At 69.6% G+C, this 56,336-nt stretch carries 54 protein-coding genes and 1 tRNA gene (2 of these 55 running past the window's edge); 42 read left to right on the top strand and 13 right to left on the bottom strand.

Annotation, left to right across the window (positions count from 1 at the left end; all coding sequences use genetic code 11):
* Positions 1 to 386 carry the 3' portion of an ArsR/SmtB family transcription factor gene (locus ESP57_RS08880; protein ID WP_129231275.1) on the top strand. Its footprint begins 55 nt before the window's first position, so the window shows 386 of its 441 coding nt (coding positions 56-441); its start codon lies beyond the left edge, outside the window; it ends in the stop codon at positions 384 to 386.
* A gap of 12 nt (positions 387 to 398) precedes the next feature.
* On the opposite strand, the gene ESP57_RS08875 is transcribed toward ESP57_RS08880, so the two are convergent.
* Positions 399 to 881 (bottom strand): anthrone oxygenase family protein, encoded by a 483-nt coding sequence (locus ESP57_RS08875; RefSeq protein ID WP_129231274.1) that lies wholly within the window; start codon positions 879 to 881, stop codon positions 399 to 401.
* Positions 882 to 961: 80 nt separating this feature from the next.
* Positions 962 to 1,471, bottom strand: coding sequence for a GNAT family N-acetyltransferase (locus ESP57_RS08870; protein WP_056006111.1), 510 nt, complete (start codon positions 1,469 to 1,471; stop codon positions 962 to 964).
* A gap of 118 nt (positions 1,472 to 1,589) precedes the next feature.
* Here ESP57_RS08870 and ESP57_RS08865 point away from each other — a divergent pair, with 118 nt between their 5' ends.
* The 6 genes from ESP57_RS08865 (at position 1,590) to ESP57_RS08840 (ending at position 8,839) form a co-directional block, all read left to right on the top strand.
* Positions 1,590 to 1,688, top strand: a complete 99-nt coding sequence (locus ESP57_RS08865) for a 30S ribosomal protein bS22 (protein WP_003792170.1) — start codon at positions 1,590 to 1,592, stop codon at positions 1,686 to 1,688.
* Between the two features lie 110 nt (positions 1,689 to 1,798).
* Positions 1,799 to 2,071, top strand: a complete 273-nt coding sequence (locus ESP57_RS08860; RefSeq protein ID WP_165877424.1) for a glutaredoxin family protein — start codon at positions 1,799 to 1,801, stop codon at positions 2,069 to 2,071.
* A 72-nt stretch (positions 2,072 to 2,143) separates the two neighbouring features.
* Complete coding sequence (locus tag ESP57_RS08855; RefSeq protein WP_129231273.1) at positions 2,144 to 3,706, top strand: FAD-dependent oxidoreductase; 1,563 nt, start codon at positions 2,144 to 2,146, stop codon at positions 3,704 to 3,706.
* A 170-nt stretch (positions 3,707 to 3,876) separates the two neighbouring features.
* Positions 3,877 to 6,237, top strand: a complete 2,361-nt coding sequence (locus tag ESP57_RS08850; protein ID WP_115958997.1) for an arylsulfatase — start codon at positions 3,877 to 3,879, stop codon at positions 6,235 to 6,237.
* Positions 6,234 to 7,181: an HAD family hydrolase gene (locus ESP57_RS08845; protein WP_115958995.1), complete on the top strand. Its 948-nt coding sequence runs from the start codon at positions 6,234 to 6,236 to the stop codon at positions 7,179 to 7,181. Before ESP57_RS08850 ends, ESP57_RS08845 begins: the two co-directional genes overlap by 4 nt.
* An 8-nt stretch (positions 7,182 to 7,189) precedes the next feature.
* The gene (locus tag ESP57_RS08840) at positions 7,190 to 8,839 is read left to right on the top strand and encodes a SulP family inorganic anion transporter (protein ID WP_129231272.1); all 1,650 of its coding nucleotides are present in this window, start codon (positions 7,190 to 7,192) and stop codon (positions 8,837 to 8,839) included.
* On the opposite strand, the gene aspS is transcribed toward ESP57_RS08840, so the two are convergent.
* Positions 8,836 to 10,179 (bottom strand): aspartate--tRNA(Asn) ligase, encoded by a 1,344-nt coding sequence (gene aspS / locus ESP57_RS08835; protein ID WP_129231271.1) that lies wholly within the window; start codon positions 10,177 to 10,179, stop codon positions 8,836 to 8,838. The genes ESP57_RS08840 and aspS overlap by 4 nt on opposite strands.
* A 73-nt stretch (positions 10,180 to 10,252) precedes the next feature.
* Between aspS and ESP57_RS08830 the strand changes: the two genes are divergently transcribed.
* Genes ESP57_RS08830 through ccsB form a run of 5 tightly spaced genes read left to right on the top strand, consistent with a single transcriptional unit; the run spans position 10,253 to position 15,010 of the window.
* Positions 10,253 to 10,897 (top strand): histidine phosphatase family protein, encoded by a 645-nt coding sequence (locus ESP57_RS08830; RefSeq protein ID WP_056006095.1) that lies wholly within the window; start codon positions 10,253 to 10,255, stop codon positions 10,895 to 10,897.
* Positions 10,897 to 11,490 (top strand): TlpA family protein disulfide reductase, encoded by a 594-nt coding sequence (locus tag ESP57_RS08825; RefSeq protein ID WP_129231270.1) that lies wholly within the window; start codon positions 10,897 to 10,899, stop codon positions 11,488 to 11,490. Before ESP57_RS08830 ends, ESP57_RS08825 begins: the two co-directional genes overlap by 1 nt.
* A gap of 3 nt (positions 11,491 to 11,493) precedes the next feature.
* On the top strand, positions 11,494 to 12,246 hold the full coding sequence (locus ESP57_RS08820) for a cytochrome c biogenesis CcdA family protein (RefSeq protein WP_056006089.1): 753 nt from the start codon (positions 11,494 to 11,496) through the stop codon (positions 12,244 to 12,246).
* Positions 12,230 to 14,005, top strand: a complete 1,776-nt coding sequence (gene resB / locus ESP57_RS08815) for a cytochrome c biogenesis protein ResB (RefSeq protein ID WP_129231269.1) — start codon at positions 12,230 to 12,232, stop codon at positions 14,003 to 14,005. Before ESP57_RS08820 ends, resB begins: the two co-directional genes overlap by 17 nt.
* Before the next feature lie 57 nt (positions 14,006 to 14,062).
* Positions 14,063 to 15,010, top strand: a complete 948-nt coding sequence (gene ccsB, locus ESP57_RS08810; RefSeq protein ID WP_129231661.1) for a c-type cytochrome biogenesis protein CcsB — start codon at positions 14,063 to 14,065, stop codon at positions 15,008 to 15,010.
* Positions 15,011 to 15,122: 112 nt separating this feature from the next.
* Here the strand turns inward: ccsB and ESP57_RS08805 are convergent, their stop codons facing one another.
* Positions 15,123 to 17,234: a carbohydrate binding domain-containing protein gene (locus ESP57_RS08805; RefSeq protein ID WP_129231268.1), complete on the bottom strand. Its 2,112-nt coding sequence runs from the start codon at positions 17,232 to 17,234 to the stop codon at positions 15,123 to 15,125.
* Between the two features lie 232 nt (positions 17,235 to 17,466).
* Here ESP57_RS08805 and pulA point away from each other — a divergent pair, with 232 nt between their 5' ends.
* The gene (gene pulA / locus ESP57_RS08800) at positions 17,467 to 23,526 is read left to right on the top strand and encodes a pullulanase-type alpha-1,6-glucosidase (RefSeq protein WP_129231267.1); all 6,060 of its coding nucleotides are present in this window, start codon (positions 17,467 to 17,469) and stop codon (positions 23,524 to 23,526) included.
* 77 nt (positions 23,527 to 23,603) lie between these two features.
* Here pulA and ESP57_RS08795 read toward each other — a convergent pair whose 3' ends face one another.
* On the bottom strand, positions 23,604 to 24,842 hold the full coding sequence (locus tag ESP57_RS08795) for an MFS transporter (RefSeq protein ID WP_129231266.1): 1,239 nt from the start codon (positions 24,840 to 24,842) through the stop codon (positions 23,604 to 23,606).
* Between the two features lie 82 nt (positions 24,843 to 24,924).
* Here ESP57_RS08795 and ESP57_RS08790 point away from each other — a divergent pair, with 82 nt between their 5' ends.
* A complete protein-coding gene (locus ESP57_RS08790; RefSeq protein WP_129231265.1) occupies positions 24,925 to 25,287 on the top strand; it encodes a MerR family transcriptional regulator in 363 nt (120 codons plus the stop codon).
* Here the strand turns inward: ESP57_RS08790 and ESP57_RS08785 are convergent.
* Positions 25,277 to 25,747 (bottom strand): MarR family winged helix-turn-helix transcriptional regulator, encoded by a 471-nt coding sequence (locus ESP57_RS08785; protein WP_129231264.1) that lies wholly within the window; start codon positions 25,745 to 25,747, stop codon positions 25,277 to 25,279. The genes ESP57_RS08790 and ESP57_RS08785 overlap by 11 nt on opposite strands.
* Positions 25,748 to 25,831: 84 nt before the next feature.
* On the opposite strand from ESP57_RS08785, the gene ESP57_RS08780 reads away from it, so the two are divergent.
* Together ESP57_RS08780 and ESP57_RS08775 are read left to right on the top strand one after the other, a co-directional pair.
* Positions 25,832 to 26,104 carry a hypothetical protein gene (locus tag ESP57_RS08780; protein WP_129231263.1) on the top strand — a complete coding sequence of 91 codons (273 nt, stop codon included), beginning with the start codon at positions 25,832 to 25,834 and terminating at the stop codon, positions 26,102 to 26,104.
* A complete protein-coding gene (locus ESP57_RS08775; protein ID WP_129231262.1) occupies positions 26,101 to 26,949 on the top strand; it encodes an SDR family oxidoreductase in 849 nt (282 codons plus the stop codon). Before ESP57_RS08780 ends, ESP57_RS08775 begins: the two co-directional genes overlap by 4 nt.
* Positions 26,950 to 26,976: 27 nt before the next feature.
* Here the strand turns inward: ESP57_RS08775 and ESP57_RS08770 are convergent, their stop codons facing one another.
* Positions 26,977 to 27,966, bottom strand: coding sequence for an o-succinylbenzoate synthase (locus tag ESP57_RS08770; protein WP_129231261.1), 990 nt, complete (start codon positions 27,964 to 27,966; stop codon positions 26,977 to 26,979).
* 70 nt (positions 27,967 to 28,036) lie between these two features.
* Here ESP57_RS08770 and ESP57_RS08765 point away from each other — a divergent pair, with 70 nt between their 5' ends.
* Genes ESP57_RS08765 through ESP57_RS08750 form a run of 4 tightly spaced genes read left to right on the top strand, consistent with a single transcriptional unit; the run spans position 28,037 to position 31,585 of the window.
* On the top strand, positions 28,037 to 28,222 hold the full coding sequence (locus ESP57_RS08765) for a hypothetical protein (RefSeq protein ID WP_056006066.1): 186 nt from the start codon (positions 28,037 to 28,039) through the stop codon (positions 28,220 to 28,222).
* Positions 28,223 to 28,269: 47 nt separating this feature from the next.
* Positions 28,270 to 29,202 (top strand): 1,4-dihydroxy-2-naphthoyl-CoA synthase, encoded by a 933-nt coding sequence (locus ESP57_RS08760; RefSeq protein WP_129231260.1) that lies wholly within the window; start codon positions 28,270 to 28,272, stop codon positions 29,200 to 29,202.
* A gap of 43 nt (positions 29,203 to 29,245) precedes the next feature.
* Entirely contained in the window at positions 29,246 to 30,538 is a 1,293-nt protein-coding gene (locus ESP57_RS08755) for an AMP-binding protein (RefSeq protein ID WP_424219764.1), read from the top strand.
* Positions 30,539 to 30,547: 9 nt separating this feature from the next.
* Positions 30,548 to 31,585, top strand: a complete 1,038-nt coding sequence (locus ESP57_RS08750; RefSeq protein ID WP_129231258.1) for a 1,4-dihydroxy-2-naphthoate polyprenyltransferase — start codon at positions 30,548 to 30,550, stop codon at positions 31,583 to 31,585.
* 48 nt (positions 31,586 to 31,633) lie between these two features.
* Here the strand turns inward: ESP57_RS08750 and ESP57_RS08745 are convergent, their stop codons facing one another.
* Complete coding sequence (locus tag ESP57_RS08745; protein WP_115958965.1) at positions 31,634 to 31,909, bottom strand: DUF4229 domain-containing protein; 276 nt, start codon at positions 31,907 to 31,909, stop codon at positions 31,634 to 31,636.
* A 73-nt stretch (positions 31,910 to 31,982) separates the two neighbouring features.
* Between ESP57_RS08745 and ESP57_RS08740 the strand changes: the two genes are divergently transcribed.
* From ESP57_RS08740 to ESP57_RS08730, 3 genes are read left to right on the top strand one after another with little or no spacing between them, the layout of a single operon-like run.
* Positions 31,983 to 32,438: a PLDc N-terminal domain-containing protein gene (locus ESP57_RS08740; protein WP_082571141.1), complete on the top strand. Its 456-nt coding sequence runs from the start codon at positions 31,983 to 31,985 to the stop codon at positions 32,436 to 32,438.
* Positions 32,431 to 34,317 (top strand): 2-succinyl-5-enolpyruvyl-6-hydroxy-3-cyclohexene-1-carboxylic-acid synthase, encoded by a 1,887-nt coding sequence (menD, locus tag ESP57_RS08735; protein WP_129231257.1) that lies wholly within the window; start codon positions 32,431 to 32,433, stop codon positions 34,315 to 34,317. Before ESP57_RS08740 ends, menD begins: the two co-directional genes overlap by 8 nt.
* Before the next feature lie 39 nt (positions 34,318 to 34,356).
* A complete protein-coding gene (locus ESP57_RS08730; RefSeq protein WP_129231256.1) occupies positions 34,357 to 35,211 on the top strand; it encodes a polyphosphate kinase 2 family protein in 855 nt (284 codons plus the stop codon).
* A 12-nt stretch (positions 35,212 to 35,223) separates the two neighbouring features.
* Here ESP57_RS08730 and ESP57_RS08725 read toward each other — a convergent pair whose 3' ends face one another.
* Positions 35,224 to 36,543: an isochorismate synthase gene (locus ESP57_RS08725; protein WP_243648463.1), complete on the bottom strand. Its 1,320-nt coding sequence runs from the start codon at positions 36,541 to 36,543 to the stop codon at positions 35,224 to 35,226.
* 41 nt (positions 36,544 to 36,584) lie between these two features.
* Between ESP57_RS08725 and ESP57_RS08720 the strand changes: the two genes are divergently transcribed.
* The 12 genes from ESP57_RS08720 to ESP57_RS08665 all read left to right on the top strand — a co-directional run bounded on the left by ESP57_RS08720 (position 36,585) and on the right by ESP57_RS08665 (position 48,168).
* On the top strand, positions 36,585 to 37,292 hold the full coding sequence (locus ESP57_RS08720; protein WP_129231255.1) for a class I SAM-dependent methyltransferase: 708 nt from the start codon (positions 36,585 to 36,587) through the stop codon (positions 37,290 to 37,292).
* 89 nt (positions 37,293 to 37,381) lie between these two features.
* On the top strand, positions 37,382 to 38,506 hold the full coding sequence (locus tag ESP57_RS08715; protein ID WP_056007731.1) for a polyprenyl synthetase family protein: 1,125 nt from the start codon (positions 37,382 to 37,384) through the stop codon (positions 38,504 to 38,506).
* A 16-nt stretch (positions 38,507 to 38,522) separates the two neighbouring features.
* Positions 38,523 to 39,902 carry an FAD-dependent oxidoreductase gene (locus ESP57_RS08710; RefSeq protein ID WP_056006045.1) on the top strand — a complete coding sequence of 460 codons (1,380 nt, stop codon included), beginning with the start codon at positions 38,523 to 38,525 and terminating at the stop codon, positions 39,900 to 39,902.
* 63 nt (positions 39,903 to 39,965) lie between these two features.
* Entirely contained in the window at positions 39,966 to 40,637 is a 672-nt protein-coding gene (locus tag ESP57_RS08705; RefSeq protein ID WP_129231254.1) for a prepilin peptidase, read from the top strand.
* 283 nt (positions 40,638 to 40,920) lie between these two features.
* The gene (locus ESP57_RS08700; RefSeq protein ID WP_056006040.1) at positions 40,921 to 41,127 is read left to right on the top strand and encodes a Flp family type IVb pilin; all 207 of its coding nucleotides are present in this window, start codon (positions 40,921 to 40,923) and stop codon (positions 41,125 to 41,127) included.
* A gap of 25 nt (positions 41,128 to 41,152) precedes the next feature.
* Entirely contained in the window at positions 41,153 to 41,584 is a 432-nt protein-coding gene (locus tag ESP57_RS08695) for a TadE/TadG family type IV pilus assembly protein (RefSeq protein WP_268753179.1), read from the top strand.
* Positions 41,584 to 42,645: a pilus assembly protein TadG-related protein gene (locus ESP57_RS08690; protein WP_056006034.1), complete on the top strand. Its 1,062-nt coding sequence runs from the start codon at positions 41,584 to 41,586 to the stop codon at positions 42,643 to 42,645. The genes ESP57_RS08695 and ESP57_RS08690 overlap by 1 nt, the downstream gene beginning before the upstream one ends.
* Before the next feature lie 36 nt (positions 42,646 to 42,681).
* Positions 42,682 to 43,464: a Flp pilus assembly protein CpaB gene (gene cpaB, locus ESP57_RS08685; protein ID WP_056006031.1), complete on the top strand. Its 783-nt coding sequence runs from the start codon at positions 42,682 to 42,684 to the stop codon at positions 43,462 to 43,464.
* A gap of 77 nt (positions 43,465 to 43,541) precedes the next feature.
* On the top strand, positions 43,542 to 44,816 hold the full coding sequence (locus tag ESP57_RS08680) for a CpaE/TadZ family protein (protein ID WP_162248724.1): 1,275 nt from the start codon (positions 43,542 to 43,544) through the stop codon (positions 44,814 to 44,816).
* Positions 44,803 to 46,332, top strand: coding sequence for a TadA family conjugal transfer-associated ATPase (locus tag ESP57_RS08675; RefSeq protein ID WP_129231659.1), 1,530 nt, complete (start codon positions 44,803 to 44,805; stop codon positions 46,330 to 46,332). Before ESP57_RS08680 ends, ESP57_RS08675 begins: the two co-directional genes overlap by 14 nt.
* Positions 46,329 to 47,285, top strand: a complete 957-nt coding sequence (locus ESP57_RS08670) for a type II secretion system F family protein (RefSeq protein ID WP_129231252.1) — start codon at positions 46,329 to 46,331, stop codon at positions 47,283 to 47,285. Before ESP57_RS08675 ends, ESP57_RS08670 begins: the two co-directional genes overlap by 4 nt.
* Before the next feature lie 16 nt (positions 47,286 to 47,301).
* Complete coding sequence (locus ESP57_RS08665; RefSeq protein ID WP_165877423.1) at positions 47,302 to 48,168, top strand: type II secretion system F family protein; 867 nt, start codon at positions 47,302 to 47,304, stop codon at positions 48,166 to 48,168.
* On the opposite strand, the gene ESP57_RS08660 is transcribed toward ESP57_RS08665, so the two are convergent.
* Together ESP57_RS08660 and ESP57_RS08655 are read right to left on the bottom strand one after the other, a co-directional pair.
* Complete coding sequence (locus ESP57_RS08660) at positions 48,091 to 48,954, bottom strand: HTTM domain-containing protein (RefSeq protein WP_129231250.1); 864 nt, start codon at positions 48,952 to 48,954, stop codon at positions 48,091 to 48,093. The genes ESP57_RS08665 and ESP57_RS08660 overlap by 78 nt on opposite strands.
* Positions 48,945 to 49,334 carry a hypothetical protein gene (locus ESP57_RS08655; RefSeq protein ID WP_129231249.1) on the bottom strand — a complete coding sequence of 130 codons (390 nt, stop codon included), beginning with the start codon at positions 49,332 to 49,334 and terminating at the stop codon, positions 48,945 to 48,947. The genes ESP57_RS08660 and ESP57_RS08655 overlap by 10 nt, the downstream gene beginning before the upstream one ends.
* Positions 49,335 to 49,503: 169 nt before the next feature.
* On the opposite strand from ESP57_RS08655, the gene ESP57_RS08650 reads away from it, so the two are divergent.
* Positions 49,504 to 50,559 carry an alpha/beta hydrolase gene (locus tag ESP57_RS08650; RefSeq protein ID WP_129231248.1) on the top strand — a complete coding sequence of 352 codons (1,056 nt, stop codon included), beginning with the start codon at positions 49,504 to 49,506 and terminating at the stop codon, positions 50,557 to 50,559.
* Between the two features lie 242 nt (positions 50,560 to 50,801).
* On the top strand, positions 50,802 to 51,779 hold the full coding sequence (locus ESP57_RS08645; RefSeq protein ID WP_129231247.1) for a type IV toxin-antitoxin system AbiEi family antitoxin domain-containing protein: 978 nt from the start codon (positions 50,802 to 50,804) through the stop codon (positions 51,777 to 51,779).
* 130 nt (positions 51,780 to 51,909) lie between these two features.
* Here ESP57_RS08645 and ESP57_RS08640 read toward each other — a convergent pair whose 3' ends face one another.
* Positions 51,910 to 52,398: a YajQ family cyclic di-GMP-binding protein gene (locus tag ESP57_RS08640; RefSeq protein WP_022891219.1), complete on the bottom strand. Its 489-nt coding sequence runs from the start codon at positions 52,396 to 52,398 to the stop codon at positions 51,910 to 51,912.
* Between the two features lie 88 nt (positions 52,399 to 52,486).
* Complete coding sequence (locus tag ESP57_RS08635) at positions 52,487 to 53,506, bottom strand: LacI family DNA-binding transcriptional regulator (protein ID WP_056006002.1); 1,020 nt, start codon at positions 53,504 to 53,506, stop codon at positions 52,487 to 52,489.
* Between the two features lie 213 nt (positions 53,507 to 53,719).
* Between ESP57_RS08635 and ESP57_RS18415 the strand changes: the two genes are divergently transcribed.
* From ESP57_RS18415 to ESP57_RS18840, 5 genes are all read left to right on the top strand, one after another.
* Positions 53,720 to 53,884: a hypothetical protein gene (locus ESP57_RS18415; RefSeq protein ID WP_165877421.1), complete on the top strand. Its 165-nt coding sequence runs from the start codon at positions 53,720 to 53,722 to the stop codon at positions 53,882 to 53,884.
* A gap of 4 nt (positions 53,885 to 53,888) precedes the next feature.
* Positions 53,889 to 54,548, top strand: coding sequence for a PH domain-containing protein (locus tag ESP57_RS08630; protein ID WP_082571137.1), 660 nt, complete (start codon positions 53,889 to 53,891; stop codon positions 54,546 to 54,548).
* Positions 54,549 to 54,628: 80 nt separating this feature from the next.
* Positions 54,629 to 54,713, top strand: a tRNA-Tyr gene (locus ESP57_RS08625).
* Positions 54,714 to 54,799: 86 nt separating this feature from the next.
* Positions 54,800 to 55,615 (top strand): inositol monophosphatase family protein, encoded by an 816-nt coding sequence (locus ESP57_RS08620; RefSeq protein ID WP_129231246.1) that lies wholly within the window; start codon positions 54,800 to 54,802, stop codon positions 55,613 to 55,615.
* Between the two features lie 184 nt (positions 55,616 to 55,799).
* Positions 55,800 to 56,336, top strand: partial view of a M23 family metallopeptidase gene (locus tag ESP57_RS18840; protein ID WP_129231245.1) — the 5' portion only. 1,314 nt of this gene lie beyond the right edge of the window; only the first 537 of its 1,851 coding nucleotides appear in the window; it begins with the start codon at positions 55,800 to 55,802; its stop codon lies off the right edge, out of view.

Raw genomic sequence — 56,336 nt, 5'->3', positions numbered from 1 at the left:
TGCTCCTCGAGCGCGAAGCAGACGTGCCGTCGTCGGGTGGGGAGATCAGCGTCTCCGAGATCGTGAGCGCACTCGGTGCGAGCCAGCCCACCGTCTCCAAGCACTTGAAGGTGCTTCGCGAGTCGGGCCTCGTCGCGGTGCGCGAAGAGGGGCAGCACCGGTACTACAAGCTCGACCGCACGCCGCTCGAGACGCTCGAGGACTGGCTCATCCCCTTCGTGTCGACGGATGCCGCGGCCGACGCCGCCACGCTCGCGAGCGCCGGCGCCCGCGAGGAGATCGCCCTCAACGACGAGCAGTTCGCGTTCGCCTCCGCCATCGGCAAGGCGTTCGCCGAGACGGCGCACCAGGTCACCGCGGTCGTCGGCCCCAAGAAGCGCCGCTGACCCGTTCGAGCATCACCCGACCACCGCGAGCACGAACGCCAGGCACGCTGCGGCCGACGTGACGGTGCGCACGTGGTTCCACGCGAGCCAGCCCGGGCGGAACGCCTGCCACGCGGCGGCGAGTGCCGTGGCATCCGTCTCGGCCGGTGCGGCCAGGCGGTTGTTCCGCGGAACGTTCGCGCCGCCCGTCACGCCCACCACGCCGATCAGGTAGATCGCAGCGCCCCCGATCGACCACCAGGTCGCGCCCTCGGGTTCGCCGAGGAACGCGATGACGGCGAGTACCGCCACGACGAGCGCCGTGCCGAAGATGGCGAGCATGAGCGGCGCCCGCACCGCGGTGACGTTGATCTCGCGCATGGCCCGTGCGGCATCGGCGGCGGGCAGGCGCCCGATGCCCTGGGTGACGAAGCCCGAGAAGGCGAAGAAGACGCCGGCGACGATGCCGGTGCCGAGGATCGCGACGACGAGCAGCACTTCCAGGTATGCGGGCATGCGTTCAGTCTGCCGTGCGGGTTTCGACGAGCTCAACCAGCAGACGAGCTCAACCAGCAGACGAGCTCACGCGTCGGCGCTCAGTGCAGGGGCTTGATCATCTCGAGTTCGAGCCCGCCCGGCGCGAGCTCGTATTCGCGGCTGCGGCCGGTGAGCGTGAACCCGAGCTTCTCGTAGAAGCGGATCGCCCGCGGGTTGTCCTCGTGCACCTCGAGGCGCAGGGTCCCGCCGAACTCGCGCGCCCACTGCTCGACCGCTTCGAGCAGCCGCCGCGAGACGCCGGCCTCGTCGCCGCGGTGCTCAGGTGCCACGTAGACGCCGACGAGCATCGGGCCCGACGTGGCATCCGGGATGTAGCCGCCCATGTGCCCGATCCAGCGGTCGCCGTCGATCGCCACGATCGAGGTCTGCCGGGGCGTCGTGCCACGTGCGGCGCGCGCCCGCCAGGTCGCCTCCTCGGCGTCGAGGGCCGTGGCGAGGGTCTCTCCGTAGGCGATCGGGGTGTCGCGCAGCATCTCGAGTCGCAGCGCGCGCACGGCCTGCCAGTCGGCTTCCTCGGTGGTTCGGATCACGAGATCGGGGCGGGGCATCCCTCGACGCTAACCCATCGGGCGAAGGCTGCCGTTCGGATCCGGTAGACTACCCCGAGGCTTTCTGGCCTCCGGCCGCGGCACGCGCGTCCGACTCGATCTTTTCTGTGAGGTTCTGATGGGTTCCGTCATCAAGAAGCGCCGCAAGCGTATGGCGAAGAAGAAGCACCGCAAGCTGCTTCGCAAGACGCGCCACCAGCGTCGCAACAAGAAGTAGTCCTTCGAGACGACGGCTGAGCGTCAGGCCCTCTGCGGCCTGGCGCTTTTCGCTGTACCCGGGCACGGCTCCGGACGCACGCCCCAGGCTCTGCGGCGTACCCTGAGAGAGTGCCACAACGCGACATCCGACTGACCCTCGTCGGCAAGCCCGGCTGCCATCTCTGCGACGACGCACGAGAGGTCGTGCAGGCCGTGATGGCCGAGGTCGCGGCGACCGATGCCCCGCCGCACATCGTGTTCGACGAGCGCTCGATCCTCGACGACGACGAACTGCGCGCCCGCTACGCCGAGGAGATCCCGGTCGTCCTCATCGACGACGTGGTGCACAACTACTGGCGCATCGATCCGGTGCGGTTGAAGACGGCGCTGCTCGCCGGCTGACTCGGCCTACCCACCGAGCGGCGACGGGTCAAGCCCGTTGCCCTCGCCCGGCGCCGGGTCTTGACTGGCGCCATGGACGTGTACTGGAAGGACCGCCCGGACTCCGCCGACGACCGGCGTGCCGACGACCAGCTCGACGACGAACGGCTGCGATCGCCGCTCCCCGACGAGCGGGTCGATGTCGCCGTCATCGGCGCGGGTGTCACCGGCCTCTCGACTGCGCTCATGCTGCAGAGCGCCGGTCGTTCCGTCACGATCGTCGAAGCAAGCGAAGTGGCGGCGCTCGCGTCGGGTGGGAACACCGGCAAGGCGAGCGTGCTGCAGGGATCCCGGCTTCGGCAGATCCGTCGATCCCATTCCGCCAGGGTGACCCGCGCCTACGTCGAGGCGAACCTCGAGGGGCAGGCGTGGCTCGCCGAGTTCGTCACCGCGCACGAGGTTCCCGTCGCGCACGAGACGGCGTACAGCTATGCCCAGTCGATGGCCGGTCTCGCCGTCGTGCGGGCCGAGTACGAGGCGGCGCGCGAGGCGGGCCTGCCGGTCGAGCTGGTCGACCGGATGTCGCTGCCGTTCCCGTTCGCCGGTGGGGTCGCGCTGGAGCGGCAGCTCGCCGTCGACCCGTACCGGCTCATGCTCGAGCTCGCCCGCGCGTTCGTCGCCGCCGGTGGCGTGCTCGTGACCGGCGTGCGGGTGCGCGACGTGCACGCCGGGGATCCAGCGGTCCTCGAGACCGACCAGGGAGACCTCCGCGCGAGCGACGTCGTCGTGGCCACTGCCACGCCGATCCTCGATCGCGGCCTGTACTTCGCGAAGACGCGGCACTCGCGTTCCTACATCGCCGCCTTCGATGTCGACGACCCGCCGATGCCCGGCCTCTTCCTCTCGGTCGACCAGCCGACCCGTTCGCTGCGCTCCGCATCGCTGCGTGCCGACGCGGGAGCCGCCGGCTCGCGGCTCATCGTCAGCGGCAACGAGCACCCCGTCGGCAGGGTGGACTCCGCCGCCGCGCGCGCCGAGGACCTCGTGCAGTGGACGCGGCGGCACTTCTCCGGCGCCCGACTCACCCATCGCTGGTCGGCGCAGGACTATGAGTCGCTGAACCTCGTGCCCTTCGCCGGCAGGATGCCGCGTGGCCGGGGTCGAGTCTGGTTCGCGACGGGCTACGCGAAGTGGGGTCTCACGAACGGCGTGGCCGCTGCGCTGCGCATCTCCGCGGAGATCCTGGGCGAACCGTGGCGCGCGCAGCAGCCCTGGATCCGGACCCTCGGCACGCGGCTGACCGTGCCCTCCGACGCGAGCCGGGGCATCTCGGAGAACGCCAAGGTCGCGCGAGAACTCGTCGCGGGCTGGGCACGGGCCGAGACGCGCACGGCGCCGGTGCCGCGGCCCGTCGAGGGTGCCGGCGTCGTGGCGTCCCGCGGGGGCGTGCCGGTCGGCGTGTCGACCGTCGGCGGTCGGACCTGCGCCGTTCGCGCGATCTGCACGCACCTCGGCGGGGTGGTGCGCTGGAACGACGCCGAGATGACCTGGGACTGTCCGTTGCACGGGTCGCGGTTCGAGGCATCCGGCCGGCTCATCGAGGGGCCGGCGGTGCGGGACCTGCCGGCGACCGACCACCCCGGGGGCGAGTTCTGACGTCGCCACGCCGAACTCTCCGCGCGCCGGCCGTGTCGACATTGTCAGCGCGCACGCCATGTGACACGGTGGAGATGCAGCCGTCGGGGGTCGACGGCTTCTGAGCGGGAAGGGTGAATGCAGGGGGCATCCGCCCTCGTCGTCGCCCTCCCAGACCGGGGAGACCGACTGTGAGCACCAAGCCCGACGTCCAGCGTTCGTCATTGCCGATTCCGGACCTGGCCTACACGGGCACCGTGACGTACGACGCGACGGACCCCGACACGCACTACCCGCCGATCGAGCGGCTGCTGCCCCCCGAGGGGGCGCCCAACGTGCTCGTCGTGCTCATCGACGACACCGGCTTCGGCGCCTCGAGCGCCTTCGGCGGGCCCGTGCACACTCCGAACTTCGAGCGCGTCGCCGCGCAGGGCCTGAAGTACACCCGCTTCCACACGACGGCGCTCTGCTCGCCGACGCGTGCCGCGCTGCTCTCCGGGCGCAACCACCACACCGTCGGCATGGGCGGCATCACCGAGATCGCGACGAGCGCGCCCGGCTACAGCTCGCTGCGCCCGAACAACTGCGCCCCGCTCGCCGAGACGCTGAAGCTCAACGGCTACAGCACGGCCCAGTTCGGCAAGTGCCACGAGGTGCCCGTCTGGCAGTCGAGCCCCGTCGGTCCGTTCGACCAATGGCCGAGCCCCGGCGGCGGCTTCGAGTACTTCTACGGCTTCATCGGCGGCGAGACCAACCAGTGGTACCCCGCGATCTACGAGGGCACGACGCCGGTCGAGCCGTGGGGCACGCCCGAAGAGGGCTATCACTTCATGGCCGACATGACCCAGAAGGCCATCGACTGGACCAAGCAGCAGAAGGCGCTCGCCCCCGACAAGCCCTTCTTCACCTACTTCGCGCCGGGCGCGACGCACGCCCCGCACCACGTGCCCGCCGAGTGGGCCGACAAGTACGCAGGCAAGTTCGACCAGGGGTGGGACGCCCTCCGTGAAGAGACCTTCGCGCGGCAGAAGGCGCTCGGCGTCATCCCCGAGAACGCGGTGCTCACCGAGCGCAGCCCCGGCATCCCCGCGTGGGACGAGATGAACCCCGAGCTGCACCCCGTGCTCGCCCGCGAGATGGAGGTCTACGCCGGGTACCTCGAGTACGCCGACCACTACGTCGGCGAGCTGCTCGACGCGCTCGAAGAGCTCGACGTGCTCGACGACACGCTCGTCTACGTGATCATCGGCGACAACGGGGCATCCGCCGAGGGCACCATGAAGGGCACGACGAACGAGGCGTTCACGATCAACCACATGAACGAGCTCGAAGACGACGCCTACCTCATCGAGCACAAGGACGACCTGGGCACGCCCCGCTCGTACAACCACTACGCGATCGGCTGGGCGCACGCGATGGACACGCCCTACCAGTGGACGAAGCAGGTGGCGAGCCACTGGGGCGGCACCCGCAACGGCACGATCGTCTCGTGGCCGAACGGCATCGCCGCGCGCGGCGAGATCCGCGACCAGTTCGCGCACGTCATCGACGTCGCGCCGACCGTGCTCGAAGCGGCCGGCATCCCCGAGCCGGCGACCGTGCACGGCGTCACGCAGCGCCCCTACGAGGGCACGCCCATGAACTCCTCGTTCGCGTCCGCCGACGCCGACGAGGTGCACACGACCCAGTACTTCGAGATGCTCGGCAACCGCGCGATCTTCCACAAGGGCTGGACCGCCGTCGCCAAGCACAAGGACCCGTGGCTCGCGTCGAGCCACGGCCTCGACGACGACGTGTGGGAGCTCTACAACGTCGAGGAGGACTGGACCCAGTCGAACGACCTCGCGGCGAAGGAGCCCGCGAAGCTCGCGGAGCTGCAGCGACTCTTCCTGATCCAGGCCGCGCGCTTCAACGTGCTGCCCATGGACATCCGCTCGGCCGAGCGGTTCAACGAGGAGATCGCCGGGCGCCCCGCCCTCGTGAAGGGCACCTCTCAGACCCTGTACTCGGGCATGAAGCGCCTCAGCGAGAACTCGGTCGTCAACATCAAGAACAAGTCGTTCACGGTGACGGCGAAGGTGACGATCCCCGAGGGCGGCGGCGCCGGGGTGATCATCGCCCAGGGCGGCTCCTACGGCGGGTGGAGCATGTACCTGCACGAGGGGACGCTGCGGTTCGCGTACAACGTCATGGGCATCGAGACCGACTACACGACCTCCGAGACCGTGCTCGAGCCGGGTGCCCACGAGCTCCGCGTGCACTTCGCGTACGACGGCGGTGGCCTCGGCAAGGGCGGCGCCGTGACGCTCTTCGACGGCGAGACGAAGCTCGGCGAGGGCCGGGTGGGCCGCACGCTGCCGTTCTTCTTCTCGATGGACGAGACGGTCGACGTCGGAGCGGATGTCGCGTCGCCCGTGTCGGCCGACTACGAGGCGACCGGCAATGCGTTCACGGGCAAGATCGCCTGGGTGCGCCTCGATGTCGGCGACGACGATCACGACCACCTCATCGACCCGGCGCACCAGATGCAGATCGCGATGACGCGGCAATGAGCGGGGCGCTCGACGCCGTGCGGGCGTTGCCGTCGTGGACGGACGGCGCGACCCGCGACGCGATCATCGACTTCGTGGCATCCGTCACCGAAGGCCCCGGTGCGGTTCCGGTCGAGGAGCGCGTCGCGGTCTTCGACAACGACGGCACGCTCTGGACCGAGAAGCCCATGCCGACGCAGCTGCACTACATCGTCGGGCAGTGGAAGGTGCAGGCCGAAGCCGACCCGTCGCTCGCCGAGAAGCAGCCGTACAAGGCGGCCGTCACCGGCGACTACGGCTGGCTCGGCGCCGCGATCGACAAGCACTACCAAGGCGATGACAGCGACCTGCAGATCCTCATCGGCGCCCTCGTCGGCATCACCGCGGGAATGAGCGTCGAAGACTACGCGGCGAGTGTGGGCGAGTTCTACGAGTCGGCGAAGCACCTCGCCCTCGGCAGGCCGTACGCCGAGGCGATCTACGCGCCGATGGTGGAACTCATGCGGTACCTCGAGGCACACGGATTCACCGTCTACATCGTCTCGGGCGGCGAGCGCGACTTCATGCGACCGATGACCCAGCAGTACTACGGGATTCCCCCGGAGCACGTCGTCGGCTCGGCGCTCGGCCTCGCGTGGGACGCGGATTCGGGGGAGGTGCGCTACACCGCCGGGCTCGATTTCTTCGACGACGGGCCCGAGAAGCCCGTTCGCATCTGGAGTCGAATCGGGCGTCGGCCCCTCATCGCCGGCGGCAACTCGAACGGCGACCTGCCGATGCTCGAGTTCGCGCGGAAGGGCGGCGGCCTCGCCCTGCTCGTGCACCACGACGACGACTCGGGTCGCGGCGACACCCCGTACGACCGGGGCGCCGAGCAGGCGCTCGCCGCGGCATCCGATCGCGGCATCACGGTCGTCAGCGTGGCGCGCGACTGGTCGCGGATCTTCCCCGACCCCGTGGCGTAGGAGAGCGGATGTCGCAGACGGGCGTTGCACGCCGGCGGCGTGCACTGCTGTTCCCGACCCTTCGGGGCTACCGGCGCGGATGGCTCGGGCCCGACCTCCTCGCCGGGCTCTCGGCGGGAGCGGTCGTGGTCCCGCAGGCGATGGCGTACGCGACGATCGCGAACCTGCCCGTCGAGATCGGCCTCTACACGTGCATGGTGCCGATGCTCGTGTACGCGATGCTCGGCGGCTCGCGGGCGATGAGCGTCTCGACGACGTCGACGATCGCGACGCTGACGGCGACGACGCTCGTCTCTGCCGGTGTCGCCGCGGGATCCGACGACCCCGTGCCCGACCTCATGGCGCTCACGCTCATGGTCGGACTCCTGCTGCTGGTCTGCCGGCTGTTCCGGCTCGGCTCACTCGTCGAGAACATCTCGAAGGCGACGATCGTCGGCATCCAGGTGGGCGTCGGCGCCACGGTCGCCGTCGGCCAGCTGCCGAAGCTCCTCGGCGAGACGTCGAACTTCTCGGGTCATGGATTCATCCGCTCGCTCGTCGCCGTCGTCGAGGCTGTGCCCGGCGCGAATGCGGCGACGATCGCGCTCTCGGCCGGATCGATCGCCGTGCTCTTCCTGCTGAAGCGATTCGCCGCGCGAGTTCCGGGGCCGCTGCTCGTCGTCGTCGGCGGCATCCTGCTCGTCGCGTTCGCCGGTCTCGAGGGAGCGGGTGTCGAACTCATCCCGCCCGTGCCGCAGGGCTTCCCGCCGCCGTCGCTGCCCTCGTTCGCACACGTGCCCGAACTGCTGCCCGGTGCGATCGCGATCGCGGTGATGGCCTTCCTCGAGTCCGCCGCGGTGGCGCGGGGCATCCGAAAGCCCGGCGAGCCGCAGATCGACAGCGACCAGGAGCTCTTCGCCACGGGTGCCGCGAACACGGTCGGCTCGTTGTTCCAGGTGCTGCCCGCCGCGGGCGGCTTCTCGCAGAGCGCCGTGAACCAGGGCGCCGGTGCGCGCACGCAGCTCGCGACGCTCGTGACCGTGGTGCTCGCCGTGCTCGTGGCGCTGTTCCTCGGGCCGGTGCTGAGCCTGCTGCCGCAGGCGACGCTCGCCGCCCTCGTGTTCGTCGCCGTGATCGGGCTGATCGACGTCGGCTCGCTCGTGCGCTTCTGGCGCGTCAGCCGGACCGACTTCTGGATCGCCGTGGCGACCGCGTTCGTCGGGCTCACCGCGGGCCTGCTGCTCGCGGTGCTCGTCGGGATCCTCGCCACCTTCGTCGCCGTGCTGCGCGAGCTCAACCGGCTGCGCGTCGAGGTCGGCGAGCCGGTCGACGGCGTGCTGCCGGTGCGGCTCATGGGGCCGCTCTACACGGCGAACGTGCTCGCCAACGAGAACGCGGTGCTCGCCGCGGCGGCCGATGCCGCTGCAGGCGGCGCGCACGTCCGTGCGGTCGCCCTCGAACTCACCCGGCTCTCCGCGACGTCGATCACGGTGCTGGACACGCTCGCCGACCTCGACCGTGAGCTCGCAGCGACCGGCGTCGAGCTGCGGCTCGCCGCCGTGCCCGAGTCGGGGGCGCAGGTCGCACGCCGCACGAGTTGGTTCTCGGGGCTCGAGTCGGCCGGGCGGGTCTACCCGACGCTCGAGGCGGCGGTCGCGGCGGGCGCCGGGGCCAGTTAGGGCAGCAGGCGCGTCGGGCCGCGGAAGAGGTACGTGGTCTCGCGGATCGACGTCTCGCCGAGCATGAGCATCAGCACGCGCGCGAGGCCCATGCCGAAGCCGCCGTGCGGCGGCACGCCGTAGCGGAAGAAGTCGAGGTAGAACTCGAGCTCCTCGGGGTCCATGCCCTTGTCGCGCGCCTGCTCGACGAGCACGTCGATGCGGTGCTCGCGCTGCGCGCCCGTCGAGATCTCGACGCCGTTGTAGATGAGGTCGTAGGAGTTCGTGAGGCTCGGGTCGCCCTCGTGCCGCATGTGGTAGAACGGCCGGATGCTCGCCGCGTAGTCGGTGAGGAAGACGAAGTCGTGGCCGAACGCCTCTTTCACGTACGCCGAGATCTGGCGCTCGCCCTCGGGGTCCATGTCGTCGTCGGCGCGGGGGATGACGTAGCCGCGGTCGGCGACGATCTGCTTCGCCTCGGCGAGCGGGATGCGCGGGAAGGGGCGCGACGGCACCGCGAGCTCGATGCCGAAGAGGTCGGCGATCTCGGCGCCGTGCTTGTCGACGACGGCCTGGAAGCCGGCGACCATGAGCTCCTCGTGCAGGGCCATGACGTCTTCGTGCGAGTCGATCCAGCTGATCTCGGTGTCGACCGAGGTGAACTCGGTCGCGTGACGCGAGGTGAACGAGGGGTCGGCGCGGAACGCGGGACCCACTTCGAACACGCCGCCGAAGCCGGCCGCCTGCGCCATCTGCTTGAAGAACTGGGGGCTCTGCGCGAGGTACGCCTTGCCCTCGAAGTACTCGACCTCGAAGAGCTCTGCGCGGGACTCCGACGCCGAGGCCATGAGCTTCGGGGTCTGGATCTCGATGAGGCCCTTCTCGACCCACACGCCGCGGAGCGCGTGGAGGAAGGTTGTCTGGATGCGGAAGATGAGGGCCTGCTTGGGGTGGCGCAGGTCGAGGAAGCGCCAGTCCATGCGCTTGTCGAGGCTCGAGTCCGCCGCGATCGGCGTCTCGGGGTTCGCAGCGGTGACGACGTCGAGCGAGGCGAGCTTCACCTCGAGGCCGCCGAGCTTGACGCGCTCGTCGTGCTTCAGCTCGCCGGTCACGGTGATGAAGGAGCCGTGCGCGAGCGCCGAGATGGCCTCGGTCGTCGCCAGGCGAGCGGATGCCTCGGCGTCGGCGCCCTCTTCGACCTCGCGGGTCGCCGGGTTCACGAGCTGCACGGCACCCGACTCGTCGCGAAGGATGACGAACTGCACCTTCTTCTGATCGCGCACGGTCTCGACCCATCCGGACACGGTGACGGGGCCGTCGGGGAGAGCGGCGAGGTTCTTGACGAGGGTGCGGGTACTCACGATCGACCATCCTACCCGTGGGGGTTCCGACGCTCGGCGGATTCAAAGGAACGCGCTCTCTAGACTGGAAGCCGTGCCGGCCGAGCAGATCCATCTCGTGCGCCATGGCGAGGTGTTCAACCCGCAGGGCGTGCTCTACGGACGACTCTCGGGATTCGGCCTCTCCGACCTCGGTCGCAGCATGGCGCAGGCCGCCGCCGACGACCTCGTCGCCCGCGATCGACCCGTCACCGCCCTCGTCTCCTCACCGCTGCAGCGGACCCAGCAGTCGGCCGAGCCGATCGCCACGGCCTTCGCCCTCGAGCCGCTGCTCGACGAGCGCGTGATCGAGCCCGAGAACCGCTTCGAGGGCAAGCGCATGCGCGGCGCCGACGGCGCGCTCCGGGACATCCGCAACTGGCCGCTGCTCGTGAACCCGTGGGAGCCCAGCTGGGGCGAGCCCTTCCGCTCGATCGCCGACCGCATGCTCGCCGCCATCGGCGATGCGTGGGAGGCGGCCGACGGCGGCGACGTCGTCATCGTCAGCCACCAGCTGCCGATCTGGATGGTGCACCGGCGCCTCGCCGGACTCTCGCTCGCGCACGACCCGCGGCGCCGGCGCTGCGGTCTCTCGAGCATCACGACGCTCGAGCGACGCGGCGACCGGTTCGTCGAGGTCGGCTACACCGACCCTGCGGCGGGACTCTCCGCCCAGGCCACAGACGTAGGAGCAGTGTGATGCGCGCTCGTTGGTCGTTGACGGCGGTCGCCGTGGCATCCGCCCTGCTGCTCACGGGGTGCACGAGCGACCCGCTCGCCGACCAGTTCCGTGAGGGCAGCAGCAAGAACTACATCGCCGGCGACGGCACGATCACGATCTACGACTCCGCCGATCGCAGCGACGCGATCGAGTTCACGGGCGAGACCGTCGAGGGCGAGCAGTACGACTCGGCGGATGACGCGGGCAAGGTGCAGGTCGTCAACTTCTGGTACGCCGGCTGCGCGCCGTGCCGCGCCGAGGCGCCCATCCTGCAGGAGGTGCACGAGGCGGTCGACCCCGTCGACGTGAGCTTCGTCGGCGTGAACGTGCGCGACCAGGCGGGCACCGCCGCGCCGTTCGAGGAGAAGTACGGCATCACGTACCCCTCGGTCCTCGACGTCGAGACCGGCGAGGCGCAGCTCGCGTTCGCGGGCCGCGTGCCGCCCGCCGCCGTGCCGACGACGATCGTCCTCGACCAGGACGGCCGGGTCGCCGCGCGCGTGCTCGGCCAGTTGAAGGACGCCTCCATCCTGCAGACGATCATCGACGACCTCCTCGCCGAGCAGGCCTAGCGCATGGGCGCGGGCGAGATCGTGCTGAACGGGCAGTTGCTCGCGGCCATGCCGATCGCGATCGCTGCGGGCCTCGTCTCGTTCCTCTCGCCGTGCGTCCTGCCGCTCGTGCCGGGTTACCTCGGTTACCTGGGCGGCTTCACGGATGCCTCGGCCGACGCCGTGACGGAGCGGAGGAACCGCCGACGGCTGCTGCTCGGCGTGCTGCTCTTCATCGTCGGGTTCACGGTCGTCTTCGTGAGCTTCAACCTCGTCGCGGGCTTCGCCGGGTCGTGGCTCGTGCGCTACTCCGACGTGATCGTGCGCGTCGCCGGCGTGCTGCTCATCGTCATGGGACTCGTCTTCATCGGCCAGTTCACCTTCCTGCAGCGCACGATCAAGCCGTCGTGGCGACCGGCGACCGGCCTGGCAGGGGCGCCGCTCCTCGGCATCGTGTTCGGGCTCGGCTGGACGCCGTGCATCGGCCCGACCCTCGCCGTCGTGCTCGCCCTCAGCGCCGATTCCGCCTCGGCCGGCCGCGGCGTGCTGCTCGGCCTCGCGTACTGCGTGGGCCTCGGCATCCCCTTCCTCCTCGTGGCAGCCGGCTTCAGCTGGGTCACGGGCTCGCTCGCCTTCCTCCGTCGTCACATCCGCGCGATCAACATCGCGGGAGGTGCGCTGCTCATCGTGATCGGCGTGCTCATGGTGACGGGCATCTGGTCCATCTGGATGTACGAACTGCAGGCGGTGATCACGGGTTTTGTCCCCGCAATCTGATCCCGGCGCGCCTTCTCGGCCCGCCGACCACATCGACTCGACCGAGGCCGACCCCGGTGAGACGCCCGTCAACCAGCCGAAGCTCGGCTTCGTGGGCTGGCTGCGCTTCGCCTGGCGGCAGCTCACGAGCATGCGCACCGCGCTGCTCCTGCTCCTGCTGCTCGCGATCGCCGCGGTGCCCGGCTCGCTCGTGCCGCAGCGCTCGAGCGACCCGAACGGCGTCACCCAGTACTTCGACGACAACCCGCGGCTCGCGCCGATCCTCGACGGCGTGCAGATGTTCGACGTCTACACCTCGGTGTGGTTCTCGGCGATCTACCTGCTGCTCTTCGTCTCGCTCATCGGCTGCATCATCCCGCGCACGAAGCACCACTTCGAGGCGCTGCGAGCGCGGCCGCCGCGCACCCCGGTGCGGCTCTCGCGCCTCGCCGGCTACACCGAGCGCGCGCTGCCCGAGGGCGAGACCGCTGCAGCCGCGATCGACTCGGCGGCCAAGCAGCTGCGTCAGTCGGGCTACCGCGTCGAGCAGTACGAACTGCGGGGCGAGCCCTCCGTGTCGGCCGAGCGCGGCTACCTCCGCGAGACCGGCAACCTCGTCTTCCACAGCGCGCTCGTCGGCGTGCTCGTGGCCGTCGGCTTCGGCGGCGGCTTCGGTTTCTCGGGCCAGCGGGTGATCGTCGAGGGCCAGACCTTCGTCAACACGCTCGCCGCCTACGACTCGTTCAATCCCGGACGCTTCTTCACCGACACCCGGTTGACGCCGTACCGGCTCTCGCTCGAGAGCCTCGACGCGGTGTACGAGACGCGCAACCAGGACGCGATCGGCCAGCCCATCGACTTCACGGCGCACGTGACCGTGCAGGGCCAGGACGGCGAGCCCGAAGACCGCACGGTGAAGGTCAACGAGCCGCTCTACACGCACGGCACCGACGTCTACCTGCTCGGCAACGGCTACGCGCCGACCATCACCGTGAAGAACGCCGAGGGCGACGTCGTGTTCACCGACGCCGTGCCGTTCCTGCCGCAGGACGCGAACCTCACCTCGATCGGCGTCGTGAAGGTGCCCGACGGCATGCCCGAACAGCTCGGCATGGTCGGCTTCTTCTACCCGACGCAGACCGAGCTCACCTCGGGGGCGTACACCTCGAGCTACCCCGACCTGATCCTGCCGGTGCTGACGCTCAACGTCTACGAGGGCGACCTCGGCATCGACGACGGCACGCCCACCTCGGTGTACTCGCTCGACACGTCGACCCTCGAGCAGCTGACCGGCGGCAAGACGGGCGTCGACTCGATCGAGCTGAAGCCCGGCGAGACCGCCGAGCTGCCGAACGGCCTCGGCACGGTGACCTTCGACGACGTCTCCCCGGGGGCTGCGCCCGCGGTCGACGTGAGCGACACCGACGCCGACTCCGCCGACGCCGAGGGTCGCAACTACGCGCAGAGCGTCTCGCGCTTCGCGAGCTTCGACATCCACCACGACCCGACCCAGATGTGGGTGCTCGCCTTCGCCGCGCTCATCCTCGGCGGGCTGCTCGTCTCGCTCTTCGTGCCCCGCCGCCGCATGTGGGTGAAGGCCGTGACGAAGCCCGACGGCCGGGTCGTGCTCGAGTACGCCGCACTCGCCCGCGGCGAGGACCCCGGTCTCGAAGACGCCGTGACCGGCTTCGCCGACAAGCACGCCGGCCCCGCGGCATCCGCCCGTTCCACTTCGAACTCGAACTCGGCCGCAGATGCTCCCGAGAAATCTTCGACGTAAGGTAGAACAGTGCAGTTGACCCTCGACGAGATCTCCATTCTCTGCGTGTACTCGGCCATGGTCGTGTACGCGATCGCGTTCATCGCGTTCTCGATCGACCTCGCGCGGCGTTCGGCAGCGGCCACGGCGGCGGCGGATGCCGCGGCTCGCGTCGAGGTCAAAGAGACGGTCGCGGTCGGTGCACCCTCCAGCCCCCGCTCGGCAGGCGCGGCGAAGCCGGCGGCATCCGTCGCCTACGGCCGTTCGCCCTCGCTGCGCGTCGGCGTCGCGATGACGGTGCTCGCCTGGATCCTGCACCTCTCGGCCGACGTGCTGCGCGGCCTCGCCGCGGGCCGGGTGCCGTGGGCGAACATGTACGAGTTCGCGCTCACCGGCACGCTCATCATCACCACGGTGTTCCTCGTCGTGCTCGTGGTCGTGAAGCAGGACCTGCGGTTCCTCGGCACGTTCATCACGGGCCTCGTGCTCGTGCTGCTCGGTATCGCCGCTCTCAACTTCTACGTCAGCCCGATCCCGCTGCCGCCGGCGCTGCAGTCGGTGTGGCTCGTCATCCACGTGTTCGTGGCGAGTGCGTCGGTCGGCCTCTTCGCCCTCGGCTTCGCGCTCTCGGTCGTGCAGCTCATGCAGGCCCGCCGCGAGTCGATCGCAGCGACGGCGAAGGCCGTGAAGCTCACGTTCCTCGCGACGCTGCCCGACTCGGTCACGCTCGAGAACCTCGCGTACCGCATCAACATCATCGGCTTCATCATGTGGACCTTCACCCTCATGGCCGGCTCGATCTGGGCTGAGAAGGCCTGGGGTCGGTACTGGGGCTGGGACACCAAGGAGGTGTGGACCTTCATCATCTGGGTGGTCTACGCCGGCTACATCCACGCCCGTGCCACGCGCGGATGGCGGGGCTCGCGCTCGGCTTGGCTCGCGATCATCGGCTTCTCGACGGTGCTGTTCAACTTCACCGTCGTGAACCTCTTCTTCAAGGGACTGCACGCGTACTCGGGGCTCTGAGCGGGCACGACTCGAGCCTGAAGGAGTTCAGAGCGGCACCGGTGCGATCGCTCGCCCCGGTGCCGCCCTTCCCGGCTCACGGCGCCGAAAGTCTCGGCTGCCGTGAGGTCTCTCAGCTACACGGGTTGCCGGCGGTCACGGTGCCGTTGGCGACCTTCACCGACCCGGCCCCGATCGTGTAGTCCTGCCCGCCGTGGTTGTCCCACGTGCCGGAGTCGTCGTTGAACGCCGCGGTGATGCTCGACGCGGAACCGAGGTCGATCGACTTCGACTTCCAGCCCGCGCAGGCGTTCATCATGCCGACGCCCGGCGGCTGGGTCCAGGCGCCGTCGCCGACGCGGTAGTGGATGTTGGCGCTCGACCAGGATGTCGCGTAGTACACGGTCGTCGTGCTCGACGAGGGCGTCCCGCACGGGTTCGTCGAGCCGACGGCACCGTTGTTCACGGTGACGACCTGCCCCGTCACGACGTAGTCGGCTCCGTTGTTGTTGTCCCACGTTCCCGAGCCGTTGTTGAACGCTGCGGTGATACCGGAGGCGGTGCCGAGGTCGATCGTCTTCGACACCCACCCGGTGCAGGCGGCGGTCATGCCGACGCCCGGAGCGGCCGTCCAGGGCCCGGAGCCGATCCGATAGTGCATGTTGTAGCCGGACCAGCCCTTCGAAGTCGAGTAGAAGACGGTCATCGAAGCACCCGTCCCCGGGCCCGGGTCGACCCCGCCGGATCCGCCCGCCTTCGCGCCGACGTGAAGCGCGAGCGCGCCGTTGCCACCCACGGAGGCGGTGAAGCGACCACTCGAGTCGACGGTCACGACGCCCCCGGCGCTGCATCCGCTGCTCGTCGGGGTGCCGACGATGACGTTGCAGTAGGAGCCCGCGGGAAGCGAGGTCTGCCACGAACGGTCGATGCTGCCGCCGCCCCGGTTGATCGCCACGAAGCCCTTGTCGCCGCGGCCGAACGCGATCGCGTTCGATCCGTTGTCCCACTTGTTCGAGATGGCAGAGCCGTAGGTGGCGGTTCGGAAGCCGACCATGTTCTCGATCGAGGTCTGGGCGTGCTTGCACGTCCAGCCGTTCTGCCCGCATACCGGGTCGATGACCTCGCCGTTGCCGGCGAGCGCAGGGCCCGCCTCCTTGTTCGAGAACTCGTACCCGGAGTGGATCGAGGGCGAGCCGTAGTTCCAGGCCAGGGTGAAGATCTGTGCGAGGTCGTACGAGGAGCCGTCCCGATAGCTGAGGGTCTCGCCGTTGCGCTCCGTGTCGTGGTTGTCGACGAAGACCGCCGCATTGGAGTTCTGCAGGAAGCCCGACCAGCTCGGGCCGATGCCGGCGCCTGAGATGAGCCAGTTGATGGTGCCGCTGCCGAACGCCTCCTTGAGCTTGCGCGCGTACGCGAACTCGTGGATGTCGCCGTTGCTCAGGTATTCCTCGGGCTGGATCGGCTCGTTCGCCCGGATGACCTCCTGCACGATGTAGAGGCGAGCGCGGTCGTTCACCTTGCTCATGATGCCCTGCATGTCGGCGGCCGAGATGTGCTTCACGGCGTCGATGCGGAAGCCGTCGACGCCGAGGCCGACCAGGTCGTTCAGGTATCCGGCGATGCGCCCGCGCACGTACTCGGAACCGGTGTCCAAGTCGGAGAGGTTCACGAGGTTGCACTCCTGGACCTCCCAGCGGTTCTGGTAGCTCGCGATGTCACGTCGACACGAGTGGAAGTCCTGCGACTGGTAGATGCCGGGGTAGTCGTAGTGCTGGAACGTCGAGCCCGCCCAGCCCGTGCCCCCCGCGCTCTTGCCGCTCATGTGGTTGACGACGGCATCGGCGATCACCTTGACGCCGGCGCTGTGGCAGGTGTCGACCATGGCCTTGAATTCGGCGCGAGTGCCGAGCCGGGACTCGACCTTGTAGCTCACCGGCTGGTAGTACGTCCACCACTCGGAACCCTGCACATGCTCCTGCGGGGGCGAGGTCTGCACGAAGCCGTAGCCGGCGGGTCCCAGATTGTCGGTGCACTCGCGCGCGATGGCGTTCCATGTCCACGAGAAGAGCACGGCGGTGGTGTCGCGTGGACCCGGTGCGGCCGCCTCAGCGCGGTCGGAGCTCGTTCCGGGCAGTGCGGTCATGAATGCGGCGAGGAGGGCGACGAGTGCGATTGCGGCAGAGAACCGCAAGCGCTTGCGAACCCCCGCGACAGCCGTCGCCTCGGCGTGTCTGTGATCGGTCATGTGGAATGAGTTCCTTCAGAGATCAGCGAATCTCAGGCCGGGAGTCCAGAGGATCGCGCCGCCGCCGCGTCGATGCGGCAGCCGCGTCACAACGACGACTGTCCCCAAAGATAGGCACAGGATACGAATCTCCGCAAGCAGATTTGTAAGCGCTTGCATTAACGGCGAGGCCGCTGCTACGGTCGCCTGCAGGTCGGAGGCACGCGGTCGTGCCGGGAATCGGGAGTCAAGGATGACGCAACGCGCACGTGCACGCAGCTGGTTCGCCCTCGTGGTGGCGGGAGGGCTCGCGGCATCCGTGCTCACGGTGATCCCGGGCCTCGCCGCCGCGGCAGACGAGGCGCGCACCTTCGCCCTCGTCGGCTCGCTGCAGAGCGAGCTCGGATGCGGCGCCGACTGGGCGCCCGACTGCGCCGACACCGAGCTGACCGCCACCGGCACCCCCGGCGTCTTCGCGGCCGACTTCACGATCCCCGCGGGCAGCTGGGAGTACAAGGTCGCGGTGAATGACAGCTGGGACGAGGCCTACGGGCTGAACGGCGGCGGCGACAACATCCCGCTCACCGTCGCGGGCGACACCGCCGTGCGCGTGGTCTTCGACGACAACCTGAAGAAGGTCGGGCTCGAGGCGACCGATTCCACGCTCCGCGGCGCCTACGACGAGGCATCCGACGCCCAGCTGGTGGCCGATCCCGTGCGCCAGCCCGGCAGCGACGAGGTGTTCTACTTCGTCATGACCGACCGCTTCGCGAACGGCGACACCTCCAACGACGAGGGCGGCCTCGACGGCGACCGCATGGCGACGGGCTACGACCCCACCGACAAGGGCTTCTACAACGGCGGCGACCTCGCCGGCCTGCGGCAGCAGCTCGACTACATCGACGGACTCGGCACGACCGCGATCTGGCTGACCCCGAGCTTCAAGAACCGGCCGGTGCAGGGCGAGGGCGCGAACGCGAGCGCCGGCTACCACGGCTACTGGATCACCGACTTCACCCAGATCGACCCGCACCTCGGCACGAACGCCGAGCTCGAGGCGCTCATCGGCGAGGCCCACGACAAGGGCATCAAGGTCTACTTCGACATCATCACGAACCACACGGCCGACGTGATCGACTACGAGGAGCAGCAGTACTCGTACATCGACCAGGCGACGAGCCCATACCTCGACGCCGACGGCGCCGCCTTCGACCCGGCCGACTTCGCCGACGCCGACACCGGTGCGGACTTCCCGGCGCTCGACGCCGCGACGAGCTTCCCGTACACGCCGAGCCTCACGGCCGACGACGCCGAGCTCAAGGTGCCGGCCTGGCTCAACGACCCGACGCTCTACCACAACCGCGGCGACTCGACGTGGGAGGGGGAGTCGGTCACCTACGGCGACTTCTCGGGCCTCGACGACCTCATGACCGAGCACCCGACGGTCGTGAACGGCTTCGTCGACGTCTACGAGCAGTGGATCGACCTCGGCATCGACGGCTTCCGCATCGACACCGCCAAGCACGTGAACTTCGAGTTCTGGGAGCAGTGGTCGACCGAGGTGCTCGACTACGCGCACGGCCTGGGCAAGGATGACTTCTTCATGTTCGGCGAGGTCTACGACGCCGACCCGCAGAAGCTCTCGCCCTACGTGCGCAAGACCGACATGAACTCGGTGCTCGACTTCACCTTCCAGTCGCAGGCCGTGAGCTTCGCGGCGGGCAACTCGGCCAAGAACCTGCAGTCGCTCTTCGCCGGTGACGACTACTACACGACCCCCGACTCCTCGGCGACGGCGCTGCCGACCTTCCTCGGCAACCACGACATGGGCCGCGTCGGCTACTTCCTGAATTCGACGGATGCCCCGCTGCAGCGCGACGAGCTCGCGCACGAGCTGCTCTTCCTCACCCGGGGCCAGCCGGTCGTCTACTACGGCGACGAGCAGGGCTTCGCCGGCACCGGCGGCGACAAGGACGCGCGGCAGACGCTCTTCGCGAGCCAGGTGACCGAGTACCAGAACCAGCCGCTCGTCACGGGCGAGACGGCCGGCAGCGTCGACCGCTATGCGACGGATGCCCCGCTCTACGAGCACATCGCCGAGCTCGCCGCGCTGCGCAGCGCCCACCCTGCCCTCGCGACGGGCGCGCAGATCGAACGCTACGTCGACAGCGGCGCGGGCGTCTACGCCTTCAGCCGCGTCGACCGCACCGAGCAGGTCGAGTACCTTGTGGCCGCGAACAACTCGGCCGCCGCGAAGACGGTCGACGTCTCGACGCTCACGAAGGACGGTTCGTTCTCGGTGCTCTCGGGCGACGGCACGGCCGTCACCGCGGACGCCGACGGCGTCGCCTCGATCACGGTGCCGCCGCTCGGTGCGGTCGTGTGGAAGGCCGACCGTGCGGTGAGCGCGCCCGACGCGGCATCCGCAATCTCGGTGTCGACGCCGGTCGCCGGTGCCGGTGTCTCTGGCATCACCCCCGTCGTGGCCGACGTCGACGACGCCACGTGGCAGGAGACGAGCTTCGCCTGGCGCGTTGCCGGCGCCACGGGCGACGACGCCTGGCACGCGCTCGGCACGGCCGAAGACACGAGTCCGCGCGTGTTCCACGACACGGCGGGCCTCGAGAAGGGCACCCTGCTCGAGTACCGCGCGATCTCGACGGATGCCGCGGGCAACCGTGCCGCGGCGAGCACCTACGCCTCCGTCGGCAACGCCGTGAACCTCGTCGAGGAGGAGGAGCCCGAGCAGCCGATCGACCTCGTGACGGTGCCCGGTTCGCACAACTCCGAGATGGGCTGCGCGGGCGACTGGGCTCCCGGCTGCGAGGCGGCGAAGCTCACGCTGCGCGCCGACGGCATCTACTCCGGCACGTTCGACGTGGCGCCCGGCGACTACGAGTACAAGGTCGCGATCAACGGCAGCTGGGACGTCAACTACGGCGCGAACGGCGAGCCCAATGGCGGCAACGTCACCTACTCGCACCCGGGCGGACCGATCACGTTCTTCTGGAACCCCGACACGAAGGTCGTCTCCTCGACCGCCGAGGGCCCCGTCGTGACGCTGCCCGGCAGCTTCCAGTCGGAGGTCGGATGCCCCGGCGACTGGCAGCCCGACTGCCTCGCCTCGCTCATGCAGGACGGCGACAAGGACGGCGTCTACACCTACGCGACCGATGAGATCCCCGACGGCGCCTACGAGACGAAGGTCGCCCATGGCCGCGGCTGGGACGAGAACTACGGCGTCGGCGGCGCACCGGGCGGGGCGAACTACTCGTTCACCGCGGCCACGGGCAAGCTCGTCGAGTTCCGCTACACGCTCGCCACGCATGAGCTCGAGATCGTCGTCACCGACCCGCCGCTCGCCGGCACCGGTGAGACGCGCGCCCACTGGGTGAGCGAGGACACGCTCGCGTGGCCCGCCGAACTGCTCAGCGGCGCAGAGGCGACGGATGCCTCGTGGACCCTCGAGCACTCGGGCGACGCCTCGCTCGCGGTCGAGGCAGGTGCCGTCACCGGCGGCGACGACCCCGTCGAGCTCGAGCTCGACCCCGAGGGGCTCTCCGACGAGCAGCTCGCGGCGTTCCCTGCGCTCGAGGGCTTCCTCGCCCTGCGCCCGGTCGGCCTCGACCGGAGCGACGTGCAGGGGCTCCTCACCGAGCAGCTCGCGGTCGCACAGCAGACGGACGACGAGCTCACCGCCTTCACGGGCGTGCAGCTGCCCGGCGTGCTCGACGCGCTCTACGGCGACGCCGTGGCATCCGTGCCGCTCGGCGTGAACTGGACCGACGGCGGCGCGAACGCGACGCTCTGGGCGCCGACCGCTCGCACGGTGTCGCTCGAACGTTGGAGCGCCGGGGCATCCGGTGACGCCGAGCTCGTCGAGGCGAGCTTCGACGAGGCCGACGGCACCTGGAGTGTGGACGGGCTCGAGGCGGGCGACGAGTACCGCTGGTCGGTCGAGGTCTACGCCCCGAGCACCGGCGAGATCGAGACGAACTCGGTCACCGACCCGTACTCCGTCGCCCTCACGGCGAACTCGGTGCGCTCGGTCGTCGTCGACCTCGACGACGAGTCGCTGCGACCCGAACAATGGGAGGAGACGGCGGCGCCCGTCGTCGAGCGCGCCGTCGACCGTGCGATCTACGAACTGCACGTGCGCGACTTCTCGATCGGCGACGAGACCGTTCCCGCCGAAGAGCGCGGTACCTACCGCGCCTTCACACGGGAGTCGGCCGGCACCGCCCAGCTGCAGCAGCTCGCCGACGCCGGCATCAACACCGTGCACCTGCTGCCGACGTTCGACATCGCCACGATCGAGGAGAACCGAGCGGCCCAGACGACGCCCGACTGCGACCTCGCGTCGTTCGGTCCGGCGTCGCCCGAGCAGCAGGCCTGCATCGACGCGATCCGCGACCTCGACGGCTTCAACTGGGGGTACGACCCGTTCCACTTCCAGACGCCGGAGGGCTCGTACGCCGTCGACCCCGATGGCGGCGCCCGGGTCGCCGAGTTCCGCGAGATGGTCGGTGCGCTGCACGACACCGGCCTCCAGGTCGTGCTCGACGAGGTCTACAACCACACCGCCGAGGCAGGGCAGGGTGCCAAATCGGTGCTCGACAGGATCGTGCCCGGCTACTACCAGCGCCTGAACGCGGCCGGCAACGTCGAGACCTCGACGTGCTGCCAGAACGTGGCGACCGAGCACGACGTGGCGCAGAAGCTCATGGTCGACTCCGTCGTGCTGTGGGCGAAGGAGTACAAGGTCGACGGCTTCCGCTTCGACCTCATGGGCCACCACTCGAAGGCGAACATGCTGGCCGTGCGCGCAGCCCTCGACGAGCTCACGCTCGAGGAGGACGGCGTCGACGGGTCATCCGTCTACCTGTACGGCGAGGGGTGGAACTTCGGCGAGGTCGCCGACAACGCGCTGTTCGAGCAGGCCACGCAGGGTCAGCTCGGCGGCACGGGCATCGGCACCTTCAACGACCGGCTGCGCGACGCCGTGCACGGCGGCAGCCCGGTCGACAGCTCCTCGACGTTCCAGCAGGGCTTCGGCACCGGGCTCGGCACCGACCCGAACGGACGGCCCGGCACGCCGTCGCCGGACGACCAGCTCGCCGACCTCGGGCACCAGACCGACCTGGTGAAGCTCGGCCTCGCGGGCAACCTGCGAGCCTACGAGCTGACGGATGCCTCGGGGCAGACGGTGCGCGGCGACGCGCTCGACTACCGCGGTGCGCCGGCCGGCTACGCCGATCAGCCCGACGAGGTCATCAATTACGTCGACGCCCACGACAACGAGACGCTCTACGACCTCTCGGTGTTCAAGCTGCCGGTGGGCACGACGATGGCCGATCGTGTACGCATGAACACGCTCGAGCTCGCGACCGTGACACTGTCGCAGTCGCCGTCCTTCTGGCACGCCGGCACCGAGCTGCTGCGCTCGAAGTCGCTCGATCGCAACAGCTACAACTCCGGCGACTGGTTCAACCGCATCGACTGGACGGGCCAGGAGTCGACCTTCGGCTCCGGCCTGACGGGAGAGGCCGACAACGGCACCAAGTGGGCCGACATGGCGCCCCTCCTCGCAGACCCGGCCCTCAAGCCGGGCGCTGCGGACATCGCCGCAGCCGAGGCATCCGCTCTCGACCTGCTGCGCGTGCGCTCGACGGTGGACCTGCTGCAGCTCGGCTCCGCGGAGCTCATCGACGAGAAGGTGTCGTTCCCGAACAGCGGCGCCGAGGCGACGCCCGGCGTGATCGCGATGCAGATCGACGACCTCGTGGGCGACGACGTCGACCCCGAGCTCGACGGTGCGCTCGTCGTGTTCAACGCGTCGCCGGAGCCGGTGACCGAGACGGTCGCCGCGCTCGCAGGTCGCGAGTTCGCGCTCGCCGAGGCCCAGGCGAACGGGTCCGACGCTGTCGTGAAGACGACGACGTGGGATGCCGCGACCGGCACGGTCACCGTGCCGGCCCGCAGCGTCGCCGTGCTCGTCGACGAGCAGGCGCCGCCGGCGGTGACGACCTTCACGGTCGCCACGCCGAACAAGCTGCTCGCGAAGGCGGGCTCCGCGGTGAAGCTGCGGGGCACGGTGTTCGCGCTCGACGGCAGCGCAGCGGTCGGCACCGTGCGCGTGTACGACGGCGGCACGCTCATCGCCGAGACCGAACTGAAGGCAGCCGATGCCGGCCGCATCGACGTGAAGCTGCCGAAGCTGCCGCGTGGGCTGCACCTCGTGCGTGCGGTGTTCGACGGCGGCGAGGGCTACGCCGACTCGCAATCGTTCGCGGTGCCGCTCATCCTCTGGTGAGCAGAGTCTCGTCGGTCGAGGAGCCGACGAAGGAGGCGTATCGAGACCTCGGAAGGGGTCTCGATACGCGCTCCGCGCTACTCGACCGGCGGGGTGATCGGCGCGAAGGCCGTGCGCACGGTCGCGGCGATCGCCGCCGCAACCGCGAGCAGTGCCAGCGCGAGCCACGGCAGCCAGTCGACGCCCAGCGCATCGAGCGCGAGACCGCCGACGAACGCGCCCGCCGCGATCGAGCCGTTCCATGTCGCGACGACCATCGACTGCGCGACATCCGCTGCGTCGCCCGCGATCCGCGCCGGCGCGGCCTGCAGCAGCGTGGGCGCACTGCCGTAGGCGAGACCCCAGACGCCGAGTGCGAGGAAGACCACGATCGGCTGGGCGGCCCAGAGCCCGATCGCGATCATCGCTGCGCCGAGCAGCACCGCCGCGACGATGACCATCGAGCGCATGCGCCGGTCGACGAGGGCGCCGGCCCCGATCACGCCCACCACGGCGAGCACGCCGAACACGAGCAGCGCGAGGTCGAGGTGCGCGTCGAGGCCGGACGCCACGGTCAGGGGCGCGATGTAGGTGTAGGCGATGTTGTGGGCGAGGATGAAGAACGCCGTGGTCGCGAGCACCGCGGCCAGTCCCGGCATCCGCAGCACCGATGCCAGTGACGGGCGAGCCCCCGCCCGTTCTCCTGGGAACGACGGCAGGGCGGCGACCGCCCAGACGGCGAGGCCGACGCCGACGATCGCGATGAGGCCGAACGCCGCGCGCCAGCCGACGGCGCCGCCGAGCATGGTCGCGATCGGCAGGCCGAAGGCGAACGCCAGGGGAGTGCCGACCATCGCGATCGAGAGCGCCCGGCCCGAGTGCTCGGGTTCGACGGTGCGCATGGCATAGCCGGCGGCCATCGCCCAGAGCAGCCCGGCGAGCATGCCGCCGAGCACGCGGGCGATGAGGATGAGCGCGTAGGAGTCGGCGATCGCCGTGACGCCGTTCACGAGGGCGAAGCCGAGCACGAGCGCCACCAGGAGCGGCTTGCGGGGCACGCTGCGGGTGAGTGCGGTCAGCGGGATCGCGGTGATCGCGGTCGTGACCGCGTAGATCGCCACGAGCTGGCCGATCTGGGACTCGGATGCCCCGAGATCGGCGCTCATCTGCGGCAGGAGGCCGGCCGGCAGGATCTCGGTGACGACGCCGGTGAAGACGACGGCGGCGAGGGCGAGCAGCCCGTTCAGCGGAAGGCGGGTGCGGCCGCTGCGGCGCGAGGGGCCGGCGGCCGCGGCACGCTTCGGCAGGGTCAGAGAGTCGGTGATCGGTGAAGCCATGTCGACAGTGTCGAACCTTGACACTAATGTGAAGGTCAAGTCGTGAGGATCAGACGACGAACGCGACGACACAGGAGGCGGCATGCAAATCGGCGAACTCTCGACGCGGACGGGCGTCGCGACGCGCTTGCTGCGCTATTACGAGGAGCAGGGCCTCGTGAGCTCGACGCGCGAGCACAACGGCTACCGCGAGTACGCCGACTCCGCGATCGAGCGGGTGAACCAGGTGCGCGGCCTCATCGAGGCCGGCATCCCGACCGCCGTGATCCGTGACATGCTGCCGTGCCTCGCGAGCACGTCGAACGCCGTGGCGCCCGTGATCCAGCGCGATCTCGCCGAGACGCTCGCCGAGCGCCGCGCCCAACTCGATCAGCGCATCGGATGTCTCGCGAAGAACCGCGACGCCATCACGAGCTACCTGGAGCGCGCGACCGTCACGGGGTGACGCCGGCGTCGCCGTCGGCCGATGGCGCTTCGCCGACCTGCCGGAGCAGCCGCTTGAACGCGTCGTACGCCGCGTCGCCAGCCGCCTCCGCGTGGCGGGCTTCGATCTCGGCGACGATCGCGTCCGAACGCTGCATCTGGTCGAGTCCGCGCTCGGTCGGTACCACGAGCTTGGCGCGACGATCGTCGGGGTCGGGCTCGCGCCGCACGTAGCCGAGGGCGGCCAGTTCGTCGACGAGGGTGCCGATCACCTGCTTGTGCTGACCCGACTGCTGGGCGAGATCGGTGGCACGGCTGCCCTCTTCGTCGATGAACGCCATGACCGCGCCGTGACGCGGGCGCAGGTCGGGATGGCCCTGCTCGGCGAGCGTGCGGAACAGCTCGCGCTGCACCGTGTGCAGCGCGCGATTGGCGAGGATGCCGAGGTCGGGCGATGCGGCCTTCCGTTCACTGCGTCTCATCAAGTTCCTCGCATTTAGTCACTGATCTTGACGATCATGAATTCTTACTATACCTTCGCCAGTGTAGCGAAGGAGAACACGCACATGATCATCGAACTCACCAGGTTCCGCGCCGGCCGCGAGGCGCTGCTGGCGGCACGACCGGCCATGCTCGCCGACTTCCGCACCGATCGCCCGGGCTTCATCGGCGCCCGGCTCGTGGAGCTCCCGGACCACGAATGGCTCGACGTCGTCGAGTGGCGAAGCGCTGCCGACCTCGCGCTCTCGCGTGAGCGAGGGGCGAACCTGCCCGGCATCGCCGGCTTCTTCTCCGCCATCGACGAGCTCATCGTCTCCGAAGACGGGCCGGCGTCATGACCGTGCTCATCACCGGCGCCAACGGCAACATCTCCAGCGCCCTCCTCGAACGACTCGCCGACTCCGGCCTCGAGGTGCGGGCCATGGTGCGCGACATCGCGAAGGCTCCCGCGATCCCGGGCGTCGACGTCGTCGTCGGCGACCTCGACGACCCGAGCTCTCTCGGCGCCGCCTTCGACGGCGTCGAGACCCTCTGGCTGCTCACCGCCATGGGCCCGCAGGCGCCGCACGCGAGCATGAACGCGATCTGGGCGGCCCGCGCCGCCGGTGTGCGCCACATCGTGCGCCTCTCGGCGATCGGGGCGGCGCACGACGCCCCGACCAGGAACGGGAGGCTGCATGCCCTCTCCGACGCCGAGCTGCGTGCCTCGGGCATCGACTGGACCATCATCAGGCCCGCGTTCTTCATGCAGAACCTGCTCGGCAGCGTGAACGGCGACGCCCTCTACGGGGCGCTCGGCGATGGCCGCGTCGGGTTCATCGACGTGCGCGACATCGCCGAGTTCGCGGCCGCCGTGCTCACCGATCCGCACGCACATGCCGGTGCCACGTACACGATCACGGGCCCCGAGAGCATGTCGCTGCACGAGGCGGCCGATGCCGCGGCATCCGTGCTCGAGACGCCGGTCGCGTACCGCCGGCTGAGTGACGACCAGGCGTACACGGCGATGCTCGGCTTCGGGCTCACCGAATGGGTGGCGGCAGTCAGCGTCGAGTACGGGCGGGCGTACGCGTCGAACTGGGGTGATCTCACCACACCCGATTTCGAACGGGTGGTCGGCCGGCCGGCGCGGGACTTCGAGACCTTCGCACGCGATCACGCGTCGCTGCTGCGCGCGGCCTGATGCCACCGTCGATCGTCTCCGCGGTCGTCAGGCCACCGGCTGCGTGAGCACCGCGTGGCATCGCACGACCCGCTCGAACCACCACTCGGTGCGCTCGGGCGAGGCCGCGTAGCGCTCGAGCAGCGCGGGGTCGGGCAGCACCCGGCCGACCGGGATCGACCCGCCCTCGGGGATGAGCGGCGACCGCGTGACATCCGCCGCCAGGAGCGACGCGGTGCCGAGTCCGCAGTCGAATTCGAGCGAGGGCACGGATGCCGCGAGCTGCGCGCCCATCGAGAGGCCGATGCTCGTGTCGAGGGCACTCGAGACGACGACGGGCAGGCCGGTGCGGCCGATGAGCTCGAGTGCACGATGGATGCCGCCGAGCGGCTGGGCCTTGATCACGAGCAGGTCGGCGGCACCGGCCTCGGCCACGGCGAGCGGGTCGTCGGCGCGGCGCACGCTCTCGTCGGCCGCGATCGGCACCCCCATGTACTTCGTTCGGCGGCGGATCTCGGCGAGCTCCTCGACGCTCGCGCAGGGCTGCTCGACGTACTCGAGGTCGAACGGTGCGAGCGCGTGGATCGCGTGCTCGGCCTCGTCGACGTTCCAGCCCGCGTTCGCGTCGATGCGGATGCGCCCCTCGGGTCCGAGTGCCTCGCGCACCGCCCGCACACGGGCGACATCCTGCGCCAGGGTCTGGTCGGCGCTCGCGACCTTCACTTTCGCCGTACGGCATCCGGGGAATCGCGCGAGCACCGCCGCGACGCTGTCGGGGTCGACGGCCGGCACGGTCGCGTTGACCGGGATGCGGTCGCGGAGCGCGGGCGGCGGGGCCGTCCAGCCGTAGTCGATCGCGGCCGCGAGCCAAGCGGATGCCTCGTCGTCGTCGTACTCGACGAACGGCGAGAACTCGGTCCATCCCTCCGGCCCTTCGAAGAGCACGGCCTCGCGTACGTCGATGCCGCGGAACCGCGTCACGAGGGGGAGGGCCACGACTCTGGCGGTGGCGAGCAGTTCGTTCGGCTCGGGCAGCATGTGCCCAGTCTCGCACCCCGGCTCGCGAAGATGGGGGCCTGTTAGGGTGAACGCCCACGAGGAGGCGCACATGGACGGACTGCAGCAACTCGGCATCGAGGGCGCCGAGGTGGCCGAGGAGCCGGTCGCGAAGAACGTGCTCATCGGCGTCGGTGGCGTGCTGCTCGTGATCGCGGCCCTGATCCCGATCACCGCGGCGGTCATCACCGTCGTGGTCGTCGTGACGACGTACGGCGGCGCCATGCTCGGCCTCTAGCCCGGGGAGCCGCCGTGTTCTGATCTGCGCGGAATAGGCTTGGGGTCATGAGCGCTGCGGTGTCCGACCTGTTCGATCCGAGCGAGTGGACCGACGCGGCATCCGCTGTCGCCGGTGCTGCGGGCCTCACCGACATCACCTACCATCACTCGAACGACGGCCGCATCGCGCGCATCGCGTTCCACCGGCCCGAGGTGCGCAACGCCTTCCGGCCGCACACGGTCGACGAGCTCTACCGCGCGCTCGAAGACGCGCGCACGAACCCGCGCATCGGCGTGGTGCTGCTGACCGGCAACGGGCCGAGTGCGAAGGACGGCGGCTGGGCGTTCTGCTCGGGCGGCGACCAGCGCATCCGGGGGCGCGACGGCTACCAGTACTCGGCCGACGAGACCGCGGTCGTCCGCGACCCGGCCGCAGCTGCGAGCACGGGCCGCCTCCACATCCTCGAGGTGCAGCGGCTCATCCGCTTCATGCCGAAGGTCGTCATCGCGGTCGTGCCCGGCTGGGCTGCCGGCGGCGGCCACTCGCTGCACGTCGTCTGCGACCTGACGATCGCGAGCCGCGAGCACGGCCGGTTCAAGCAGACCGACGCCGACGTCGGCAGCTTCGACGCCGGCTACGGCAGCGCGTACTTCGCCCGCCAGATCGGGCAGAAGTTCGCTCGCGAGGTGTTCTTCCTGGCCGAGGAGTACTCGGCCGAGCGCGCCTACGAGATGGGTGCCGTGAACCGCGTCGTGCCCCACGCCGAGCTCGAACGCGAGGCCATCGCGATGGCGCGCACGATCCTGACGAAGTCGCCGACCGCCGTGCGCATGCTGAAGTTCGCGTTCAACGCGGTGGACGACGGCATGGTCGGCCAGCAGGTCTTCGCGGGTGAGGCGACGCGACTCGCCTACGGCACCGACGAGGCCGTCGAGGGCCGCGATGCCTTCCTCGAGAAGCGCGACCCCGACTGGGGCCCGTACCCGTGGCACTACTGATGCCGGTTACGGGTCACCGGTTCAGGCGGTGCCGGTGGAGCCCGTGAAACCGCTCATCCGGGTTGCAGCCGGCGACACGCCTGCCCTGATCGCGCAGCTGCGGCAGGCCGTGCTCTTCGACGAGGCGGCTCTCGCGGTGCTGCCGGTCGCGGGCGACGCCGAGCCCGCGAGTGCCGACCTGGTCGCCGGGCATGTACCGGGCGACGTCGCCCTCGTCGTCGAGACGAGCGGGTCGACGGATGCCCCGAAGCGCGTGATGCTCTCGGCCGGTGCACTCCGGGCGAGCGCCGGCGCGACCGAGCAGTGGTTCGGCGGGCAGCACGGCCAGTGGCTGCTCGCGCTGCCGGCGACCTACATCGCGGGCGTGCAGGTGCTCGTGCGCTCGATCCTCGCGGGCACCGAACCCGTCGTGATGCCGCAGGGGCATTTCGACCCGCTGGCGTTCGCTGCGGCATCCGCCCGGCTCGACCCTGCAGGCGCGCGGTTCACCTCGCTCGTTCCTGTGCAGCTCGCCCGGCTCGTGGAGGCCGCCGCCGACGATGCCGCGGTAGCGGATGCCCTGCGCTCGTTCGACCGGATCCTCCTCGGGGGCCAGGCGGCGCCCGCCGGGCTCGTGGAGCGTGCCGCCGGCCTCGGTGCCCGCGTGCACCGCACCTACGGCTCGAGCGAGACCGCGGGCGGCTGCGTCTACGATGGCATGCTGCTGCCAGGGGTCGGCGTGCGCATCGTCGGGGGAGAGGTGCAGCTGAGCGGCCCGATGCTCGCGAGCGGCTACCTCGACGACCCCGGGCGCACGGCAGAGGCCTTCATCACCGACGCCGACGGCACCCGCTGGTACCGCACCGGCGACCTCGGCGAGCTCATCCCGGCCGACGACGGTGCCAGCAGGCTCCGCATCTCGGGTCGAGCCGACGACGTCATCATCTCGGGCGGCGTGAAGGTCGCGCTCGGGGAGGTCGAGCGCGCGATCCGGGGCGTTCCCGGGTTCGCCGAGGCCGTCGTGGTCGCGGCGGACGACGCCGAGTGGGGTCAGCGGCCGGGGGTCGTCGTCGCGATCGGTGAGATGACGCGAACCGACGCTGCGCGCGACGGGAACGACGGATCGCGTCACCTCGGGCGTGCGGATGCAGCGACATCCGCGAACCTCGCGGCGCTCGCGACGGCGACGGATGCCGCGGGGCTCGCGCCTGCGGCCCGCCCCGTGCGGCTGCTGCGACTCGACGCGCTGCCGCTGCTGGCCTCGGGCAAGCCCGACCGGAGACGCCTCGCACGGTTGTTCGCCGATGCTGCGGCGGAGGACGTCGGCGCCGGGTTCTCCGAGCCGGACGCGAACTAGCATGTTCGTGTGGCCCGCCCGAAACCCCAACGCCTGAACCCCGCCGCCGATCTCGCCGGAAAGTCCCGTACGCCGGGGCGCAGCGGGAACCCCGCGAAGGCCGCTCGAGGCGCGGATCCGGCCGCCAAGCCCGGCGCGAAGCCGGCTGCGAAGCCCGGCGCGCGCGACCGCGCCACGGCCGCCGACTGGGTGTCGGGCGCGAGACTGCGCACCCTGCCGCTCGCGATCGCACCGGTCGCCCTCGGCACGGGCGCCGGCATCGTCGCGATCCCCGACGGACCGTGGCACCCGGCGCGGGCGCTGCTCGCCCTCGTCGTCGCGCTCGCGCTGCAGATCGGCGTCAACTACGCCAACGACTACTCCGACGGGGTGCGCGGCACCGACGAGCACCGGGTCGGCCCGGCCCGCCTCACGGGGTCGGGCGTGGCCAAGCCCAAGCAGGTGCTCACCGTCGCGCTGAGCTTCTTCGCGCTCGCGGGCATCGCCGGACTCGCGCTCACGGTCGTGACGGGCCAGTGGTGGTTGCTCGCCGTGGGCGCGGTCGCGATCGTCGCCGCCTGGTTCTACACCGGCGGCAAGCATCCCTATGGCTACTACGGCCTCGGCGAGCTCTTCGTCTTCGTCTTCTTCGGGCTCGTCGCGACGGCGGGTTCTGCGTTCGTGCAGGCGCTCACCGTCAACTTCGAGGCGTGGCTCGGCGGCGTCGGGGTGGGGCTCATCGCCTGCGCGGTGCTCATGGCCAACAACCTGCGCGACGTCGTGCAAGACAAGGTGGCCGGCAAGCGCACGCTCGCCGTGCTCGTCGGTCCGCTCGCGGGACGCATCCTGTTCGCCGTCTTCATGCTCGTGCCGTTCGTCATCGTCGGCTTCTTCGCGCTGTTCTACCCGGCGGCGTGGCTCGTCATGTTCGCCCTGCTCGCGGCACTGCCCGCCTGCCTCATCGTGCTCACGGCGAAGACCCCGCGGGAGCTCATCATCGCCCTGCAGCTCGCGAGCCTCACGGCACTCGTCTACGGCATCGGGCTCGGGCTGGCGTTCGCGCTCTGATCGGGTCTCGATACGGCCCCTGGCGGGCCTCCTCGACCGGTGGTGCGATCAGCGCTCGTCGACGCCGCGTTCGAGCGCGGCGTCTTCGGCCTCGTCGTCGGCGTTCACGACCGGCGTCTCGCGGTGGCGGGCCGCGTAGAGGTCGCTCGACATCGCGTTGCGCGCACGGCGCAGGAAGATGAGCGACGCGCTCAGCCCGAACAGTGCGGCGATCGCCGCGGAGACCCAGACGTTGACGCCCGCGATCAGGAGCACCGCGAGCGGAACGGCGAACAGCAGCACCCGCAGCGCGGTGTACCAGATCCAGACGGGCACGGATTTCACCCGATCAGTCTAGGTCGGCGCGGCTGAGCGCACTCACAGCCGGGAACCCCGCGCACACGCCTAGACTGGGGCCATGGTGCGGTTGTACGTGGTGCTGATCGTGGCCGCGGTGGTCTTCTCCATCTACGCCATCGCCGACTGCGCCTTCTTCGACCGTTCACGGGTCCGCGGGCTGAGCCGCGGCTGGTGGATCGTCGTCATCGTCTTCGTGCCGATCATCGGCGGCCTGCTCTGGTTCATCATCGGGCGGGGCCGTGCCGGGCGCATCCCCGGCGGTCGCAGCCGCACGGTGGCTCCCGACGACGACGCCGAGTTCCTGCGCCGACTCGGCACCGAGGCCGAGCAGGCGGAGCGCATCCGCCGCATGGAGCAGGAGCTCGCCGAACTCGATCGCGACGCCGCGACCGGCGACGTCTCGCCGCCAGACGGCACGCCCGGCACCGCCGGCACCCCCGGCACCGAGCGCCAGCGACCCGACACCCCCGAGACGCCGGGTGAGCCCGGTCCGTCCGGCCGGCCGAATGGCTGAGCCCGACCGTCGAACCCCAGCGAGCCCCGCGAGCGACAGCGCGCTGGCGCTGCTCGCGGCGTTCGTGCGCGAGGGCGTCGTCGATCTCGTCGTTGCGCCGGGCTCGCGATCGCAGGCCCTCGCCCTCGCCGCCGCCGAACTCGAACGGGCCGGCGCCGTGCGCCTGCACGTTCGCATCGACGAGCGCGGCGCGGCGTTCCTCGCCATGGGCCTCGCGGTCGAGTCGGGTCGTCCGGTGCCGGTCATCACGACCTCCGGCACGGCGGTCGCGAACCTGCACCCCGCGGTGCTCGAGGCGCATCACTCGGGCGTGCCGCTGATCGTGCTCTCGGCCGACCGTCCGGCGGAGCTGCGCGGCATCCGCTCGAACCAGACGACCATGCAGCCCGGCATCTTCGCGGGCGCGGTGCGGCTCGAGCGCGATGTCGCGGCTCCCGACGGCGGCGCCGGTGAAGCGGATGCCGCGGCGCGCCTCGCCCGCGAGGCCGTCGCCGCAGCGCTCGGCCGCGACGCCGACGGCCGGCCGGTGCCGCACCCGGGCCCGGGCCCGGTGCACCTCAACCTGCAACTGCGGGAGCCGCTGTCCTCGGCGATCACGGCGGATCTGCTCGCTGAGCGTGGTCTGCTCGCTGAGCCTGTCGAAGCACGCGGGGCCACTCGGGCCGGGGCCCCTTCGGCAGGCTCGGGGAACAGCGAGGGGCACAGCGCGCCCATCCCATCCGGTCCGCGCACGATCGTCGTGGCCGGCGCCGGAGCGGGGCCGGGCGCCGAGGAGTTCGCGCGCGACGGCGGCTGGCCGCTCATCGCCGAGGTCTCGAGCGGCGCACACTTCGGACCGAACCTCGTCGTCGCCTACCGCGAACTGCTGCACGAACCGGGCTTCGGCGACGAGATCGAGCGGGTCGTGGTCTTCGGCCACCCGACGCTCTCGCGCGAGGTGCCCGCACTCGTGCAGCGAGAGGGCGTCGAGACGATCGTCGTGGCGCCGTGGGGCATCGAGTGGTTCAACCCCGGGCGCCGCGTCGCCCGGTTCGAACGCGCCGTGCACACGGAGACGCGACCGCAGAGCAGTGAAGAACGCGCGTGGACGGGCCGCTGGGTGCGCGCGAGCCGCATGCTCGTCGAGGCCGGGCTCCCGACCGTGCCGCTGCAGCGCGACGGCGTCGACGAGACCGGCCATGCGTCGGACTTCGAGGCGCAGCGCGAGTACATGAAGGCGCAGCTCGCTGCGATGCGGGCGCCCATCACCCGGCGCATGCTCGTCGATGCCGTGTGGTCGGCGACGTGGCCGCACGACCGGCTCCTCTTCGGCGCCTCGCGACTGATCCGCGACGCCGACCGGGCGGTGCCCGGACGCCGCATCCCCGTGCACGCCAATCGCGGGCTCGCCGGCATCGACGGCACCGTGGCGACCGCGATCGGCATCGCGATCGCGAGCCAGGTCGCGCACCCGGGCGAAGGCGACGCATCGGCCGGCCTTCCGAGCGAAGCGGATGCCGCAGCTCACGCCGCGGCCACGGCATCGTCGCCCGCACTCGCGGCCCGTGGCGGCGTGACCCGCGCCGTCATCGGCGACCTCACCCTGCTGCACGATGTCGGGTCGATGCTGCTCGGCGAGGGCGAGCACCGGCCGCGCGTGCAGCTCATCGTCGGCAACGACGGCGGCGGCACCATCTTCGATTCGCTCGAGGTCGCGGCATCCGCCCCTGCCGATGCCTTCGACCGCGTGCAGTTCACGCCGCAGCACGTCGACCTCGCGTCGCTCGCCGCCGCCTACGGCTGGAGGTACACGCGGGCGACCACTCGGTCCGAGCTCCACGATGCGCTCGGCACCCGGGTCGACGGGCCGTCGATCCTCGAGGTCCCGCTTCCGCGCTGACGCTTGCCGCGGCATCCGCTCGCTCGGCATCATGGAGCCATGAGCCGCGAGAAGTACTGGACCGCCGACCCTGCCGAGCTGCTGCGCGTCGGCGACGGCTTCGAGCTCGCGAAGACCGGCACCCGGGCGAGCCCCGGCTTCGACGGCGACAAGGCGGCGGGGCAGGAGGCGCTCGCCGAGGGCGCCGAGGTCCTCGCCGAACTGCAGGAGCAGCTCTTCGCCATGAGTCGCATGGGCGACGAGCGGCGCGTGCTGCTCGTGCTGCAGGCCATGGACACGGCGGGCAAGGGCGGCATCGTCAAGCACGTCATGGGCTCCGTCGACCCGCAGGGCGTGCAGCTCGCCGCGTTCAAGAAGCCGACGCCCGAAGAGCTCCAGCACGACTTCCTCTGGCGCGTCCACAAGCAGGTGCCGGGCGCCGGCATGATCGGCGTCTTCGACCGATCGCACTACGAAGACGTGCTCATCGGCCGGGTTCGCGAGTTCGCCTCGCCCGAGGAGATCGAGCGGCGCTACGAGGCGATCAACGAGTTCGAGGCCGAGCTCACCGCCACCGGCACGACGATCATCAAGGTCATGCTGCACATCTCGCGCGACGAGCAGAAGGCGCGGCTCACCGAGCGGCTCGCGCGGTCCGACAAGCATTGGAAGTTCAATCCCGGCGACGTCGACGAGCGACTGCTCTGGGACGACTACGCGGCGGCCTACCAGCTCGTCTTCGAGCGCACCGCGACCCCGGATGCCCCGTGGTTCGTCGTGCCCGCCGACCGCAAGTGGTACGCGCGGCTGGCCGTGCAGCACCTGCTGATCGACGCGCTCGAGGGCATGGATCTCGATTGGCCGAAGGCCGACTACGACGTCGCCGAGCAGCAGGCGCGGCTCGCCGCGAGCTGAACCAGGCCGCGGTCAGCCGCCGAACGCCTCGACGATCGGCCGAAACTTCATGACGGTCTCGGCGAGCTCGTCGGCGGGCACGGAGTCGTGCACGATGCCGCAACCGGCATAGGCGGTGACGGTGCCGTCGGAGTCGACCTGCGCGCAGCGCAGCGCGATCGCCCACTCGCCGTCGCCGCCGCCGTCGATCCATCCCACCGGGCCCGCGTAGCGGCCGCGGTCGAAGCCCTCGAGCTCGGCGATCGCGGGCAGCGCGATGCGACGCGGGGTGCCGGCGACGGCGGCCGTCGGGTGCACGGCCCGCACGAGATCGAGCGAGCTCGAGCCGTCGCCGAGCGTGCCCTTGAGGTCGGTGGCGAGGTGCCAGAGGTTCGGCAGCTGCAGGGTGAAGGGCTCGGGGCTCGTGTCGAGGCGGGCGGTGTGCGGGGCGAGCCGCTTCACGGCGCTCTCCACGGCGAGGGCGTGCTCGGCCCGGTCCTTCTCGGATGCGGCGAGGGTGAGCGCCCGCTCGCGGTCGGAGGCCTCGCCGGCGCCGCGCGACGCCGTGCCCGCGAGCACGCGAGCGGAGACGGTGCCGTGGTCGACGCGCACGAGGGTCTCGGGGCTCGCGCCGATGAGCCCGTCGACGGCGAAGACCCAGGTGTCGGGGTAGTCCTCGGCGAGCCGGTTGATCGTGGCCCGCAGCCCGGCGTCCTCATGCAGCTCGCCCACGAGCTGGCGGGCGAGAACCACCTTTTCGAGTCGGCCGGCCTTCTCGAGCTCGCCGGCGTCGATGCGCCGCACGGCCTCGGCGACGGCCGTCTCGTATGCCTCAGGGGGCATCGAGCCGGGGGTGAACGCCACGCGCGGCACCTGCCGCTTCGGCGCGGGTTCGGGGAGCACGACCTCGAGCTCGGCGTCGTCGGCGGAGCCGGAGGCATCCGTCACCTCGTCGGCAGGGTCGAGCGTGATCCTCGTGACCCATGAGCGGCCGTCACGTCGACCCATCACGAGCTCGGGCACGATGAGCACGCTCGTCGCCTCGGACTCGTCGGCGAACGCGAAGGCGCCGAACGCCACGAGCCCGGTGCCGGGCAGCCCGACGCGGTCGTCGATCTCGGCGAGGGCGGCGAGCGAGGTCCACGCCGCTGCCGCGTCTTCGACCCGGGTCGCGCCCGTGGTCTCGATGCGGACGACTTCGCCGAGCCCCACGATGCCCTCGCCACGGCGCATCCAGACGAGCGGATGCCGCGGATCGGCGCGCGGGATCAGCGGCTCCGTCTCATCGACGGCCACGGTGCGAACGACGAGCCGAGCACTCGCGGCTCGCGCCGCGTCATCCGTCTGACTCACCGCCCCAGCCTACGCCCGGCCGCGCGCCGTAGGATCGAGGGATGACCCGCGCAGATCTCGGCAAGCAGCCCGACCAGGTGTCGGCGATGTTCGATCGCGTCGCCGCGAGCTACGACCGCACCAACAACGTGCTCTCGGTGGGCAACGCCCCGCTCTGGCGCGTCGCGACGACGCGTGCCGTCGACCCGAAGCCGGGCCAGCGCATCCTCGACGTCGCCGCGGGCACCGGCACCTCGAGCGCGAGCCTCGCGAAGTCGGGGGCATCCGTCGTCGCCGCCGACTTCTCGCCCGGCATGATCGAGGTCGGTCGCAAACGCCAGGCCGCCGTGCAGAACCTCGTGTTCGTCGAGGCCGACGCCACGAAGCTGCCCTTCGGCGACGACGAGTTCGACGCCGTGACGATCTCGTTCGGCCTGCGCAACGTCAACGAGCCGAAGCAGGCGATCGCCGAGTTCTTCCGCGTGACCAAGCCCGGCGGCCGGCTCGTCATCTGCGAGTTCTCGACGCCGCCCGCGCCGCTCGTGCGCACGGGCTACGGCATCTACCAGCGCTACGTCATGCCGCCGCTCGTGAAGCTCTCGAGCTCCAACGACACGGCCTACGACTATCTCAACGAGTCGATCAACGCGTGGCCCGACCAGCGCACCCTCGCCGCGTGGATCCGCGAGGCCGGCTACACGGAGGTCGCGTGGCGCAACCTCACCCTCGGCGTCGTGGCCCTGCACCGCGCGACCAAGCCGCACGCCTGAGCGCACTCGCCTGAGCGGCGATCGGCACGGCTCCGGTTCGCCGCGGCCGTCGCGCGTCCGTGCAGATCGACCCCGATAGGCTAGTGAGCGTGAAACCGAGTCACCCGGTCGCCCGTCGAGGCTCATCGCTCGCCGCCAATCTCGGGCTCAGCGAGCGCGTCTTCGCGACCTCGGCCGACAAGGCCATGGTGAAGGCCATCGACGCCGGGCTCGATCGCGTCGAGGCCGGCCTCCTGCAAGAGGTCCGGTTCGCCGACACCATCGCGGATGTCTCGACGCGCTACCTGCTCCAGGCGGGCGGCAAGCGCGTGCGCCCCATGCTGACGCTGCTCACCGCGCAGCTCGGCGCGGGAGTGACCGACGACGTGGTCACCGCGGCCGAGGCCATCGAGATCACGCACCTCGCGAGCCTGTACCACGACGACGTCATGGACGACGCCGACCGGCGCCGCGGCGTACCGAGTGCGCAGGCGGTGTGGGGCAACTCCGTCGCCATCCTCACCGGCGACCTGCTCTTCGCGCGCGCCAGCCAGCTCATGGCCGGCCTCGGCGAGGGCGCGATCCGCATGCAGGCCCGCACCTTCGAGCGGCTCGTGCTCGGCCAGCTGCACGAGACCGTCGGCCCGCAGCCGGGCGACGACCCCATCGCGCACTACATCCAGGTGCTCGCCGACAAGACCGGTTCGCTCATCGCGGCCGCCGCGCAGTCGGGCATCATCTTCTCGGGCGCAGACCCCGGCTTCGAAGCACCCATCATCGAGTTCGGCGAGAAGATCGGCGTGGCGTTCCAGCTCGTCGACGACGTCATCGACCTCTCGCCGCAGCCCGCCGAGACCGGCAAGGTGCCCGGCACCGACCTGCGCGCAGGTGTCGTGACGCTGCCGATGCTCCGGCTCGCCGAGCATGCCCGCACCGACGCGGCATCCGCTGCACTGCTCGAGCGCATCGAACGCGACGTGGTCATCGCCACCGGCCCGCTCGCTGCCGCCGACCCGATCGACACGAACACGATGGCCTCGCGCATCGTGCCCTCGAAGGAGACGATCGACGCGATCGTCGCCGAACTTCGGGAACACGAAGCTACGCGCGCTACGCTCGCTGAGGCCCACCGTTGGGCGCGCGAGGCGGTCGCCGCCCTCGCGCCGCTGCCCGAGGGCAGTGTGAAGAAGGCGCTCACACGATTCGCAGAGACGGTCGTCGAGCGCGAGAGCTGATGGAGAGACCACGCACGTGACGAGGAACAAGCTGAGACTGGCGATCGTCGGGGCAGGCCCCGCCGGCATCTACGCCGCGGACATCCTGCTGAAGGCCGAGCGCAACTTCGACGTCTCGATCGACCTCTTCGATCACCTGCCCGCGCCCTACGGGCTCGTGCGCTACGGCGTCGCGCCCGACCACCCGCGCATCAAGGGCATCATCACCGCGCTCCGCGAGGTGCTCGACCGCGGCGACATCCGCATCTTCGGCAACGTGAAGTTCGGTGAGGACATCACGCTCGAAGACCTGAAGAAGCACTACAACGCCGTGATCTTCGCGACCGGTGCTGTGAAGGACGCCTCGCTGAACATCCCGGGGGCCGAACTCGAGGGCTCCTACGGCGCGGCCGAGTTCGTCAGCTGGTTCGACGGGCACCCCGACTTCCCGCGCACGTGGCCGCTCGACGCCGAGTCGGTGGCCGTCATCGGCAACGGCAACGTCGCGCTCGACGTCGCGCGCATCCTCGCCAAGCACGTCGAAGACCTCATGTCGACCGAGATCCCCGCGAACGTCGCCGCCGGTCTCGCGGCCTCGCCCGTCACCGACGTGCACGTCTTCGGCCGCCGCGGCCCGACCTCGGTGAAGTTCACGCCGCTCGAGCTGCGCGAACTCGGCGAGCTCCGCGACGTCGACATGATCCTGCACGATGAGGACTTCGACTACGACGACGCCGCACGCGCCGCCGTCGCCGGCAACAAGCAGGTCTTCGTCATCGACAAGGTGCTGAACCAGTGGCGCCAGCGCGAGGTCGGCCAGGCGTCGCGCCGTCTTCACCTGCACTTCTTCGCGAAGCCGCTCGAACTCGTCGACGACGGCGAGGGCCGGGTCGGCGCCATCCGCTGGGAGCGCACCGCGCCCGACGGCGAGGGCGGCGTGGTCGGCACCGGCGAGTTCCGCGAGCTGCCGGTGCAGGCCGTCTACCGCGCCGTCGGCTACTTCGGCTCGCCGCTGCCCGGGATCCCCTTCGACAAGAAGTTCGGCGTGATCCCGAACCACGAGGGTCAGGTGCTCACGCGCGACAAGCAGACCGGCGAGGCGCGCCAGATGTACGGCGTCTACGCGACCGGCTGGATCAAGCGCGGGCCCGTCGGCCTCATCGGGCACACCAAGTCCGACGCCATGGAGACCATCAAGCACCTCATCAACGACCTCGGCAACTGGTGGGACCCCGAGTCCCCGTCAGAGGAGTCGGTCATCGAGCTGCTCGAGTCGCGCGGCATCCGCTGGACCGACCTCGACGGCTGGCACCGGCTCGACGAGCACGAGCAGGCGCTCGGCTCGGCCGAGGGTCGCGTGCGCGTGAAGGTCGTGCCGCGCGGCGAGATGGTCGACATCTCGCGCGCTGACGCGTAGCCGCCGGTCGAGTAGGCGCGCCAGCGCCGTATCGAGACCCCGCGACCCGCTACGCTCCAACCCATGCCCTTCGCCTGGTCGAGCCTCGTCGTGACGATCGCGGCCGTGCTGCTCGGCTTCGCGCTGGGATGGTGGCCGCTCGCCGTCTGGACCGAACGGTCGATGAAGGGCGAGCGGATGCCTCGGCTCGCGCCGCGCACCGTGCGTCTTGCTGCCTCGATCACCACCGCCGTGGTCTTCGGCGCGCTCGCCCTCCGGTTCGGGGTGTCGTGGACCCTGCCGGCCCTGCTCGCGTTCGCCGCGTGCGCGACGGTGCTCTCGATCGTCGACCTCGCCGAGAAACGCCTGCCGAACGCCGTCGTCTTCCCGGCACTCGGCGCGGTCGCGGTGCTGCTCGTGCCGGCGACGTGGGCGACGGGCATCTGGATGTCGCTCGTGTGGGCGCTCGTCGGCTCGGCGGCGATGTTCGCGGTGTACTTCCTGCTCGCTCTCATCTCGCCCGCGTCGATGGGCATGGGCGACGTGAAGCTCGCGCTCGTGATCGGGCTGCTGCTCGGATGGTTCGGGCTGTCAGCCTGGCTCGTGGGGCTGCTCGCGGCCTTCGTCGTCGGGGGAGTGGTAGCGATCGTCGCGCTCCTGCTGAAACGGGTGACGCTGCGCGGGTCGATCCCGTTCGGGCCATCGATGCTCGTCGGGGCGCTCGTTGCGGTGGTGTTCGTGGGGCCGGCAGGCTGAGCCGTCGTTAGAGGAGGCCAGTCTCCGCTTCGATTTCGGGGTACACGACGTACCCCGAAACCGGGGTACGCGTACCCCATCGCGGGGTACATCGAGTACCCCCAGAGCGGGGTACACGTCGTCGGATCTTGCGCGGATATCGGCGCACCTGGGCGGTTCTTTGCGTGTGTTGCCCGCAATGCCCCCGAAGGGGGGCATTCTTTCGCCGTATGCGCACGGCTACCTTCAACTGACTACCCCACCCAGGTCGTCACAGCAACCCCTGAACCCGAAGGAACCCGAAATGCTCAAGGCATACTCGCGCATTCAGGCGCGCATCAACTCGCTCCGCACCGAAGAAGAGGGCGCGACCGCGGTCGAGTACGGCCTCATCGTCGCCGCGATCGCTGCGGTCATCGTCGTCGTCGTGTTCACGCTCGGCGGTCAGATCCAGCAGGCGTTCCAGGACGTCTCGGACGCCATCACGACCGGCAACACCCCGGCGACCTGATCCCGTCTCACCGCGCGCGATTCACGTGACCAGAGACCGTGAACGGGGAGCGGCAGCAGTCGAGTTCGCACTCGTGCTGCTGCCGCTCTGCTTCCTGCTCCTCGGAATCATCGACTTCGGCTGGGTCTTCAACCAGCAGGTGTCGCTGGCGAATTCGGCGCGCGAATCGGCGAGGCACTACGTCGTGCATCAAGCGGACACGCCCCCAGGAACCGTTGCCTCAGCTATCGCCATCGGCGAGTCGGCTGCGCCGACCGTCGATTGGACCGTCGCCGGTGCCGGCATCACCCTCCTGCAGGGCTGCGACAGTTCGAAGGCCAACTACAGTGCTGCGCTCGCAGCGTCGAAGAGCGTGTCCACGACAGCGAGCATCCCGATGCCGTCGCTGACGGGATTCTTCACCTCGATGCTCGGCCCGACCCTCTCTGCGAATGGACAGATGGCATGCATCGAATGATGGATCGCCTCCGAGGAGACGAGCACGGCGCGAGCGCCGTGCTCGTGGGCCTCATGCTCGTCGTGCTCATCGGCTTCGGCGCGATCGCCGTCGACGTCGGCGCGATGTACTCCGAACGCGCCCAGCTGCAGAACTCCGCAGACGCCGGCGCACTCGCCGCTGCACAGTACTGCGCGAAGCACTCGAACTGCGCCTCGGCGACCGACAAGACCGGCGCGCGTGCTGCTGCGCTTTCGGTCACCGGCGGAAACCTCATCGGGCCGGCACCGACGGTCGGCGCCTTGAGTTATACCTCGGACACCGTCACGGTACCGGCGGCGACGCTCGCGATGAAGCATCCGCTCGCCGCGGCGATCGGTATGGCGCAGAGCGATGTCGGCGCCGGCGCGACCGCGAAGTGGGTTCCCGGAACGAAGGGCCCAGTCGTACCGTGGGCGATCGGCCACTGCAGCATCCCGACGAGCGGCAGCGGCACGAACGCGTGGATTCCGATCGACAACGTCACCTGCCCCGGCTTCGCAACGGGCGGCTTCGGATGGCTCGATGACGGCACCGCCTCGTGCTCGAAGGACGTCGCACTGTACGAATTCGTCACCATCACGACGGGAAACACGGGCAAGTGCTCTGTGTCGGATCAGGAACTCGCCGAGGCGGTCACCCAACTCGGCTGCAACCTGGGCTCGCTTCCGAGCTCGTTGAAGTCGAATGCCGAGAAGCTGTTCGCGTGCCTCGTCGGCAAGACCATCTACGTGCCCGTGTACAACACTGCGAGCGCCTGCGCCCCAGCGACTCCGCCGGCCGGCAAGACCTACTGCATCGACAAGTTCGCGGTCTTCGAGGTCAGTGGTATCCACGTCAAGGACAACGGCTCGGATCAGGTCGACTACTGCGCACCGAAGAGCACTCCCTTCTATGACGTCAAGTGTGAAGACAAGAAGGATCCGACCAAGCCCAAGGACTGGGGCTCACTCGCCTTCTTCGGAAGGTTCATCGAGTACACGACAGTGAACCCGAACTGGTTCATCGGACCGACCGTGCCGAAGACGACCCTCGTCAACTGATCTCCCTAGATCACCGAATCCATAGGACCCGAACCAATGAAGACCCGAATCATCGGTGCGATCGTCGCTCTCGTGCTCGCGGCGCTGGGCGCGTTCGTCATCATCACCTATGTGCGCGGTGCTGACGCTCGAGCTGCCGAAGGCATGGAGATGGCCGACGTCTACATCGTTCAGCAACCCATCCCCAAGGGCACCGCAGGCGCCGCGGTCGGCGACTTCGTCGAGCTGGACACCGTTCCGACGAAGAACCTCGCCGCCGGACAGGTCACGGATCTCGAGGAGATCAGCGGACTCGTCGCGGACGCCGAGCTGCTCCCCGGCGAGCAGCTCCTCGTCGAGCGTTTCGTCGACCCGCTCGAACTTGCGGCGCGGGGCGACGTCGTGATCCCCGACGGCATGCAGCTGATGTCGTTCACGCTCCCCGCCGATCGAGTGGTCGGCGGTCAGGTTCGAGCCGGCGACACGATCGGGCTCGTCGGGACGGTCGATCCGGACGAGGTCGGCGATCAGGAGGACGTGGTGAACCCGATCACGCAGTTCGCCTTCCACAACGTGCTCGTCACGAAGGTTCAGGGAGCGGTCGCGGTGCAGGCGAACGGCGAAGCGGATACGGAGACCGAAGACGCCGCTGCGCAACCCGAGCAGAACTCCGGTGACAGCATCATGGTGACCATCGCCTTGAATGCTCACGACATCGAACGATGGGTGTGGTTCACCGAGGGCGAGGCGGCGAGCTACGCGCAGATGTGGCTCACCCTCGAGAACGACAAGACCGTCAATACCGGTACCGAGCCGGTGACCGGGAGCAACGCGTTCTAGTGTCCGCCTACCTGTTGGTCAGTCGTTCCGCCGAGTATGAGACTCGTCTGCAGTCTCTGCTCGGCGAACGGCTTGCCGTGATCCCGGGGGAATTCCTCACCTTCGGCCCCGACTCGGTCGTGAGCCGCGTAGCCGGGAGCCCGCGCATCGCGCTCCTCGGGCCCGTGCTCAACTACGAGGAGACACGAGGCCTCGTCGAAGCCCTCACTGCGAAGCATCCGGATCTCGGGCTCATCGTCGTGCGTGAGCAGCGCTCGGATCTCGAGGACTGGGTCGACGAGCTCGCACTTCACGCGGTCCTGAGCCCCGACGCCGGCGACGACACCACGATCAGGCTGCTCGATCGGCTCGCCGAGTGGCTTGTCGAGAACGGTCGAGCGATCGCGAGTGACTTCGATGCGCCCGCGGCGCTGGAGATCGATGAAGAGATCCTCGGGGTCCTCGACGTTGGCCTCGAGAGTGGCGTCGATTCTTCCGCGCCAGTCCCTGAGGAGCCCGAGCCCGAGCCCCGGCCCGAGCCCGAGCCCGAGCCCGAGGCTCCTGCGTGGGAGTTCCCGCCACTTGACGCCGGTACGCCGACCGAAGCGATCGCCGTCGTCGCGCCGAAGGGGGGCCAAGGCAAGACGACCATCGCCATCAACCTCGCGACCGGGCTCGCCGAGGTCGCGCCCAACTCCGTCGTGCTTGTCGACGCCGACCTGCAGTTCGGCGATATCACCGCAGCTCTCGCGCTCTCGCCCGCACGCACGATCGTCGACGCGGTCGCCGACGCCGCGGCCGATGAACTCGTGCTGAAGACGACCCTCACACACCACGAGGACGGGTTCTTCGTGGTGGCGAGTGCGCCGTCTCCGGAGCTCGGCGACCAGGTGTCGCCTCGTGCGCTCGCCCAGCTCATCGACCGGCTCCGCTCAGCGTTCCGCTACGTCATCATCGACACGACGCCCGGCCTCGGTGAGCACACGCTGATCACGCTGGAGCATGTCACCGACGCCGTGTTCGTCACGGTCATGGGCGTGCCGAGCCTACGTGCGATGCGCACGGAGTTCGAATTGCTGACCAGACTCGCCCTCATGCCGGGCAACCGGCACATCGTCGTCAATCAGACCGACAAGAACAGCGGGCTCACGACGAAGGACGTCGAGAGCATCCTCGGAGCCCCCGTCGATTTCGAAGTGCCGAAGTCGTCAGCCGTACTCCTGGCATCGAACCGGGGTGTGCCGCTCATCCACGACGATGTGCGAGATCCCGCAGCGAAGGCGATCCGTTCGATCGTGCTTCGTATCGCGCCGGAGGCTTTCCCGAAGCGCAGCAGGATCCAGAGAAGGCGGCGATCGAATGAACCTGAATGATCGGCTGAACGCCCTTCGCAACGCAGAGGAGCGAGTGACCTCCGACTCGGAGCGCGCGGCGGCCTACCCCAGCCCACCCGACAAGGCCCAAGTGCTTCCTCAGCAGTCCCAGGCGCTCGCCGCCTCGGCGGAGTCACCGACCCAACCCGACCCGCGGAGCGGCAACGCTTTCGTGTCATCCCAGCCGGCCTCTGTGCCGCTGCGACGCCCGGCGCCGGCCGTGGACCCGCTTGCGGAGATGAAGGAGAAGGCTGCTCAAGAGCTGTTCGGGCGGATCGGGTCGCGCCTGAACGACTCCTCGTTGACCGAGGAGCAATTGCATCAGCTCGCTCGGCACGAACTCTCCGAGATCGTCGCCGCGGAACAACTCGCCCTGACGACCGCGGAGCGGAACCGGCTCATCGACGACATCGGCGCCGACGTCCTCGGCTACGGGCCACTCGAGCCACTGCTCGACGACGAATCCGTCAGCGAGATCATGGTCAATCGTCATGACCAGATCTATGTCGAGCGCTACGGTCGGCTTCAGGAGACGCCGTACCGGTTCACCGGTGAACCGCAATTGCGGCGAGTCATCGAACGGATCGTGTCGCGGGTCGGTCGACGCATCGACGAGGCATCACCGCTCGTCGATGCTCGACTCGAAGACGGCTCGCGTGTGAACGCCATCATCCCTCCGCTCGCCGTCGACGGCTCGTCGCTCACGATCCGGAAGTTCGCGGGCACCCCGTACACCGTCGACGATCTCATCAGGTTCGGAACACTGACGCGCGAAGCTGCGACGGTTCTCGACGCTGCGGTGCGGGCGAAGCTCAACATTCTGGTCTCAGGAGGAACGGGCACCGGAAAGACGACCCTGCTGAACGTGCTGTCGGCATTCATCCCGGGCGATGAACGGATCGTGACGATCGAGGATGCAGTCGAGCTCCAGCTCCAACAGGAGCACGTCGTCCGTCTCGAGTCGAGACCGCCGAACATCGAGGGCCGTGGCGAGATCACCATTCGCGACCTGGTGCGCAACTCCCTTCGCATGCGCCCTGACCGCATCGTCGTCGGCGAGGTTCGTGGCGCCGAATCCCTCGACATGCTGCAGGCGATGAACACCGGTCATGAGGGCTCGATCTCGACCCTGCACGCCAACGCGCCGCGCGATGCGATCGCGCGAATGGAGACGCTCGTGCTCATGGCGGGCATGGAGCTGCCGCTTCGCGCGATCCGCGAGCAGATCGCCTCGGCGATCGACATCATCGTTCAGATCACCCGCCACAAGGACGGCGTCCGTCGTATCACCGCCATCACCGAAGTGCACGGGATGGAGGGCGACGTCATCACACTGCAGGACGCCTTCTCGTTCGACTACTCGGCCGGCTACGACGACGAAGGCCGATTGAAAGGGACCATCGAACCGACCGGTGTCAGGCCTCGCTTCGCGGAACGGATCGCGGATCAGGGGATCGCGCTTCCCATCGCGCTCTTCCAGGTGCAACATCGCGAAATGCTCGGGGAGATCCGGTGACTCCGCTCCTCCTGATCCTCGGCATCAGCACCGTGCTGCTCGCTGGCCTGGTCGCGGTCTTCTTCGTGTTCGCACCTCCCGCGCCTCGCGTCGCACGCGATCGTCGAAGCGCTCCAGGAGTCGAGCATGTCTCCGCGCTCACCCGCATCACCGATCGGACCGTCGGTGCGCTCGACTCGGTCGCGTCCCGTCGCAAATCGCGATTCTTCGGGCAGGAGGAACTCGAACTCGCCGGCGTGCAGTCGGAGCCGTCGGGCTTCCTCGTGCTCGTGACGTCGGCGGCGGCCGTCCTCGCGCTGGTGGGCGCATTGCTCGGCCTGGCCAACGGGTCTTCAGTCCTCCTCGCGTTGCTGTTCGCAGCGCTCACTCCGATCCTGGCCAAGGTCGTCCTCATCATGCGAACGGCAAAGCGCCGTGCGAAGTTCGCCGAGCAGATCGACGACATGGTGCAGATGATCGCGGGCGGTCTGCGGGCGGGGCACGGCCTCAGCCGTTCGATCACCGCTGTCGCGACGGAATCCGAATCACCCATGCGCGAGGAACTCGCACGAGTCGTGAATGAGACGCGCTTGGGGCGACCTCTGGCGGATTCGCTCCTGACGACGGCGGCTCGCATGCGGAGCCCCGATTTCGAGTGGATCGCTCAGGCGATCGCAATCAACCAGGAGACCGGCGGCAACCTCGCGGAGGTGCTCGACCAGGTCGGCAAGACGATCCGCGACCGCAACGAGATCCGGCGCCAGGTCAGTGCGCTGTCGGCAGAAGGCCGTCTCTCGGCGATCATTCTCGTGGCCCTTCCGATCGCGGTGTTCCTGCTCCTCATGGCGACGCGCCCGAGCTACATGAGCGTGCTGTTCGAGACGGTACTGGGCCTCATCTCGCTCGTCATCGCCGTGTTGCTGTTGATCGTCGGCATGATCTGGATCTCGTTCACGGTGAAGGTGAAGTTCTGAGATGCCCGTATTCATCATGGTGGTCGGACTGCTCAGCGCGGCGGCGTTCGGGGTGTTCGTCTTCCTGTTGTTCCCAGCGACGACGAAGGCGCCGGTGCCCGCTACCGAGGCATCCGAGATCGAGCAACCGACCGCCGTTCCGGTTCAGCAATCGACGATAGGCACGAGATTCGTCGCTGCGGCCCCGAAGGGCTACATCGCATGGATCGAGCGCCAGATCCTGCACGCGGGAAGACCTGCTGGGTGGACGGTGGCGCGCATCCTCGTATGGAAGGTCGTGCTGACGGCCATCGCCGTGATCTTCGGGTGGATGTTCGTCGTGTCGGGCGGGGTCGAGCCGTTCAAGGTGCTCGTCGCCGTCGTTCTCGTTGCGATCGCGTTCGCCCTGCCCGACGTGCTCATCAACAGCAGGGCCCACGATCGTCAGACCGCGATCAACAATGCGTTGCCCGACACGCTCGATCAGATGACGATCGCCGTCGAGGCGGGCCTCGGATTCGATGCGGCGATGGCGAAGTCCGCTCGAAACGGAAAAGGTCCCTTGGCCGAAGAACTGATCCGCGTACTGCAGGACATGTCGATCGGCCGAACGCGACGCGACGCCTTTCTGGAACTCGACCACCGAACGAACTCGGTCGATCTGAAGCGGTTCGTCCGAGCGGTGGTGCAGGCAGATGCCTATGGGATCGCACTCGGCGACGTGCTCCGCGTGCAGGCCGGTGAGATGCGATTGAAGCGTCGTCAGCGTGCAGAAGAGCAGGCACAGAAAGTCACCGTCAAGATCCTCTTCCCGCTCATCTTCTGCCTACTGCCGGTCCTCCTCATTGTGGTCATGGCGCCTGCGGTCATCGGGATCATGGACGCGTTCAGCCAGGTCCGGTGAATCCTCAGGTCCCTCGGCGGCGCCGCCGTTCCCGCGGAGTCGCGGGCGGAACAGGAAGAGCGGATACAGCGACACGCACGTGATCGCGAACGCTACGAGCGCGAACGTCTCGTTGTTCATGAGCACCACGATCGAAATGTGGAGGCCGACGCCGAGCAGCGCCGCCAGCCGGCGACTCGCGGGGAACCAGAGGCCGATCGCGATGATGAGCTCCACGACGACGGTGAGCACGGCAGCCATGAAGAAGAGCTGCCACGGAAGGGGGATCCACACCCATTTCGAGAGTGGAGCGCCGGTGATGAACGTCGGGTTCATCTTGCTCACGGCTGAAAAGAAGTACAGCACCGAGAGCTGACTCATCATGAGCAACTGCGGCCACCAAGGCACGGTGGCGTGACTGCGCCGAGTGACGGCCCAGGTCGAGTCCGAGCGCGCGAACACGAGATACGCCATCAGCAGCGTGGCGAGCCACCGGTGGCTGCTGTAGGCCTGCTGGTCGGCGAGCAGGATCGCCGCATTCAGCACGACGGTGAGGATGGCCGCGGGTGCCGTCATCCAGCCGATCGTCACCGCGGCCCCCGCTGCGATGGCGAGCACGAGGCCGGCGATCAGCCACGGCAGTTCGAGCGCGGGCAGCCCGGTGAAGACGGGCGCGGCGAGGTAGCCGGCCGAGACGCGTTCCAAGATGGTGAATGCCTCGATCGCATTGAGGATCGTGGCGATGCCGAGCCCGATTCTGGCGATGGCCACCGGGCGTGCGTCGGTTCGGATGTCGATCAGTCGCATTCGATGCTCCGAACCCGGCCCGACTGCTCCACCTGCACGCTCATCGCGGCAGCGTCTGCCTCGCAGATCGCCTCCGGAAGCAACGGTAGCCAATCGACTTCCGGGCGATCCTTCGCCACGATCCGGTCGAGGTCGACGACCGGGTGTTCGACTCCGTCGGCACCGACAGTGATCGCCGTCACGCCACCGAGGGACGAGTACATCTGGAAACCGAACTCCTGTGGAGGCGGTTGGAGCAGTGCTATGAGCGGGAGCGCGATCTGCAGGCAGATCACGGCGCAGATAGCGACTGTTCCGATCACTCCACCCAGATGGCGACCAGACGACATCACCGTGCGGCCGGTCGCGCCGGCGCCGGCTTCGTCGTCAGGGCTGCCCACGCTCTCACGCTAGGGCCTTCGCTGCCCGGCACCAACGCCCACGTTGTTGGGCCACTCGGCAGGAGCGAGACGGACCGCGGCCGAGAGTGCAATCGAGGACTCCGACCAGCCCTGCTACGGATGCCGGGGTCGCCCTCGCTAGGCTGAGGCCAGACCGAGGGGAGGCGGCATGGTGGAGTCCGAGCGCCCCGAGCCCCGCAGCCCCGAAACCTGGCGCCCCGACGTGCTCGGCCCGGGCTTCGAGCAGCTCACCCTCCCGCTCGGCAGCGACAACGAGGGGGAGGTCGTGGCCACCCTCGTGCGGCACCGGCCGCCGTGGCGCCTGCGATTGGCGCGAGGCGCGGCATCCGGAGCCGACGTGCTCTACGTCCACGGCTGGAGCGACTACTTCTTCAATCCCGGCCTCGCCGAGTACTGGTCGAACGCCGGCGCACGCTTCTTCGCGCTCGACCTGCGCAAGTACGGCCGCAGCCTGCGCCCCGGCCAGACACCCGGCTTCATCACCGACCTCGCCGACTACGACGCCGACATCGACGCCGCGCTCGCCGCGATGGGGCACGGTGCGCCCGACGGCTCCGACGGTGAGGATGCCGCGGCGCGGGCCAGCAACAGTCGGCCGCTGATCCTGCTCGGGCACTCGACCGGCGGGCTCACGCTCAGCCTCTGGGCTGCACGGCACCGGGGGCGGGCCGCGGCGCTCGTGCTCAACAGCCCGTGGCTCGAGTTCCAGGCGAGCAAGATGGGGCGCGAGGCTCTCGCGCCGGTCATCGGCTGGGGGGCGAGGGTCAACCCGCTCGCGCCGCTGCCGAACGTCGACCTGGGCTTCTACACCCGCACGGTCTCGAGGGAGCTCGACGGCGAGTGGGAGTACAACCACGAGTGGCGGCCCGACCGCGGGTTCACGGTGCACCCGGCCTGGCTGAACGCCGTGCTCGTGGGGCATGCCACGGTCGCCGCGCGTATCGACGTGGGCGCCCCGGTGCTCACCCTGCTGTCGAAGCGATCGACGCTGCAGGCGCGCTGGGATCCGGCGATGGCCTCGAGCGACATCGTGCTCGTCGTCGACGAGGTCGCCGAGCGCACGCTGCGGCTCAGCCAGGTCGGCGCCGTGGCGCGCATCGACGGCGCGCTGCACGACGTGTTCCTGTCGCGGGCTCCCGTGCGTGAGGCCGCGTACGACGCGATCACGCAGTGGCTGCGCGGCTACGCCCCGCACCGCCGCTGAGGCCTCGCTCCCGCTCCCGCTCCCGCTCCCGCTCCCGCTCCCGCTCGCGCGACGAGCTGCGCTGCAGAGGACACGTCGCGCACGACCTCCACCGCGCATCCCCTCGCGGGAAGGACTCCGCGAGTGCCGTACGAGGACGCATCGCTCGCCACTGAGCCTCCACAGGCGCCACGGCTTCCGGCCCCCTCCCGAAAAGGCTGGCGCACCACAGATCGGATGCCGCGACTCGCCATGATCAGCAGATGCCCGATGGTCTGATCGTCAACGAGAACGGCTTCATCCTCGCTCGCGATGCTCGGGCAGCCGGCCTTGCATCGAGTCTCCACCGAGCCCTCGCGGCAGGCGAGATCGACCGAGTGCGGAAGGGCGTCTACGTCCTCCGGCGCGAACCCGACCCGAAGATGAGCAAGGCCGAGCAGCGAGCCATGGCGTATCGCCGACAAGTACTCGCCGCCGGCCAGACGTTGACCGCGCCGGTCTTCGCCTCGTACTCGGCTGTGGCGCTGCACCGGCTCCCGATCTACGGCGAGTGGTCGCCGAACATCCACGTGCTCTCACCTGATGGACACGGCCACCGTCGAACAGGGCTCATTTCGATCGCGCGGTGCCACGACCCCGCCATCGAGACGATCGAGGGGTGCGCCGTGACCGCGGTCGAGGCATCCGTCATACAGTTCGCGCGCGACGCCCCGCTTGCTGCGGCCCTGACTGCGGTCGATGCAGCGATTCGAACGACACGCCTCCGCACTCATCCGCCGAAGACGACGATCGAACGACTGTGGGCCGAACACGAGCGGATGGGCCGCTATACGGGCGTGCGCAAGGTTCGAGCGGTGCTGGAGCGATCGAGCACGCTGGCCGATACGCCGCTCGAAACCTGCAGTCGGCTCGTCATCGAGGAATGGGGGTTCCCCGAACCCGAACTGCAGCACGAACTCTGGTTGCCGGAGCTCGGCAAGCGCGCCTTCCTCGACTTCTACTGGGAGGAGTACGGCATCGGCGCAGAAGCCGACGGACGCGGCAAATACCTCGGGCAAGCGGATGCCGCGGCATCCGCTCACACCGTCGTCGAGGAGAAGGACCGTGAGAACGCCATTCGCAGGCAACTGCGGGGGTTCGACAGATGGGACTGGACCGAGATGCGCCAACGCTTCCCCGTGCGGAACCGTCTGCGTGCGGTCGGGCTTCCTGTCGTGCGGCGCCCGATTCGCCTGCTCTGAACCATTGGCACCGCGCTGTAGCGGCCGTTCGCGCGACGGTCCGCGCCCCAGAGGACGGACAACGCAAGACCTCCACGGCGCACAACGTCGCGCGAACGAGACACGAAGCGCGCGGCGCGGAGCGGCGCGCCTACCGGAAGTTGACGAACTGCAGCGCGACCTCGAGGTCTTTACCCTTGAGCAGCGCCATCGTGGCCTGCAGGTCGTCGCGGCTCTTCGAGGAGACGCGCACCTCGTCGCCCTGCGTCTGGCTCTTCACGCTCTTCGGCGCCTCGTCGCGGATGATCTTGTTGATCTTCTTCGCGTTCTCGGAGTCGATGCCGGCCTTCATCGTGGTCTCGATGCGGAACTCCTTGCCCGACGGGAACGGCTCCCCGGCGTCGAGCGAACGCAGCGAGATGCCGCGCTTGATGAGCTTGGCCTCGTAGACCTCGAGGATCGCCTTCGCGCGCTCCTCGCTGTTTGCCTTGATCAGCACCTTCTCACCGGACTGCTCGATCGACGCGCCGACGTTCTTGAAGTCGTAGCGCTGCGCGACCTCTTTCTGCGCCTGGTGGAGGGCGTTGTCGGCCTCCATCTGGTCGACCTTGGAAACGATGTCGAACGTTGCATCTGCCATGCCGCCCAGTGTATCGGCGAGCGGATGCCGCGTGGCTGGTCTCGATACGGCCGTGGGCGCGGCCTACTCGACCGACGTCAGGCCGGCGTCAGGCCGGCGGGCGCGCCGTCGACGAGCGCACGCGCAACTCGTACGGCAGGGGAGTGGCGGCGGGCGTCGCGGCATCCGCATCGCCCGGCTCGAGCTCGTCCATCAGGATGTCGACCGCCATCTCGCCCTGCACGCGAGGGAACTGCGCGACGGTCGTGAGGCCGAAGAAGTCGGAGAGGTCGTGATCGTCGATGCCGGCGATCGAGACATCGCGCGGCACGACGAGTCCGAGGTCGCGGGCCGCGAGGATCGAGCCGATGGCCATCTCGTCGGATGCCGCGAAGATCGCGGTCGGCCGGTCGTGCGGGGCGCCGAGCAGTTGCTTCGCGGCGTGGTAGCCGCCGCGGATCGTGAAGTCGGCGGGGGCGAAGAGCCGGGGGTCGACATCGAGGCCGGCGTCGCGGAGCGCGCCCTCGTAGCCGATGCGGCGGTTCGTCGGCAGGTGGAAGTCCATGTCGAACTCGAGGTCGCCGCCGATGTGCGCGATGCGGGTGTGGCCGAGCCCGATGAGGTGCTCGGTCGCGAGGCGGGCGACGGCGACGTCGTCGATCGTGAGGGTGCGCACGCCGGGGATCGGGCCGCCGACGCCGACGAGCGGCTTGCCGAGCTCGTGCAGGCGCGCGACCTCGCGCTCGGTGAGCTCGAGCGAGACGGCGATGACCGCGTCGACCCGCTGCCGCAGCAGGAAGTGCTCGAACACGCTCGAACGCTCCTGGCCGTCGCCGGAGAGGTTGTAGAGGGTGAGGTCGTATCCGCGGCGCAGCAGCGCCTGCTGGGCGCCCTCGAGCACCGAGGAGAAGAACCAGCGGTTCAGGAACGGCACGACGACGCCGATGTTGCGGGTGCGGCCCGAGGCGAGGCTCGAGGCGTTGGAGGAGACGACGTAGCCGAGCCGCGCCGCGGCCTCTTCGACCTTCGCCTTCGATCCGGGAGAGACGTGGCCGCGTCCGCTAAGGGCGCGCGAGACCGTCGCGGTGGAGACTCCCGCGAGTCTCGCGACCTCTTCGATGCCGGCCATGGCTCCTCATTCCCGGCCATGCCGAGTCGATCTCCCGGCCTCGCCGAGTCGGTCCCCGGCCATGCCGAGTCAGGGGAATCCTACTCGGCCGTGCCCGCCGCGCCCCGCGTGGCGCGTTGTCTCGCAGCGGCGGGTGGGATAGAAATACGAGTCGGGGCTGGCTCACGGGGGTGGCGGCTCGCCCCTTGTCGCCGTCTCGAAGGGAAAGCACCCGTGAAGTGGCTCAAGGGCATCGCCGTGGCGTTGGTCGTGATCTTCGCCTTGTTCTACATGATCAGTCGTCCTGAAGACGCTGCCAACGTCGTGCAAGGCGCGTTCGGCGCAGTCGTCTCGGCCACCGAGGCCGTCGGCAGGTTCTTCAGCTCACTCGCCTCATGACGCCATGAGCGTGTTCGGGTTCGATCCGCGCGTCGAGCGCCACCTCATCGCCGATGAGGGCGAGGTGATCGTCGACGAAGTGCGCAAGCACTGGGCGGCGGTCGTCGGGGCGATGCTCGAGATGACCTTGGCCGTGCCGGCGCTGATCCTGCTCGCGTGGGTGCCGCAGCCCCTGTACTGGTTCCCCATCTTCCTCGCGCTGTTCCTCTTCCTGCACGGGTTCTGGCGCATCCTGCAGGCCCGCATGGACCGCTTCGTGATCACGAACATGCGCGTGTTCCGCGTACACGGGATCCTGTCGCAGCGCATCGCCACCATGCCGATCTCCCGCATCCTCGACATCTCGGTGCACACCCCGCTCATCGGCCGCGTGTTCGGCTACGGGCACTTCGTGTTCGAGTCCGCCGCGCAGGACCAGGGGCTTCGCGAGATCCGCTTCGTCGGGTCGCCCGACCAGCGCGGCGCCACGATCCAGCGCGTCATCCAGCGTTCCGGCCTGCGCGGCCCCGCCCGGCAGATCGGCCGCAGCGAGCAGTTCGACACGGCGCCCGCGCCGACGCCGGTACCGCCGCGCTACGACCCCGCGCCGCAGCCAGATCGCTACGACACGACCCCGCCGCGCGACCCGAACGACACCGCCGAGATGCCCTGGTGGCGGTCGTAGGCCGTCGATTTCTCGCACCGGCCCTCGGCGGGTATCCTTGACAGGCCCCCGGTTGTGTGCAGAACGTGGTCGGGTGCGATGGCGAGTTACCCAAGCGGCCAAAGGGATCTGACTGTAAATCAGACTGCTCAGCATTCGGGGGTTCGAATCCCTCACTCGCCACCAAAGAAGCCCCGGTCAGCCGGGGCTTTCGTGGTTTCAGGGGCGGATACCCCGGTGCGCCGCGGATCCCGGCGGGCTAGCGTGTCAACATGAGTGACGACGCATCCGCTGCCCTGCTCGACCTCGCTCGGCGCATCGCGCTGCAGGCGGCGGAGTTCGCGTTCGAGGCGCGACGCGGCGGGGTGAGCGTCGCCGAGACGAAGTCGTCGCCGGTCGACGTCGTCACCGCGGTCGACCGTGACACCGAGGCGCTCATCCGGCGTCTCGTGCTCGAGGCGCGACCCGACGACGGCTTCGTCGGAGAGGAGGACGCCGCCCGCATCGGAACGAGCGGCGTCAACTGGGTCGTGGACCCGATCGACGGCACCGTGAACTTCCTCTACGGCATTCCCGCGTGGGCGATCAGCATCGCGGTGGTCGAGGGCTCGGCGGATCCGGCGCGGTGGACGGCGCTCGCGGCCGTCGTCGTGAATCCGAGCACGGGCGAGGTCTTCGAGGCCCGCGCCGGCGGCGGAGCGTGGCTCGACGGTCGGCGACTGCAGGTCAACACGGATGTCCCGCTGAGCCACGCCCTCCTCGGCACGGGGTTCGGGTACGCGGCCGAGGTGCGACGCGCCCAGGCCGAGGTGCTGCTCGAGCTGCTGCCGCTCGCGCGGGACATCCGTCGCATCGGCTCGGCCGCCCTCGACCTGTGCGCGGTGGCCGCGGGCAGTCTCGACGCCTATTACGAGCGCGGACTGAACCCGTGGGACCACGCGGCCGGCGCGCTGATCGCAGCCGAGGCGGGCGCGAAGGTCGGTGGCCCCGGCGGGGGAGCCGCGACGTTCGAACTCGTGATCGCCGCGGCGCCCGGGCTCTACGAGGAGATCGCCGAGGCGCTGCGACGCGCCGGTGTCGATGCCTGACGCATCTCCCGCGATCGCCGCGGATCTCGTGGACGTGCAGCGTTCTGACAGGCGGAGTTCGCGGTTCGACGTGGCATGAGCGACTGAGAACGGGTAGTCTTTACCAACCTGTTATCTCGGCCCCGTCGGGATGTCCACCTCCCCGCGTTGTCCGTTTTCCACGAAGCCGAGAGTTTTCCCCCACGTGCTCGAGTCCCCCCTCGTGCCCGACGATTCCACGCCAGGCACCCAGGCCCTTTCGCGGCCCGAGCGACCCCTGACTCGTCGTGAACTGCGTGAGCGCGAGTCGGCCGAGACCGCCGCGGCGCAGCGTGCCGCGGCCTTCGGGCAGCAGCAGACGGCCCCGGCGGCCGCACAGGGCGCTCCGTTCGAGCGGCAGACGGATGCCTCGTGGCAGGCGGTCTTCACCCCCGCCGCTGCGGCCGAGCCGGCGCCGCCGGCCCCCGCGTTCACCGCACCGGCGTATCCCACGGCTCCCGTGTATGACGCTCCTGCGTTCACCGCTCCCGCCGCTCCCGCGGCCCCGGTGCATACTCCGGCTCCGGCGTCTCCCGCTCCGGCCTTCGCCGCGGCCCCCGACGTTCCGGTTCCCGGGGCCTTGAGGCCGAGGCGATCGGCGGCCGAGATCCCGGCATCGCAGGCGCAGTCGGAACCGTTCGCGCCCGTCGCCCCCGCAACACACGCAGTCCCCGCAGCTCCCGCAGTCCCCGTCGTCATCGCA

This window comes from Agromyces fucosus, assembly GCF_004134865.1.
Classification (GTDB): Bacteria; Actinomycetota; Actinomycetes; order Actinomycetales; family Microbacteriaceae; genus Agromyces; species Agromyces fucosus.
Note: the sequence above shows the minus strand (reverse complement) of the source record. Positions and strands in the feature narration are given on the sequence as shown.

Excerpts from the sequence above, each read along its gene's own strand:
- ESP57_RS08790 (WP_129231265.1), top strand. The coding sequence starts at position 24,925 with ATGCAAATCGGCGAACTCTCGACGCGGACGGGCGTCGCGACGCGCTTG.
- menD (WP_129231257.1), top strand. The coding sequence starts at position 32,431 with ATGGCTGAGCCCGACCGTCGAACCCCAGCGAGCCCCGCGAGCGACAGC.
- ESP57_RS08775 (WP_129231262.1), top strand. The coding sequence starts at position 26,101 with ATGACCGTGCTCATCACCGGCGCCAACGGCAACATCTCCAGCGCCCTC.
- ESP57_RS08825 (WP_129231270.1), top strand. The coding sequence starts at position 10,897 with ATGCGCGCTCGTTGGTCGTTGACGGCGGTCGCCGTGGCATCCGCCCTG.
- ESP57_RS08845 (WP_115958995.1), top strand. The coding sequence starts at position 6,234 with ATGAGCGGGGCGCTCGACGCCGTGCGGGCGTTGCCGTCGTGGACGGAC.
- ESP57_RS08870 (WP_056006111.1), bottom strand. The coding sequence starts at position 1,471 with ATGCCCCGCCCCGATCTCGTGATCCGAACCACCGAGGAAGCCGACTGG.
- ESP57_RS08630 (WP_082571137.1), top strand. The coding sequence starts at position 53,889 with ATGAGCGTGTTCGGGTTCGATCCGCGCGTCGAGCGCCACCTCATCGCC.
- ESP57_RS08645 (WP_129231247.1), top strand. The coding sequence starts at position 50,802 with ATGCCCGATGGTCTGATCGTCAACGAGAACGGCTTCATCCTCGCTCGC.
- ESP57_RS08760 (WP_129231260.1), top strand. The coding sequence starts at position 28,270 with ATGAGCGCTGCGGTGTCCGACCTGTTCGATCCGAGCGAGTGGACCGAC.
- ccsB (WP_129231661.1), top strand. The coding sequence starts at position 14,063 with ATGGTCGTGTACGCGATCGCGTTCATCGCGTTCTCGATCGACCTCGCG.
- ESP57_RS08700 (WP_056006040.1), top strand. The coding sequence starts at position 40,921 with ATGCTCAAGGCATACTCGCGCATTCAGGCGCGCATCAACTCGCTCCGC.
- ESP57_RS08675 (WP_129231659.1), top strand. The coding sequence starts at position 44,803 with ATGAACCTGAATGATCGGCTGAACGCCCTTCGCAACGCAGAGGAGCGA.
- ESP57_RS08780 (WP_129231263.1), top strand. The coding sequence starts at position 25,832 with ATGATCATCGAACTCACCAGGTTCCGCGCCGGCCGCGAGGCGCTGCTG.
- cpaB (WP_056006031.1), top strand. The coding sequence starts at position 42,682 with ATGAAGACCCGAATCATCGGTGCGATCGTCGCTCTCGTGCTCGCGGCG.
- ESP57_RS08770 (WP_129231261.1), bottom strand. The coding sequence starts at position 27,966 with ATGCTGCCCGAGCCGAACGAACTGCTCGCCACCGCCAGAGTCGTGGCC.
- ESP57_RS08805 (WP_129231268.1), bottom strand. The coding sequence starts at position 17,234 with ATGACCGATCACAGACACGCCGAGGCGACGGCTGTCGCGGGGGTTCGC.
- pulA (WP_129231267.1), top strand. The coding sequence starts at position 17,467 with ATGACGCAACGCGCACGTGCACGCAGCTGGTTCGCCCTCGTGGTGGCG.
- ESP57_RS08660 (WP_129231250.1), bottom strand. The coding sequence starts at position 48,954 with ATGCGACTGATCGACATCCGAACCGACGCACGCCCGGTGGCCATCGCC.
- ESP57_RS08840 (WP_129231272.1), top strand. The coding sequence starts at position 7,190 with ATGTCGCAGACGGGCGTTGCACGCCGGCGGCGTGCACTGCTGTTCCCG.
- ESP57_RS08865 (WP_003792170.1), top strand. The coding sequence starts at position 1,590 with ATGGGTTCCGTCATCAAGAAGCGCCGCAAGCGTATGGCGAAGAAGAAG.
- ESP57_RS08720 (WP_129231255.1), top strand. The coding sequence starts at position 36,585 with ATGACCCGCGCAGATCTCGGCAAGCAGCCCGACCAGGTGTCGGCGATG.
- ESP57_RS08730 (WP_129231256.1), top strand. The coding sequence starts at position 34,357 with ATGAGCCGCGAGAAGTACTGGACCGCCGACCCTGCCGAGCTGCTGCGC.
- ESP57_RS08635 (WP_056006002.1), bottom strand. The coding sequence starts at position 53,506 with ATGGCCGGCATCGAAGAGGTCGCGAGACTCGCGGGAGTCTCCACCGCG.
- ESP57_RS08855 (WP_129231273.1), top strand. The coding sequence starts at position 2,144 with ATGGACGTGTACTGGAAGGACCGCCCGGACTCCGCCGACGACCGGCGT.
- ESP57_RS08690 (WP_056006034.1), top strand. The coding sequence starts at position 41,584 with ATGGATCGCCTCCGAGGAGACGAGCACGGCGCGAGCGCCGTGCTCGTG.
- ESP57_RS08795 (WP_129231266.1), bottom strand. The coding sequence starts at position 24,842 with ATGGCTTCACCGATCACCGACTCTCTGACCCTGCCGAAGCGTGCCGCG.
- ESP57_RS08665 (WP_165877423.1), top strand. The coding sequence starts at position 47,302 with ATGGTGGTCGGACTGCTCAGCGCGGCGGCGTTCGGGGTGTTCGTCTTC.
- ESP57_RS08640 (WP_022891219.1), bottom strand. The coding sequence starts at position 52,398 with ATGGCAGATGCAACGTTCGACATCGTTTCCAAGGTCGACCAGATGGAG.
- ESP57_RS08785 (WP_129231264.1), bottom strand. The coding sequence starts at position 25,747 with ATGAGACGCAGTGAACGGAAGGCCGCATCGCCCGACCTCGGCATCCTC.
- ESP57_RS08740 (WP_082571141.1), top strand. The coding sequence starts at position 31,983 with ATGGTGCGGTTGTACGTGGTGCTGATCGTGGCCGCGGTGGTCTTCTCC.
- ESP57_RS08765 (WP_056006066.1), top strand. The coding sequence starts at position 28,037 with ATGGACGGACTGCAGCAACTCGGCATCGAGGGCGCCGAGGTGGCCGAG.
- ESP57_RS08820 (WP_056006089.1), top strand. The coding sequence starts at position 11,494 with ATGGGCGCGGGCGAGATCGTGCTGAACGGGCAGTTGCTCGCGGCCATG.
- ESP57_RS08620 (WP_129231246.1), top strand. The coding sequence starts at position 54,800 with ATGAGTGACGACGCATCCGCTGCCCTGCTCGACCTCGCTCGGCGCATC.
- ESP57_RS08875 (WP_129231274.1), bottom strand. The coding sequence starts at position 881 with ATGCCCGCATACCTGGAAGTGCTGCTCGTCGTCGCGATCCTCGGCACC.
- ESP57_RS08650 (WP_129231248.1), top strand. The coding sequence starts at position 49,504 with ATGGTGGAGTCCGAGCGCCCCGAGCCCCGCAGCCCCGAAACCTGGCGC.
- ESP57_RS08705 (WP_129231254.1), top strand. The coding sequence starts at position 39,966 with ATGCCCTTCGCCTGGTCGAGCCTCGTCGTGACGATCGCGGCCGTGCTG.